Annotated in this window: 49 protein-coding genes and 1 riboswitch (2 of these 50 only partly in view); of the genes, 15 read left to right on the forward strand and 34 right to left on the reverse strand. The window is 70.6% G+C overall.

The window, feature by feature from the left end; genetic code table 11:
* Positions 1-1,060, forward strand: partial view of a serine/threonine-protein kinase gene (locus KZJ41_RS21375; protein WP_251549544.1) — the final stretch only. The gene continues 1,268 nt to the left of window position 1, outside the view; only the last 1,060 of its 2,328 coding nucleotides appear in the window; its start codon lies beyond the left edge, outside the window; it ends in the stop codon at positions 1,058-1,060.
* An 81-nt stretch (positions 1,061-1,141) separates the two neighbouring features.
* Here KZJ41_RS21375 and KZJ41_RS21380 read toward each other — a convergent pair whose 3' ends face one another.
* The 6 genes from KZJ41_RS21380 to KZJ41_RS21405 all read right to left on the reverse strand — a co-directional run bounded on the left by KZJ41_RS21380 (position 1,142) and on the right by KZJ41_RS21405 (position 8,610).
* The gene (locus KZJ41_RS21380) at positions 1,142-2,011 is read right to left on the reverse strand and encodes a DUF559 domain-containing protein (RefSeq protein ID WP_231772890.1); all 870 of its coding nucleotides are present in this window, start codon (positions 2,009-2,011) and stop codon (positions 1,142-1,144) included.
* Positions 2,012-2,157: 146 nt separating this feature from the next.
* Positions 2,158-3,357 (reverse strand): acetate kinase, encoded by a 1,200-nt coding sequence (locus tag KZJ41_RS21385; RefSeq protein WP_006938194.1) that lies wholly within the window; start codon positions 3,355-3,357, stop codon positions 2,158-2,160.
* Complete coding sequence (gene pta / locus KZJ41_RS21390) at positions 3,354-5,438, reverse strand: phosphate acetyltransferase (protein WP_231772583.1); 2,085 nt, start codon at positions 5,436-5,438, stop codon at positions 3,354-3,356. The genes KZJ41_RS21385 and pta overlap by 4 nt, the downstream gene beginning before the upstream one ends.
* Before the next feature lie 80 nt (positions 5,439-5,518).
* Positions 5,519-6,367: a catechol 1,2-dioxygenase gene (gene catA, locus KZJ41_RS21395; RefSeq protein WP_251549546.1), complete on the reverse strand. Its 849-nt coding sequence runs from the start codon at positions 6,365-6,367 to the stop codon at positions 5,519-5,521.
* Between the two features lie 19 nt (positions 6,368-6,386).
* On the reverse strand, positions 6,387-8,006 hold the full coding sequence (locus tag KZJ41_RS21400) for a 4-hydroxyphenylacetate 3-hydroxylase family protein (RefSeq protein WP_251549548.1): 1,620 nt from the start codon (positions 8,004-8,006) through the stop codon (positions 6,387-6,389).
* 31 nt (positions 8,007-8,037) lie between these two features.
* On the reverse strand, positions 8,038-8,610 hold the full coding sequence (locus KZJ41_RS21405; protein ID WP_251549550.1) for a flavin reductase family protein: 573 nt from the start codon (positions 8,608-8,610) through the stop codon (positions 8,038-8,040).
* 237 nt (positions 8,611-8,847) lie between these two features.
* On the opposite strand from KZJ41_RS21405, the gene KZJ41_RS21410 reads away from it, so the two are divergent.
* Positions 8,848-9,792, forward strand: a complete 945-nt coding sequence (locus tag KZJ41_RS21410; RefSeq protein WP_037201077.1) for an AraC family transcriptional regulator — start codon at positions 8,848-8,850, stop codon at positions 9,790-9,792.
* 78 nt (positions 9,793-9,870) lie between these two features.
* On the opposite strand, the gene fgd is transcribed toward KZJ41_RS21410, so the two are convergent.
* From fgd to KZJ41_RS21460, 10 genes are all read right to left on the reverse strand, one after another.
* Complete coding sequence (gene fgd / locus KZJ41_RS21415; RefSeq protein WP_251549552.1) at positions 9,871-10,884, reverse strand: glucose-6-phosphate dehydrogenase (coenzyme-F420); 1,014 nt, start codon at positions 10,882-10,884, stop codon at positions 9,871-9,873.
* Positions 10,885-10,954: 70 nt separating this feature from the next.
* The gene (locus tag KZJ41_RS21420) at positions 10,955-11,422 is read right to left on the reverse strand and encodes an RDD family protein (RefSeq protein ID WP_065922261.1); all 468 of its coding nucleotides are present in this window, start codon (positions 11,420-11,422) and stop codon (positions 10,955-10,957) included.
* Positions 11,419-12,156, reverse strand: coding sequence for a hypothetical protein (locus KZJ41_RS21425; RefSeq protein WP_029545357.1), 738 nt, complete (start codon positions 12,154-12,156; stop codon positions 11,419-11,421). Before KZJ41_RS21425 ends, KZJ41_RS21420 begins: the two co-directional genes overlap by 4 nt.
* A 75-nt stretch (positions 12,157-12,231) precedes the next feature.
* Positions 12,232-12,714 (reverse strand): hypothetical protein, encoded by a 483-nt coding sequence (locus KZJ41_RS21430; protein WP_065922259.1) that lies wholly within the window; start codon positions 12,712-12,714, stop codon positions 12,232-12,234.
* Between the two features lie 140 nt (positions 12,715-12,854).
* The gene (locus KZJ41_RS21435) at positions 12,855-14,657 is read right to left on the reverse strand and encodes a sigma-54-dependent Fis family transcriptional regulator (RefSeq protein WP_006945521.1); all 1,803 of its coding nucleotides are present in this window, start codon (positions 14,655-14,657) and stop codon (positions 12,855-12,857) included.
* A 108-nt stretch (positions 14,658-14,765) separates the two neighbouring features.
* On the reverse strand, positions 14,766-15,578 hold the full coding sequence (locus tag KZJ41_RS21440) for a hypothetical protein (RefSeq protein ID WP_006945518.1): 813 nt from the start codon (positions 15,576-15,578) through the stop codon (positions 14,766-14,768).
* Positions 15,579-15,694: 116 nt separating this feature from the next.
* A complete protein-coding gene (locus KZJ41_RS21445; RefSeq protein WP_006945517.1) occupies positions 15,695-18,022 on the reverse strand; it encodes a hydantoinase B/oxoprolinase family protein in 2,328 nt (775 codons plus the stop codon).
* Positions 18,023-18,046: 24 nt separating this feature from the next.
* Positions 18,047-20,173, reverse strand: a complete 2,127-nt coding sequence (locus KZJ41_RS21450; RefSeq protein WP_006945516.1) for a hydantoinase/oxoprolinase family protein — start codon at positions 20,171-20,173, stop codon at positions 18,047-18,049.
* A gap of 30 nt (positions 20,174-20,203) precedes the next feature.
* Positions 20,204-20,626 (reverse strand): acetone carboxylase subunit gamma, encoded by a 423-nt coding sequence (locus tag KZJ41_RS21455; protein WP_006945515.1) that lies wholly within the window; start codon positions 20,624-20,626, stop codon positions 20,204-20,206.
* A 53-nt stretch (positions 20,627-20,679) separates the two neighbouring features.
* Positions 20,680-22,599 carry a hydantoinase/oxoprolinase family protein gene (locus KZJ41_RS21460; protein WP_050035681.1) on the reverse strand — a complete coding sequence of 640 codons (1,920 nt, stop codon included), beginning with the start codon at positions 22,597-22,599 and terminating at the stop codon, positions 20,680-20,682.
* 406 nt (positions 22,600-23,005) lie between these two features.
* On the opposite strand from KZJ41_RS21460, the gene KZJ41_RS21465 reads away from it, so the two are divergent.
* Positions 23,006-23,776 carry a sulfite exporter TauE/SafE family protein gene (locus KZJ41_RS21465; RefSeq protein WP_006945513.1) on the forward strand — a complete coding sequence of 257 codons (771 nt, stop codon included), beginning with the start codon at positions 23,006-23,008 and terminating at the stop codon, positions 23,774-23,776.
* Positions 23,777-23,841: 65 nt separating this feature from the next.
* Positions 23,842-24,600 (forward strand): HAD-IIA family hydrolase, encoded by a 759-nt coding sequence (locus KZJ41_RS21470; protein WP_044476465.1) that lies wholly within the window; start codon positions 23,842-23,844, stop codon positions 24,598-24,600.
* Positions 24,601-24,800: 200 nt separating this feature from the next.
* Here the strand turns inward: KZJ41_RS21470 and KZJ41_RS21475 are convergent, their stop codons facing one another.
* The 10 genes from KZJ41_RS21475 to KZJ41_RS21520 all read right to left on the reverse strand — a co-directional run bounded on the left by KZJ41_RS21475 (position 24,801) and on the right by KZJ41_RS21520 (position 34,359).
* Positions 24,801-25,490: an MspA family porin gene (locus KZJ41_RS21475; protein ID WP_168579950.1), complete on the reverse strand. Its 690-nt coding sequence runs from the start codon at positions 25,488-25,490 to the stop codon at positions 24,801-24,803.
* A gap of 63 nt (positions 25,491-25,553) precedes the next feature.
* Positions 25,554-26,261 (reverse strand): MspA family porin, encoded by a 708-nt coding sequence (locus KZJ41_RS21480; protein WP_168579951.1) that lies wholly within the window; start codon positions 26,259-26,261, stop codon positions 25,554-25,556.
* 353 nt (positions 26,262-26,614) lie between these two features.
* A complete protein-coding gene (locus tag KZJ41_RS21485) occupies positions 26,615-27,961 on the reverse strand; it encodes a bifunctional adenosylcobinamide kinase/adenosylcobinamide-phosphate guanylyltransferase (RefSeq protein WP_251550998.1) in 1,347 nt (448 codons plus the stop codon).
* A complete protein-coding gene (locus KZJ41_RS21490; RefSeq protein WP_102799912.1) occupies positions 27,961-28,767 on the reverse strand; it encodes an ABC transporter ATP-binding protein in 807 nt (268 codons plus the stop codon). The genes KZJ41_RS21485 and KZJ41_RS21490 overlap by 1 nt, the downstream gene beginning before the upstream one ends.
* Positions 28,764-29,792 (reverse strand): iron ABC transporter permease, encoded by a 1,029-nt coding sequence (locus KZJ41_RS21495; protein ID WP_006945506.1) that lies wholly within the window; start codon positions 29,790-29,792, stop codon positions 28,764-28,766. Before KZJ41_RS21495 ends, KZJ41_RS21490 begins: the two co-directional genes overlap by 4 nt.
* A complete protein-coding gene (locus KZJ41_RS21500) occupies positions 29,789-30,763 on the reverse strand; it encodes an ABC transporter substrate-binding protein (protein WP_044476458.1) in 975 nt (324 codons plus the stop codon). Before KZJ41_RS21500 ends, KZJ41_RS21495 begins: the two co-directional genes overlap by 4 nt.
* A 79-nt stretch (positions 30,764-30,842) precedes the next feature.
* Positions 30,843-30,986, reverse strand: a riboswitch (cobalamin riboswitch).
* A gap of 88 nt (positions 30,987-31,074) precedes the next feature.
* Entirely contained in the window at positions 31,075-32,025 is a 951-nt protein-coding gene (locus tag KZJ41_RS21505; RefSeq protein WP_029545373.1) for a DUF808 domain-containing protein, read from the reverse strand.
* Between the two features lie 212 nt (positions 32,026-32,237).
* Positions 32,238-33,461, reverse strand: coding sequence for an O-succinylhomoserine sulfhydrylase (locus tag KZJ41_RS21510; protein WP_251549554.1), 1,224 nt, complete (start codon positions 33,459-33,461; stop codon positions 32,238-32,240).
* On the reverse strand, positions 33,458-33,868 hold the full coding sequence (locus KZJ41_RS21515; RefSeq protein WP_006945501.1) for a rhodanese-like domain-containing protein: 411 nt from the start codon (positions 33,866-33,868) through the stop codon (positions 33,458-33,460). The genes KZJ41_RS21510 and KZJ41_RS21515 overlap by 4 nt, the downstream gene beginning before the upstream one ends.
* A gap of 62 nt (positions 33,869-33,930) precedes the next feature.
* Complete coding sequence (locus tag KZJ41_RS21520; RefSeq protein WP_251549556.1) at positions 33,931-34,359, reverse strand: hypothetical protein; 429 nt, start codon at positions 34,357-34,359, stop codon at positions 33,931-33,933.
* A gap of 293 nt (positions 34,360-34,652) precedes the next feature.
* Here KZJ41_RS21520 and KZJ41_RS21525 point away from each other — a divergent pair, with 293 nt between their 5' ends.
* Positions 34,653-36,038 carry an FAD-dependent oxidoreductase gene (locus KZJ41_RS21525; RefSeq protein ID WP_043802337.1) on the forward strand — a complete coding sequence of 462 codons (1,386 nt, stop codon included), beginning with the start codon at positions 34,653-34,655 and terminating at the stop codon, positions 36,036-36,038.
* Positions 36,039-36,136: 98 nt separating this feature from the next.
* On the opposite strand, the gene KZJ41_RS21530 is transcribed toward KZJ41_RS21525, so the two are convergent.
* Complete coding sequence (locus KZJ41_RS21530; RefSeq protein WP_006945492.1) at positions 36,137-36,619, reverse strand: DUF456 domain-containing protein; 483 nt, start codon at positions 36,617-36,619, stop codon at positions 36,137-36,139.
* The gene (purT, locus tag KZJ41_RS21535) at positions 36,616-37,821 is read right to left on the reverse strand and encodes a formate-dependent phosphoribosylglycinamide formyltransferase (protein WP_006945490.1); all 1,206 of its coding nucleotides are present in this window, start codon (positions 37,819-37,821) and stop codon (positions 36,616-36,618) included. The genes KZJ41_RS21530 and purT overlap by 4 nt, the downstream gene beginning before the upstream one ends.
* A gap of 43 nt (positions 37,822-37,864) precedes the next feature.
* Here purT and KZJ41_RS21540 point away from each other — a divergent pair, with 43 nt between their 5' ends.
* Entirely contained in the window at positions 37,865-40,504 is a 2,640-nt protein-coding gene (locus KZJ41_RS21540) for a vitamin B12-dependent ribonucleotide reductase (RefSeq protein ID WP_029545378.1), read from the forward strand.
* Positions 40,505-40,592: 88 nt separating this feature from the next.
* On the opposite strand, the gene KZJ41_RS21545 is transcribed toward KZJ41_RS21540, so the two are convergent.
* Entirely contained in the window at positions 40,593-40,973 is a 381-nt protein-coding gene (locus tag KZJ41_RS21545; RefSeq protein ID WP_050035689.1) for a VOC family protein, read from the reverse strand.
* A gap of 86 nt (positions 40,974-41,059) precedes the next feature.
* Here KZJ41_RS21545 and KZJ41_RS21550 point away from each other — a divergent pair, with 86 nt between their 5' ends.
* Entirely contained in the window at positions 41,060-41,440 is a 381-nt protein-coding gene (locus tag KZJ41_RS21550) for a nuclear transport factor 2 family protein (protein WP_006945477.1), read from the forward strand.
* A 92-nt stretch (positions 41,441-41,532) separates the two neighbouring features.
* Positions 41,533-42,630 (forward strand): CaiB/BaiF CoA-transferase family protein, encoded by a 1,098-nt coding sequence (locus tag KZJ41_RS21555; protein ID WP_029545380.1) that lies wholly within the window; start codon positions 41,533-41,535, stop codon positions 42,628-42,630.
* A 70-nt stretch (positions 42,631-42,700) separates the two neighbouring features.
* On the opposite strand, the gene KZJ41_RS21560 is transcribed toward KZJ41_RS21555, so the two are convergent.
* Together KZJ41_RS21560 and KZJ41_RS21565 are read right to left on the reverse strand one after the other, a co-directional pair.
* On the reverse strand, positions 42,701-46,180 hold the full coding sequence (locus tag KZJ41_RS21560) for a serine/threonine-protein kinase (RefSeq protein WP_251549558.1): 3,480 nt from the start codon (positions 46,178-46,180) through the stop codon (positions 42,701-42,703).
* 124 nt (positions 46,181-46,304) lie between these two features.
* Positions 46,305-47,768: a PLP-dependent aminotransferase family protein gene (locus KZJ41_RS21565; RefSeq protein ID WP_251549560.1), complete on the reverse strand. Its 1,464-nt coding sequence runs from the start codon at positions 47,766-47,768 to the stop codon at positions 46,305-46,307.
* Between the two features lie 66 nt (positions 47,769-47,834).
* On the opposite strand from KZJ41_RS21565, the gene KZJ41_RS21570 reads away from it, so the two are divergent.
* The gene (locus tag KZJ41_RS21570) at positions 47,835-48,374 is read left to right on the forward strand and encodes a methylated-DNA--[protein]-cysteine S-methyltransferase (protein WP_006945458.1); all 540 of its coding nucleotides are present in this window, start codon (positions 47,835-47,837) and stop codon (positions 48,372-48,374) included.
* A 19-nt stretch (positions 48,375-48,393) separates the two neighbouring features.
* Here KZJ41_RS21570 and KZJ41_RS21575 read toward each other — a convergent pair whose 3' ends face one another.
* Complete coding sequence (locus tag KZJ41_RS21575) at positions 48,394-49,683, reverse strand: adenylosuccinate synthase (RefSeq protein ID WP_006945457.1); 1,290 nt, start codon at positions 49,681-49,683, stop codon at positions 48,394-48,396.
* 264 nt (positions 49,684-49,947) lie between these two features.
* On the opposite strand from KZJ41_RS21575, the gene KZJ41_RS21580 reads away from it, so the two are divergent.
* Positions 49,948-50,598, forward strand: a complete 651-nt coding sequence (locus KZJ41_RS21580; RefSeq protein WP_029545383.1) for a hypothetical protein — start codon at positions 49,948-49,950, stop codon at positions 50,596-50,598.
* A gap of 68 nt (positions 50,599-50,666) precedes the next feature.
* Here KZJ41_RS21580 and KZJ41_RS21585 read toward each other — a convergent pair whose 3' ends face one another.
* Positions 50,667-51,617 carry a YafY family protein gene (locus KZJ41_RS21585; RefSeq protein WP_102800154.1) on the reverse strand — a complete coding sequence of 317 codons (951 nt, stop codon included), beginning with the start codon at positions 51,615-51,617 and terminating at the stop codon, positions 50,667-50,669.
* A 63-nt stretch (positions 51,618-51,680) separates the two neighbouring features.
* On the opposite strand from KZJ41_RS21585, the gene KZJ41_RS21590 reads away from it, so the two are divergent.
* Both KZJ41_RS21590 and KZJ41_RS21595 read left to right on the forward strand, forming a co-directional pair.
* Positions 51,681-52,148: a pyridoxamine 5'-phosphate oxidase family protein gene (locus KZJ41_RS21590; protein WP_006945450.1), complete on the forward strand. Its 468-nt coding sequence runs from the start codon at positions 51,681-51,683 to the stop codon at positions 52,146-52,148.
* Positions 52,149-52,568: 420 nt separating this feature from the next.
* Positions 52,569-54,713, forward strand: a complete 2,145-nt coding sequence (locus KZJ41_RS21595) for a catalase (protein ID WP_065922252.1) — start codon at positions 52,569-52,571, stop codon at positions 54,711-54,713.
* Positions 54,714-54,805: 92 nt separating this feature from the next.
* Here the strand turns inward: KZJ41_RS21595 and KZJ41_RS21600 are convergent, their stop codons facing one another.
* Positions 54,806-55,702: a glucose 1-dehydrogenase gene (locus KZJ41_RS21600; RefSeq protein ID WP_006945447.1), complete on the reverse strand. Its 897-nt coding sequence runs from the start codon at positions 55,700-55,702 to the stop codon at positions 54,806-54,808.
* A gap of 225 nt (positions 55,703-55,927) precedes the next feature.
* Here KZJ41_RS21600 and KZJ41_RS21605 point away from each other — a divergent pair, with 225 nt between their 5' ends.
* The 3 genes from KZJ41_RS21605 to KZJ41_RS21615 all read left to right on the forward strand — a co-directional run.
* Positions 55,928-56,248: a hypothetical protein gene (locus tag KZJ41_RS21605; protein ID WP_029545390.1), complete on the forward strand. Its 321-nt coding sequence runs from the start codon at positions 55,928-55,930 to the stop codon at positions 56,246-56,248.
* An 88-nt stretch (positions 56,249-56,336) separates the two neighbouring features.
* Positions 56,337-56,861, forward strand: coding sequence for a hypothetical protein (locus KZJ41_RS21610; RefSeq protein WP_029545392.1), 525 nt, complete (start codon positions 56,337-56,339; stop codon positions 56,859-56,861).
* A gap of 132 nt (positions 56,862-56,993) precedes the next feature.
* Positions 56,994-57,671, forward strand: partial view of a PepSY domain-containing protein gene (locus KZJ41_RS21615; protein WP_102800155.1) — the beginning only. The gene runs 765 nt beyond the window's last position; 678 of the gene's 1,443 nt are visible here — the first part of the coding sequence; the start codon lies at positions 56,994-56,996; the stop codon falls past the right edge of the window.

A 57,671-nucleotide genomic window follows, 5' to 3' on the forward strand; every position in this document is an offset into this window, starting at 1 on the left:
CTTCAGCCGCCAGCGGACGACGTTCGGGACGGACGAGGCCGTCGGACGCACGGATTCGATCGTCGACGGCGTCGCGCGGGACGAGAACCTCTCGGCCCGCGACGTGGCGGCGGCGCTGCCGGTGCCGCTGCTCGACCCCAACGATCCGAGCGCCGCGCTGCTCGCCGCCGCGGTGCACAGCGAGCCCCAGCAGACCCTCGACTCGCTGCGGCACGCGCGCGACAACGGGCTCGAACGCGTCGTCGGCACCGCGGACGTCTCGTTCTCCCGCGAGATCACCCTCGCGGAGGTGCGCGCCCATCTCGACCTGGGCCACGGCACCCGCGCCGCGGAGATCCTGCGCAAGCTCGAACGCGACCTCGGCGCGGACTGGCGCATCGACTGGTATGCCGGACTGGCCGAACTCGTCAACGGCGAATTCGAGTCCTCCTTCGGCAGATTCGAGAAGGTACTCGCGGCGATGCCCGGCGAGACCGCACCCAAGCTGGCGCTCGCCGCAACCGCGGAACTCATCCTGCAGCACTGGGAGAGCGACGATCCCGAGGCCTGGCGCCGATTCTGCGAGAACTACTACCGCACCGTGTGGCGCACCGACCACAACGTGGTCAGCGCGGCGTTCGGCCTCGCCCGGCAGCTCACCCGCCGCGGCGACCGGGCCGGTGCGATCGCGGCGCTCGACCAGGTACCCGCGAGTTCCCGGCACCACGCCGTCGCCCGCATGACCACGGTGCTGATCCTGTTGCACGACAGGCCGATCGACGAACTCGAGGAAGCCGACCTGCGCGAGGCCGCGCGCCGGGTGGGGACGTTGTCGCCCGACGAGAGCCGGTTCCTGCAGATGCGCACCCTAGTGTTGTCGACGGCACTCGACTGGGTGCGCGCCGGCCACTCCGCCCGCCGCGAACTCGACCCGATCCTCGACGTCCCCTTCACCGAGAAGGGACTTCGCGCCGGCACCGAGTCCGGCCTGCGCGCCCTCGCCCGCAACGCCCCCGCCCGCACCCACCGCTACACCCTCGTCGACCTGGCCAACGCCATCCGCCCCCGCAGCATCCTGTAGCCCGTCTCCGCGCCGAACGTTGAAGGGGTCGTTATGAAGACATCGGGCGAGTAGCACTCCCGACAACCGCCCCTTCGCGCGTCACCAACGGGCACCAGCCGCGTCCAAAGCTCGGCGGACACGTTCGACAACGATGTGCGGCCGTTCCCTGAGGAGCACGGCGCCCACCCGCACAACTCTCCAACCGTTCTCCTCGAGGACCGCATATCGATCGATGTCCCGCGCTCGCTGCCGCCGGTCGGTCCAGTGGTGCTCACCGTCGTATTCGACGATCACCTTCCACCGTCCCCATCCCATGTCCGCTCTCGCCAGGAATCGTCCGGAGCCGTCTCGGATGATCAGCTGCGTTTCGGGCGCAGGCAGCCCGTGTCGAACGAGCAGGAGGCGAGTTCGCGTTTCGGGTGGAGACTCGGCTCCACCGTCGACGACGGCCAGCACGCGCCGGAGCTGTGCCACGCCCCTGGCGGCTCCGCGCCTTGCCGCCACGTCGAATACGTCCGTCACCGGCAACCCCGTGGCGTTGCACAGGGCGTCCAGGGTTTCCACGGCGTGGTCGAAGCCGAGCGCGCGACCGAGATCGAACGCGGTGCGTGCCGGGGTCGTGACAATCAAGCCGCCGATCGTGCACACCTCGTGTGCGGCCAGGTCGGCCTTCCGCACGAGGATTGCCTTGGGCGCCCGCACATGAGCACCGAACGCCAACTCTGGGGGCACTTCGTCGTCGATCCATCTGGTGCCGTGCACCGCCGCGGCCGACATGCCGGCAAGTACGCCTTTCCGTCCCGACCACAGCCACGCCGCGTGCGCACGGCCGACCGCGTCGAGCACGGTGCCCTTCGATACGTACACATTGCGATGGATGCGATCGAACCGGCAGCGCAGATCGTGAGCAGTGACCCGGCCCGAAGCCACAGCTTCCGTGCCGAGGAAGGGTCGACCGGAGAAAGTCATGCGCGCAGCATGCTGGTCGCGCCGCGGCCGGGAAAGCCCGCTCACGCCACTCTGTGGACAACTCGGAGCTGTCCACAGGTACCACCTCGAGGGGGCGGCCTTCGGGAGTGGCACCTGTACGATGTCGCGCCCTCGCCCCCTTCGGCCTACACCAGCGCCGCGGCCGCGCGCGCGATGGCGAGCTCCTCGTTGGTCGGGATCACGAGGATCTCCACCTGCGACGTGTCCGCCGAGATGCGCCGCTCGCCGCGTGCGGAGGCGGCGTTGCGGGTCTCGTCGACGGCGATGCCGAGACGCTCGAGGCCGGCGAGGGCGTCCCGGCGGACGTCGACGTTGTTCTCTCCCACCCCGCCGGTGAACACGACGACGTCGACGCCGCCCAGTTCGACGAGATACGCGCCGAGGTACTTGCGCAGGCGGTGCACGTAGACGTCGTAGGCGAGCTTCGCGTCCTCGGAGCCCTCGGCGACGAGCCGCAGCAGGGCGCGGAAGTCGTTGACCCCTGAGAGGCCCTTGAGCCCGGAGCGCCGGTTGAGCAGATCGTCGATGGAATCGACGTCCATCCCGGCGCTGCGGTTCAGGTGCAGCAGCACGCCGGGATCGATGTCGCCGCACCGGGTTCCCATGACGAGTCCTTCGAGCGGGGTCAACCCCATGGACGTGTCGACGGGCCGGCCGCCGGCGATCGCGGAGGCCGACGCACCGTTGCCGAGGTGCAGCACGATCTGGTTCAGTTCCGACAGTTCACGTCCGAGGAACCGGGCGGCGCGCTCGGACACGTATTGGTGCGACGTCCCGTGGAAGCCGTACCGCCGGATGCCGTGCGCCCGGGCGACGTCCCGGTCGATCGCGTAGGTGGCGGCCGCGGCGGGCAGGGCGTGGAAGAACGCGGTGTCGAACACCCCGACGTGCGGAATGCCGGGCAGCTCCTCCCGCGCGACCTCCATGCCGATGACGTTCGCCGGATTGTGCAGCGGCGCAAGAACGGCCAGTTCCTTCACGGTGCGCACCACGTCGTCGTCGACGAGGGTCGGCTCGTGGAACACCTCGCCGCCGTGTACGAGGCGATGGCCGACGGCGATGATGCCGGCCTCGCGCAGGGGGCGGCCCAGCGCCTCCACCCAGTCGAGGACGATCCGCAGTCCGGCGCGGTGGTTCTCGATGGGACCGACGTGTTCCTCGGTGCCGGTGGTGTGGTGGAACACGACCCTGCCCTCGGGCTCACCGATCCGCTCGATGAGCCCGTGCGCCACCGAGTCTCCGGTCTCGGGGTGGACGAGCTGGAACTTGATCGACGACGAGCCGGAGTTGAGCACCAGCACGGTGCCGTCCGTCTGGGAGCTCATTCGCCGGCCTCCTGCGCCTGGATGGCGGTGATCGCCACCGTGTTCACGATGTCCTGGATCAGCGCCCCACGCGACAGGTCGTTGACGGGCTTGCGCAGGCCCTGCAGGACCGGACCGACGGCCACGGCTCCGGCGCTGCGCTGCACGGCCTTGTAGGTGTTGTTGCCGGTGTTGAGGTCCGGGAAGATGAACACGGTCGCCCGGCCGGCGACCTCCGAGTCGGGAAGCTTGGCGCTGGCCACCGACGGTTCGATCGCGGCGTCGTACTGGATCGGTCCCTCCACCGGCAGGTCCGGCCGGCGCTCGCGCACCAGGGCGGTGGCGGCGCGGACCTTGTCGACGTCGACGCCCGAACCGGACTCGCCGGTCGAGTAGGACAGCATCGCGACGCGCGGTTCGATGCCGAAGCGGGCGGCGGTGGCGGCGGAGGAGATCGCGATGTCGGCGAGCTGATCGCTGGTGGGATCGGGCACCACCGCGCAGTCACCGTAGGCGAGCACCCGGTCCGACAGGCACATGAGGAAGATGCTCGACACCGTGGACACGCCGGGTTCGGTCTTGATGATCTCGAAGGACGGCCGGATGGTGTGCGCGGTGGTGTGCGCGGCACCGGAGACCATGCCGTCGGCGACGCCGAGGTGCACCATCATCGTGCCGAAGTACGAAATGTCGCTCATGATCTCGCGGGCGCGTTCGATCGTCATCCCCTTGTGGGCACGCAGCCGGGCATACTCCTCGGCGAACGGCTCGGCGTGTTCGGACGACCTGGGATCCAGCACGGTCGCCGCACTCAGGTCCACCCCGAGTTCGGCCGCCCGGCGCCGCACCTGCGTCTCGTCGCCGAGGATCGTCAGGTCGGCGATCTTGCGTTGCAGGACGCGGCCCGCCGCGCGCAGGATCCGGTCGTCGTCGCCTTCGGGCAGCACGATGTGCCGGCGCTGGCGGCGGGCCCAGTCGATGAGCTGGTACTCGAACATCTGCGGGGTCGTGACGGACGGCCGGGGCACGTCGAGGCGGCTCAGCAACCGATCCGTGTCCACGTGCTGTTCCATCAGCGCGACGGCGGTGTCGATCTTGCGGTGCGCGCCGAGCGCCATGCGGCCGCGCGTCCGGTCGGCGGCCGACGCGGTGTCGAACGTCCCCAGGGTGGTCGTCAGGATCGGCAGGCTGGGCCTGAGTCCGGCGACGAGTTGCGCCATCGCCGGGTGCGGCAGGAGCCCACCGTTCATGATGATGCCGGCCAGCGACGGAAATCCTTCGGCGGCATTGGCATTCACAAGGGCGAGGAGCACGTCGGAGCGGTCGGCGGGGGCGATCACCACGACCCCCTCGGTGATGCGTTCGAGGATGTGTTCGGCGGTCATGCCGCCGACCATGACGCGCAGCGCCTCGCGGTGCAGCAGCTCGGGATCGCCGCTGTAGAGTTCGCCGTCGATCGCGGTCAGCAGTTCGCCCATGGTCGGCGCGACGAGGATCGGCACCTCCGGCAGCGTCCACAGCGGCACACCCCGGTCCCCGACGGCCGCGGCGATCTCGTCGAGCCGGTCGGAGGGACAGCGGTTGACGACGATTCCGGTCAGGTGGGCGTGCTGGGCGGCGAGTTCGGCCGTGCACACGCTGGTCAGTTGCGCCACCTCGTCGGGGGTGCGCCGGGAGCCGCGCAACACGAGCAGAACGGGCGCGTCGAGATTCGCGGCGATGCGCGCGTTGTAGCCGAGCTCGCTGGGGTTGGCGATCTCGGTGTAGTCGCTGCCGACGATGACGACGGCGTCGCACCGGTCCGCGACGGCGTGGTACTTGACGACGATCTCGCTGAGGGCGGCCTCGGGATCGGCATGCACGTCGTCGTAGGTGGCGCCGACGCACTCGTCGTATTCGAGGTCGACGGTGATGCGCTCGAGGAGCAGTTCGAGGATGTAGTCGGTGTCGCCGTCGGAGCGGGCGATGGGGCGGAAGACGCCGACCCGGGCGGCGGAGGCACACAGCGCCTGGAGCAGGCCGAGCGCGACGGTGGACTTGCCGGTGTCGCCCTCCGGCGCAGCGATGTAGATACTCGACACGGACTCGGCGGCGGCGCTCATGGCTCACACCCTAACGCTGCGCCGGTGCGTCCTTTGGGCGGTGGGAGCAACCCAAAAGACGCACCGGCGGCGCAGCCGCGTCAGTCCGCGAGCGGGTCGAGCGCGAAGTCGTACGTGGCCACCTTGCGGCCGGCGTCGTCGACCTGTGGTTCGAGGACAAGTTCCGGTTTCGTCGCGGTCGCGACGTCGTCGTCGAGCCACTCACCACCGGCGAAGTACAGCTGGGTGATGATCGGCTGCCTGCCGGGTGCGGTCACCCGCAGGTGCAGGTGCGCCGGGCGCCACGGGTGCCATCCGGCTGCCTCGATGAACTGTCCGGTGGGCCCGTCGGTGGGGATCTGATACGGAGCCGGCTCGATGGTGGTGATGTCGTAGCGGCCCTCGGCGTCGGCGACGACGGTGCCGCGCAGATTCCATTGCGGAAGGTGCGGGGCGAACTGGGAGTAGTAGCCTTCGTCGTCGGCGTGCCAGATCTCGATCCGGGCCCCACCGAGGCCCCGGCCGTCGAGGTCGGTGACCTGTCCGCGCAGGACCAGCGGGGGGTGGACGCGATCCTCGTCGCGCATCGGGAGTGTGCACCGCGCCGGTAGTTCCGGTGCGTCCGGAACGTAGTACGGCCCCTCGATGCTGCCCTTGGTGCCGCGGAACCTCCGGGAGTTGACGTCCTCGATCTCGTGCTCGACGAACACGTCCAGCAGCAGCGGCCACTCGCCGCCCTCGCCCACGTCGATGAGCCACTGCTTGAGCACGCGGTACTCGTCGTAGGTGACGGCATGTTTCCGGATCAGCGCGCCGAATCCCGCGAGGGCTTCGGTCGCGATGGCGGACAGACGCTCCGGTGAGGTGTCGGCGGTGCAGCGTTCGCCCTTGAACTTGTCGGTGGCGGCGGTGCCGGATGCGGCAGCGGTGGGGTTTTCGGTGATGGTCATGGTGTCTCCCGGGAAGTGGTCAGGCACGGCGGAAATGGGACACGTCGTCGTTGCCGACGAGGTCGGGCACGGTCCAGCCGTCGAGGTCGTACTCGCTCATGAACTGCTCGGCCAGGCCCTTCATGGCGGACACGTCCCCACGGCCTTCTGCGGCGAACAGCAGCTCGGCCTTGACGTTCTCGTGGTTGCCGGCGTAGTTCCGCTCGTACAGTTCGTGGCGGCCGCCGAACTCGGAGCCGATCGAGTCCCACAGGGCCTTCATGACCTTGACCCGGTCCACGGCGGTGATGCCGTCGGAGCCGCGGACGTACTTGTCCAGGTAGGGGCGCACCTCAGGGCTCTTGAAGTCCGCCGCCGACGAGGGCAGGTAGATCAGGCCGGACGCGACGTCCTGCTCGATGATCTCCTTGATGCGCGGGTAGCCCTGCATCGCGAACATCCGGTAGGTCAGGCCGTACTCGAGCTTCGGGATGACGGTGTCGCCGATCCACGGTTCCGGGTTGTTGACCATCGCGTCGGTGAGCGACCAGAACAGGTTGCGCCAGCCGATGACCTCCCCGACACGGGTCTGCACCCCGCGGAAACCGCCGGCGCCGGTCGCGTCGAGGGCCTTCATCAGCAGGCCCGCGATGAAGTCGAGCTTGACCGCAAGGCGCGTGCAACCCTGCAGCGTGAAGCGCTGGAGGAAGCCCGAGCCGCCGAGGAAGTTGTTGATCTTCTCCACGTCCCCGTACATGAACACGTTCTCCCACGGCACGAGCACCTTGTCGAAGATGAAGATCGCGTCGTTCTCGTCCATGCGCGAGGACAGCGGGTAGTCGAACGGCGAGCCGACCACGGCGGCGTTCTGGCTGTAGGAGGCCCGCGAGATCAGCTTGATGCCGGGCGCGTCCATCGGCACCGTGCAGATCAGGGCGAATTCCTTCTTCTTGATCGGCAGGCCGTAGTGGGCGATGAAGTTGTAGTTGGTGATCGCCGAGCCGGTGGCGACGACCTTGGCGCCGGAGACGACCAGGCCCGCGTCGGTCTCCTTCTCCACCTTCATGAACACGTCGCCCACCTCGTCCGGCGGCAGCGACCGGTCCACCGGCGGGTTGATGATGGCGTGGTTCCAGTACAGGACCTTCTCCTGCGACTCGCGGTACCAGCGCTTGGCGTTGTCCTGGAACGGCGAGTAGAACTCGTCGTTGGCGCCGAGGGTGCCGAGGAAGGAGGCCTTGTAGTCGGGGGACCGGCCCATCCAGCCGTAGGTCATCCGCGCCCAGGTGGCGATGGCGTCGCGGTCGGCTCGCAGGTCGTCGGCGGACTTCGGGGTGCGGAAGAACGGCATGGTCACCCCGCCGTTGCCGGTGTCGGTCGGGGCGGTGAGGGTGCCGACGTGCTCGCCGGTGTGCAGCGCATCGTAGAGGCGCGCCGTCATGCGGATGGAGTTGCGGAACGCCGGATGGTTGGTGAAGTCCTCGACCCGCTCGCCGTGCAGGTAGATTTCGCGACCGTCGTCGATCGACGCGATGTACTCGTCGCCGGTCATCGGCCGCGAGGCGAAGGTCTGCTGCTGATTGGCCGGGTGGTCCGCGGCGACGTTCACCTTCGACCGGTCGACGGTGCCGGTAGCGGGGGCTGCTTCGGTGGTGGTCATGGTCTTCCCTTCGAAAGAGGTGGGAGCGGGGTCAGGAGGCAGTGCGGGCGAGCTGCGAGGGCAGTGGGGTGAATGTGGTGGTGGCGTCGAACCATCCGCTGTGCGGATCGTCGAGGCACCCGTTCCACGCGGTCGAGCCGGACCGGTCCCCGAGGTCGTGGAAGGTGCTGCGGAAGAACAGGAGCGGGTCCTTCTCGGCGTCGACGGAGGCGTCGACGATCTCGCCGACGAAGATGACGTGGTCGCCGCCGTCATATTCGGCCCACGGGCGGCAGATCAGGGTGGCCGCGTTGCCGAGGAGGGCGGGTGCGATTCCGGTGTCGTCCCATGTCGGCGCGACGGCCTGCGGTCTGCCGGCGAAATGCAGTGCGGTGGAGAGCTGGTCGGCCGCCAGGATGTTCACGGCGAACGGCGCGTCGTCGAAGTAGCCGCACGCCTTCGACGTTCGCGTCAGCGTCACCTGGCACAACCTCGGCTCCAGCGAGATGGCGGTGAAGGCCGTGACCGTGGCCCCGTGCGGGGTGCCCTCGGCGTTGGCGCACGTGACCACAGTGACCCCGCTGGCGAACTGACCGAAGATGTTGCGAAGTGCTCGCTGGTCCATGAGGAGACCGCCTTTCTGCACGATGTGCGATCGCAGGTCGATCCGGAACGAGAACCAACGTATGACCCGGATCACACTCCGTCGATCCGCATTGCGAAGGTGCGATCCGCATTGCGAAGCGGGCTCGGAACGCACCGGATCATCCGGGCGGCACGTGACCGTCGTCACAGTACGGTGCTAGCGTGGGGAGCTGCCCACATACCGGCACGGCACCAGTTGGGAGGGTTGGAAGGGCGAATGCGAGCACCGGAAAGCCGCGGCTTCACGGACTGGGACGAAGTGCACGACGTGGTGTCCCAGGCGTACTTCCCGCACCAGCTGACGCTCCTCAGCCGCGGGCCCGCCGCCCGCACGTCGCTGGAATCGACCCAGCTCGGCGCCGCGCGGCTGGCGCGGATCGGCTTCGGCGTGGACGTGTCGATCCGTTCCGAGCATCCCGGCGCGTACGGCATCAACATCCCCCTGACCGGGCATCTGGTCACCGCCGTCGGCCGCGACGAGGTCGTGTCGGCTCCCGGGCTGGCGACGGTCTGCCCACCCGACACCCCCACCGTCATCACCCGGTGGAGCAGTTCGTGCGAGATCATCGGGTTCAAGGTCGACCGCGACTACATGCAGCGCGAGATGGACCGCCTGCTCCCCCGTCCGGGTAGGCAGCTGCCCGCGCAGCTGGATCTGCGGGCGGGAGCGGGGGCCGACTGGCTGCGCCTCGTCCGAGCGGTCGCCGACGAGTCGCTGCGGGACAACGTCCTGCTGCGCAGCGGCCAGGTGGCCGAACAACTTTGCCGCGCCGTCACGACCGCGCTCGTGCTCGCCGCCGCACCGGACGACGGTGACGGCCCGACCGGGGTGCGGCCACGGATCGTCAAACGGGTGATGGACGCGGTCCAGCAGGATCCGGCGCGCCCGTGGACCGCCGCGGAGATGGCCGAGCTCGTCGGCGTCAGCGTCCGCCGCATCCAGCAGGGCTTCCGCGAGTGCGTCGGCATGACGCCGATGGAGTATCTCGCCGACGTCCGGCTCGAGCGGGTGCACACCGATCTGTCCCGAAGCGATTCCAGTGCAACGGTATCCGATATCACCGTCCGCTGGGGCATCATGCACACCGGGCGGTTCGCCGCCGCGTACCGGCGCAAGTTCGGCGCCAGCCCGTCCGAGACGCTGCGCGGCGGGACCGCCTGACCTACAGGCGACGTCGTCGCCGGTGTGTCCTTCGGGCGGCTGGAACAGCCCAAAGGACGCACCGGCGGCGCAGCCGCGTCAGGCCAGCGCGCGCAGGCGCGGCGCGAGGTCGCGCTCGAACAGGTCGAGGAAGCGCCGCTGATCGTGCCCCGGCGCGTGGAACACCAGATGGTTCAGCCCCGCGTCGACATACGCCGCGACCTTCTCCACCGCCTCGTCCGGATCCGACGCCACGATCCACCGCCTGGCCACCTGTTCGATCGGCAACGCATCGGCCGCCGCCTCCATCTGCACCGGATCGTCGATGCTGTGCTTCTGCTCCGCCGTCAGCGACAACGGCGCCCAGAACCGGGTGTTCTCCAGCGCCCGCTCCGGATCGGTGTCGTAGGAGATCTTGATCTCGATCATCTTGTCGATCGCCCCGGCGTCCCGCCCGGCCTTGCCCGCACCCTCGGCCACCGCCGGCAACAACTTCCCGGTGTAGAGCTCCATCCCCTTACCCGAGGTGCAGATGAACCCGTCCCCCGCCCGGCCCGCATACCGCGCCACCACCGGACCCCCCGCCGCGATGTACACCGGGATCCCGCCGGCGGGCACGTCGTAGATCGACGCCCCCTTCGTGGTGTAGTACTCCCCGTCGAAGTCGACCCGCTCCCCGGTCCACAACTCGCGCATCAGGGCCACCGACTCCCGCAACCGCGCGAACCGCTCCTTGAACTCCGGCCACACCCCCGCATACCCGGTGGCGATCTCGTTGAGCGCCTCCCCGGTGCCGACCCCGAGCATCACCCGTCCCGGATACAGGCACCCCATCGTCGCGAACGCCTGCGCGATCACCGCCGGGTTGTACCGGAACGTCGGGGTCAGCACCGAGGTCCCCAACTGCAACCGCGAGGTACGCTCACCCACCGCGGTCATCCACGCCAACGAGAACGGCGCATGCCCCCCGTTGTGCCGCCACGGCTGGAAATGATCCGACACCGTCGCCGAATCCATCCCGTGTTCCTCCGCCAGCACCGCCAGCTCCACCAGCTCCCGCGGCCCGAACTGCTCCGCCGACGCCTTGTACCCCAACTTCAGACCCTGCGACACCACGAACTCCTACCCGTCTACGAATCCGGCCGGGTTCGAGTATGCCCAGACACCTGTGACGGACGCGACGTCACCTCTCGGCCTCGGCCAGATGCAGGTCGGGTTTCCAGTCGTAGACGACGCTGGTGCGCAGCAGGATGTCCTGCAGGGACCGGCGGCGGCGATCCACCGCCACCCACAGCAGCCCGAACCCGAACATCACGCACAGCCCGGCGCGCAGCCCCGCCCGGACCCATCCGACGAGGTCGCCGTTGCGGCTCACCATCCGCAGCCCCATCACCACCGCGCCGACCGTGCGACCGGTGGTGGCCCAGGACACCGTCAGGTACAGCGACGCGACACCGACGAACACACCGACGGACAGCAGAACGTGTGCGTCGGGGAAGGAGAACTCCTGCGGCGAGAACAGCAACCGCACGAGTACCACGGCGAGATAGATCCCGCCCATCACGGTCAGGACCACGCCGAGGTCGATGGCTGCGGCGATGCCCCTCGTGACGATTCCGGCGGGTCGGTGGGATGGTTCCCGGTTGCTCATGCCGGTTCTTCCGGGATCTCGGCGCGCCCGAACAACCGGCCGACGAACCCGGATACCGCGTCGTCGGCGTGCATACCCTGGCTGCGCACGCCGCGCATCGCCTCGGTGGACATGGACCCGGTCGATTCGCGGATGATGGTCGGCAGGTCGACGCCTTCGATCACCGCGTTCGCCAGGCCGATGAGGTCGACTCGCCCGATGATCGCATCCACGTCGATCGTCGCGGCGACGGCGTCCAGGTCGACCCGATCGATGATCGCGCCCACGTCGATCGTCGCCGCAACCGCATCCAGGTCCACCCGATCGATGATCGCGCCCACGTCCACCCGTTCCGCCACCGCGTCGATGTCCACGCGGTCCAGGATCGGTGCGATGTCCACGCGCGCCGCGATCGCGTCCAGGTCCACCCGACCGACGATCCGCTCGACGTCGACGCCCTCGGCGACGGCATCGAGGTCGACGTGGTCCCGCACGACGGCGGTGATGTCGACCTCGTCCAGCGCGGCGCTCACCACCCGGCGCACCACAGCGCGCAGCAACCGGTCCGCGATCTCGTCCCCGGCGCGCAGGGTCTCGGCGCCGCGCGCCTCGAGCGCGACGAGCGCGGGGTCCACACCCGGTAGACGACGTGCCGCGTCGACACCGAACAGGAGCATGCGACGAATCCCGTCGCCCACGGTCGCGGCGGCACCGACCGCCACGCGTACCGGGTCGGGGCCGGTCCTGCCGTTCATACCGACATCAAAGCCCTCCGGCGCCCGAAATGCACGTGGTTCGCGATCGGCCCGTCCGAGGGTCGATCGGGCGGTTCACGCGGAGCGGTCCAGCTGCGGCGCAGCCCGGAGCGACGCCGGGCCGAATTCGACGGTGACGGACACGGCACCGGAATGCACGAGGAGGGCATGCACCGCCCCGCTGTACCGGCTCCGATGGTCCGCGAGGCGCCGCACATTCGGTACCGGAACCGCGGGGGCCTCCGACACGGGCAACAGGATCTCCGCGTCGAGCCGGCTGCGGCTCCCCTCGATCAGCAGGCCCTCCGCGACCACCCAGCGAACCGGCACATCATGCCGCTGCTGCACGTCGCCCACCACCAGCGCCACGTGCTCTTCGTCGTCGTCCACGACGGTGAGCAGACGCCCTCTCCGGGTGCCGACCGTCAGCGGCACGTCCGATACGAGCTCGGGACCGCCCGAGTCGATCCCCGACTGATCGTGGAACGGACATCCATTGGTGCGCAGGACCATTCGCCTCGTGTTCCAGCTGAAGAACGGCTCGTCTGTGGTGTTCACGACTCTCGTTCCTCCTTCACGCAGTCGACGAGATGTGCTATCTCCATCTTCGGCGGGAGGAGCGGTCGCGAACTGTCCCAGATCCGGACAGGGATCCTCGTCGCGGCAACCGGCGCGGCGCGACGATCGCCCGTAGGTGACTACTCGCCGGTGAATCCGAACAGAGTCAGCTTCCGGTACAGCGACGACCGCGAGATTCCCAGCGCGCGCGCAGCGTGCACACGGTTGCCTCCGGTTTCCCGCAGGATCTTGGCGATGAGATCCCGTTCGGCGGACTCGACCGCGTTGAGTTGCCTGCGCGGACCGTGCCGGCACCATTCGGGCAGGTCCTCGACGGTGATGGCGCCCGCAGGCCGTTGTGCGACGGCGCTCCGCAGGGCCGCCTCGACCTCGTGGATGTTGCGCGGCCACGGATAGCGCGCCAGCACCCGCATGGCGTCGGGAGCGACCGCTCGGCTCTGCGATCCGCTGATCTTGCGGAGCACCTGCGCCACGACCCCGGCGATGTCGTCGGTGCGGTGCCGCAGCGCAGGAACGTGCACGGTCCGGTCGAGCGCCGCCAGCAGCGGTGCCAGGGTCTCGGACGGCGGCTCCTCCGACTCCTCCATGGTGGCCACGACGAAGATGTGCTCGGGGACGGGTTCCGCCAGGGTCTCGGCCAAGGTCGTCGTGAGCGGGGCGGGCATGGCCTGGATGTTGCGCAGCACGTACAGGGTGGGGTTGGTGGAGGACACCGTGAGCCCGGACAGGTCGGTCTCGCTCCCGTCCACGAGGATGCTCCGGCCCCCGGCGTACAGGGAGTGGAAGATCTCCGACGCGAGAGACGCCTTCCCCGTGCCCGGTTCGCCGGTGAGGAGCAACTTTGCCCCGGCGGACAGGGCCTCCTCGATCTCGTTGCAGGCGCGCATCCACAGCGCAGAGGAACCGCTCGAGCGGAGACGATCGGTGCCGGCAGCGGCCAGCCCGACCCGCCCGGAGTGCAGCCGGTGCTCGCGGACCCGGTTCGGAACGGACGGAAGCGGTGCCGCGGCCGCGGCCGCCTCGGAGACCTCGACGAGGTATCCGGCGGTGTCCTCGCCCGCCAGGATCCGGGTCGCGCGAACCCGGACGGACAGGCCGGTGCCCAGCTCGACCAGTTCGTCGATGCGCGCGCGGTGCCCGATGACGTAGTCGACGTGTTCACCGACACGGCGTTGGTCCTCCGGCGCGAGGAGGGTGTGGGCGAGCGGATTCGCGAGCGACATCGCGCTCCCGATCGCCATGAGGGCCGTGCCGCCGCGAGCGTCGGCCCGCACGAACGCGTCGAACAGCGCGTGCTGGCGGGCGCTCCGGTCCCGGAACAGATTCTGTTCGATCTCCGCCGCCGCGGTCCGCACGACGGTCGTGAGCAGCGGCGAGGAATGCTCGGTGAGGCAGCTGATGTCGATGACGCCGGCGACGCGTCCGCTGAACGGGTCCCGGATCGGCGCCCCGGAGCAGGCGAACGGCTGGAACCGTTCGTGGAAGTGCTCGGCGCCCTCGATCTGCACCGGGCGCCCGGATTCCAGCACGGTGCCGACGCCGTTGGTGCCGATCTGCCCCTCGCAGTAGTCGAATCCCGGCGCGAGGGAGACATGGTCGAGCAACCGTCCGATGGCGCGGGCCCCGTCGAGGCGCATCAGCACCTGTGCCTTGGCGTCGGTCAGGGCGATGCTCACCGGGACGTCGACGGTCTCCTCCGCGAGGCGGTCCAGGACCGGCAGCGAGCACTGGACCAGCCGAGAGGTCCGGTCCACCTCCCCCGCGAACCGGACCTCCCCACCGGACGGTCGCACGCCCGCCGCGGCGGAGCGCCGCCACGACGCGGACACGACAGAGGAGACCAGCGAATCGTCCGGTTCGCCGGAGTCGAGGAATCCGGCCCGGGCGACCGCCACCCGCAGCCGTCGGTCCGCGCTCTTCATCGGGCGCCTCGCCCCGGCACTCTCGTGATGCACGTCACGCCTCCAGGGTAGCGTCCGCCCCTGGGCCGGTGCCGCTCCCCGCGGCACCGGTGTGCAGGTCGTCCACGTTCAGGCACCGTGGCCGTCGAGCCGGGCCAGCCGGGCGAGCACCGTCTCCGGGACCGCATCCGCCGGCAGGTGCGCGAGCCGGAACGCTCCGCGGGCGTCCGGTACGGCAGCGTCGTCGGCGAGCCAGTAACCGGAGCCGAGGACGTCACCCTCGTGCGCGCCGACCGAGACGGTGTCCTCGCCGCGCAGTCCGATCTCCCACCGGTAGTGCGCGGCCACGTTCGTCACCGGCACGTACGACTGCGGATCGACCGGCGGTAGCGCGGCGGCGTCGGCGCCGGGCGCGATCCGCTCGTCGAGCAGGACCGCCGAGACCGGCACCTCGGCGAAGCCGCGCAGCCAGTCCGCGACGTACATCGCCGCGGCCTCGACGCGGTCCGCGTCCAGGTCCGCGACGTCTCCGGGGTGGGTCGCCGCCAGCCAGGCCCGCGGCGAGGGGATCTGCAGCACCAGCGGCAGCCGGGTCGTGCCGGCCACGGTGGCGGCGAGCGTCGCCACGGCGCGGGCGGTCGCGGCGTCCGCCAGCAGTGCCCGCAACGCGTACCCGGTCCGGGACCGTGCGGCCATCGCCTCGCGCAGGCGCGGGTCGTCCGCCGCGAGGCGGTAGTACTCGCCGAGATCGAGCAGCGTGACGTCCGGTCGCAGCAGCCCGTGGGCCTGGTTGAGGAAGTTCGACAGCGCGGTGGGATCCTCCCAGGGCACCGGGTTGCCGCGGAGCAGGACCCGGCGGCTGTAGTCGAGATGGTCGACGACGAGCGGGACCCGGCGCCCGGAGACCGGCGCGTCGAGTACGGCGGGAAACGAGATGGTCATGTTTCTGACTCCAGGGAGTGGGTGCCCGCACGGTGAGGGGAGCACACGTGCGGGCACCCGGCTTGGGTGGATCCGGTGGCCGGAGCCGGCCGGAACCGGCTCCGGCCGGACCGGTTTCAGGACTTGCGGTGGACGATCTCGCCGTGCTTGGACTCGAGTTCCTTCACCCGGGCCGTGAGCTCGGCGATCTTCAGCTCCCGCCGGTCGGGCATCATGATGATCGGCATCTTGTCGATCGTCGTGGTGACCCGCTCGGCGCCGTGCACGGTGAAGTGCGTGGCGGTCAGTTCCTCGGTGTCGCCCCAGGATCCGTAGTACAGCAGGTCCTGCGGCGGTTCGGGCGTCACGAACTTCTCGACGAACTCGCCGTAGGGCACACCGCGGGAGAGCCGGTCGCGCCGCATCGACGCGCGTAGCGTCTCCGTGGCGTCGACGTCCACGACGAACGTGTCCGGCGCGTACACGACGCCGTAGATGTCGTGCGCCACCTTCGCGGAGATCCGGTCGATCTCGAGATCCGCGACCACGTCCTCCGGGGCGCGTTCGAGCGGATCTCCGTACCCTCCGCCCGTGCCCTGCGAAATCATGTACAGCTCACCGTCCTTGGCGACGTCGAACTGCAGACCCATGTGGCTGGTGCTGTACTCGGCGCCCTCGAAGGGCTGTTCGTTCATCACCTTCTCGATGGACAGGTCGAACCGTTCCGGGTTGCGGCGCAGCTCGTCGTAGACGTTGACGCCCTTGACCGTCGCGAGCGGGTAGGTGTTGCAGCCGTACCCGCCGAACTGTCCGCTGATGGAGGAGAACTTGGCACCGGAGGTCACCGTCATGAAGCCCCACAGCGGGGTGCCCTCGGCCGCCACGATCATCTCGTAGCCCATGCCGCCGCGGTACTTGCCGAAGCCCTGGTTGTCGCGGACGATCCGCTTGCTCACCAGCTGCATGAAGGGCACCTCCTCCTCCATGACCTCCTGCTCGGCCGTGTCGGCCATCGCGCAGAAGAGCGGGGAGACCGCGTCCTCGCCGTCCCGGAACGCCTTGGCGCCGCCGCCCATGCCGTTCAGGTCGGCGCACAGGTTGCCGACCTGGTCGCCGTGCTGGGTGACCCCGCCCCACAGGAAGGTGTTGATCTGGTTGAACCAGGGCGCGATGACGTTGGAGAACTTCTCCGGGTTGGAGAACTGCAGCTTGGCCCAGGGATTCTGGAGCGCCGAGAAGCCGCGGAAGGAGGCCTGCAGCGACTGGCCCATGGGGGCGTCGTAGCCGGCGTCGGACCACGTGTGCTCGTCGGAGATGATCTCGATCGGGCTCATCGCGGAGGTGCAGCGCGGCAGGTCCGGCCACCAGAACGCGAGGATGGCCTGCATCATCATCGACTTGACCGAGCACAGCGGCGAGTTGATGGCCCGGTTCAGGATCTCCGGTCCGCTGCCCCGCAGGTCGATGGTCATCTTGTCGCCCCGGACCGTGATGGAGCAGGCGAGCTTGATGAGGATGTTCTCCTTGAGGGTGGAGTCCATGAACTGGTTGAACCGGACCGTGCCGTCGGGCAGTTCCCGGATGCGCCGGCGCACCTCGGCCTCGACGTCCTCGACGGTGATCCGCAGCGCCGCGACGAACGTCTCCACGCCGACCTCGTCGATGATCTTGTCGACGCGTTCCTGGATGCGCTGGACCGCACCGATCTTCACCTTCAGGTCGGCCAGCTGGAGCTTCGGGTCGCGGACCGAGTGCTGCAGGAAGGTGAGCAGGTCGCGGCGCAGCTCGCCGCGCTCGACGATCTTGAACGGGCTCATCCGCAGGCCGTCGTCGAACGGGGTCTCCGAGCCGGAGGGCATGCCGCCCGGTTCGCAGGCGCCGTTCTCGCCCTCGTGGATCGTGGCGGCCACCCAGGCGATGATGCGGTCGTCCCGGATGATCGGCATGATCATCGACTGGTCGGTGTTGTGGACGTTGCCGAAGCGGGCGTCGTTGTGGATGAACCCGTCGCCGGGGTGGATTCCGACGGTCGGCTCGTCCTTCCAGTACTTCATGATGTACCGGATGGGGTGGTGCAGGATCGCGGAGAAGGCGATCACGCCGTGGCAGGACAGGTAGGTGACGTCCCCGGCCGCCGTGTAGATGGCCGTGGTGAGGTCGCCCCACTTGGCGCCCGGCGCCGCGCCCATCGCCTCGCACATCTCGAAGCCCTCGTCGAGGGCGCCCGCGAGGCGCTTGCGGATGCGGTCCACCTGGAGGGGGTCGACCCCGTCGGCGAGGCATTCCTGCTCGAACTCGCTTCGGGAGGTGATGTGGTGCGAACGCATGATCTCCCGGTCCGGCCCGAGGAACAGCGTCGTCTCGTCCATGAAGTCGTCGACCCACTGCTGCTCCTGCTCGTTCAGCGAAGCGGTTGCAAGGCGCTGCTCCGCAGCGGCTGTGAGGTCGTCGTGAAGTGCGGTCATGGCTGTGTCTCCTGTGTTTCTGCGCTAGTCCTTGAGGAACCAGACGGCGCCCTGCGGTGAGGGTTCGAGGCGCCAGCCCGGCTCGACGAGGTAGGTCGTGTTCTCGGTGGTGACGATCGCCGGACCGGGAATCACGTGGTGGTGACTCAGCGCGTCGGCGTCGTAGATCGCGGTGGTGATCGCCCGGGGATGCGCGACGAAATGGACGTCGCGGTGCCCGACCGGCGTCGGCAGCGTCCGCTCCCCGTCGTGGTGCAGGGAATCGAACTCGACGGTCTCACCGTTGACGTAGGACGCGACCCTGATGGTCTGGACGCGGATGCCGGCCTCGGGTGCGGCCGACCCCTCGCCGTAGCGCTTGGAGTAGATGTCGGAGAACGTACGGATCAGGTGGAGCACGTCACCGACGCCGTGGATCCGGTTGATGTCGAAGGCCACTGCCGTCGTCACGAGCTGGTTGCCGTAGCGCAGGTCCATCTCGAGGCGGTGCTCGATCGCCCCGTCGCCGACACCCTGGCGTCGCAGATCCTCCGCGCCCCGGGCCTCGAGCGCGGCGACGATGTCGTTGAATTCGTCGTAGCTGTCGTAGAGCCCGCGGGTGGTGGCGTTGTAGAGCACCACGTGGACGCCGCGCTCGTGGATGTGCAGCTGCTTCATGTTGCCGGCGCCGCAGGCGGAGAACACCGAGGAGAACGGCGGGGCGAGGATCTTGCGGATGCCGGCCTGGTCGGCGATCCCGCACGCGTGCAGCGGGCCGTTGCCGCCGTACGCGAGCATGGTGAAGTCCTCCGGCAAGTAGCCGCGCACCCGCAACTCCTTGGCGATGCCGATCGCCATCTGCTCGTCGACGGACCGCTTGATGACCTTGGCGACGTCGATGACGTCGAGGTCGAGCTCGTCGCACAGCTGTTCCTCGACGGCGAACACCGCCCGCTTGCGGTTGAGCTTGATGAAGCCGTTGGCGTAGTTGTCCGGATCGAGGTAGCCGAGCAGCAGGTCGGCGTCGGTCACCGTGGGGCGCAGCCCGCCGCGGTCGTAGCAGGCCGGACCGGGGTCCGAGCCGGCGGACTCGGGCCCGAGCCGGACCGAGTGGTGGATCCGGTCGTAGCTTGCGATGGAACCACCACCGGCGCCGAGGGTTTCGAGGTGGATCATCGGGACCGAGACCAGCCAGCGGTCGATCGTGGGCTGGAAGTCGTAGTGCTTCACGCCGCCCGCGGGTACCAGTCCGATGTCGAAGGACGTGCCGCCCATGTCGGTGGTGATGATGTTGCCGATCCCCGAGGACTCCGACAGATGCTCGGCGGCACTGACACCCGCGACGGGACCCGAGTGGATGGTCTGCAGGGCATCGGTCGAGTTCATCTGGGCCATGCCGCCGGAGTTGTGGATGATGAGCATCGGCTTGTCGTAGCCCGAGTCGCGCAGGTTGTTCGCGAGCTGGCTCATGGCGTGGAACATGATGCCGTGCAGGAAGCCGTCGACGATGGTGGACGTCGCGCGGACGTACTCGCCCTTGCGCCCGGAGACCTGGTGGCCGAGCAGCACCGGGATCGCGCCGAGCTGATGCTCCGGGTACTCCTCCTGGATGATCTCCATGATCCGCAGCTCGTGGGTGGGATTCTCGGTGGCGTTCACCAGCGACACCACGAGCGCCTGCGCACCGGCGTCGACGAGTTCGCGCACCATCGTGCGCACGTTCTGCTCGACGAGCGGGACGACGATCTCGCCGGCGGAGTTGACCCGCTCCTGGACCGACCGGATCAGGCTCCGGTGGACCAGCGGTTCGGGCCGCTCCGCGGCCGGCAGGTTCTGCTGCATCGACGGATCGAGTCCCTCGCCGTATCCGCGGCCGCGGGAGAGCGGGATGGTGTCCTCGAAGCCGTGGGTGACGATGGCACCGACGCGCGGGCCCTTGCGCTCGATGAGGGCGTTGGTGCCGAGCGTGGTCGCGTAGCGGACCGAATCCACCTGGGACAGGACGTCGTCCCGGTCCAGTTCGGCTCGGCGGCAGGCGAGGTCGAGTGCCTCGTTGAATCCCTGCGCCAGGTTGTGGTGGGTGGTGAGGGCCTTGGCCTCGACGTACTTGTCGTCCCAGGCGAAGAAGCAGTCGGTGAAGGTGCCGCCGATGTCGACGGAGATTCGTTTCATGGTGACGAGGTTCCTTGCGGGTCGCGGTGACTAGTGGTGGTTGTGGCGCCGGCCTTCGAACTCGCCCTCGGCGTCCTGGCCGGGGCCGTACGTGACGACCTGTCCGGGATCGGTGCCGCGTTCGAGCCACTGGGCGCGCAAGGCGTCGACGTCCCATTCCATGTCGACGGTCGGGGGGTGTCCCGGCGGGATGTACTCGGTCTCGATCTGGGTGCCGCAGCCGGGGCAGTAGTACTCGAGGATGCGGCAGTAGGCCGGGTCCGGCGAGAAGGTGAACTCGTAGCGGTCGGGATCGATGATCGGCTGGTGGATCTCGCGCGGGTCGCGGTCGTAGACCAGGGTGCCTTCCTTGTAATTGCCGCGGGCGCTGCCGAGTTCGTGCCGGCACACCCGGCACACCCACAGTTCGCTGTCGAGGTCGATGACCAGGTATTCGGTCATGGGGATCTGCATGTCGTGCATCCTTCGAACGAGCCTGCGGTCGAACAGGCTTCGGGCTCTGTCGGTCAGTGGGTGTCGGTGAGCAGCAGGTCGCCGCCGGCGGTGACGTCGAACTTCCAGCCCTCCTGCACGCGGGCGGTGAAGAAGGGGCCTTCGACGATGGCCGGGCCCTCGGCGGTGGCGCCGGGCTCCTGGTCGGCCAGCGCGAACACCGGCACCGCCCGTCGGCCGCCGGCTCCGAGCACGGTGCGCTCCCCGGCCGCCCGGGGATCGCGGGCCTCGGCGAAGGAGCCGTGCGGGAGCTCGATCCGGTTCATCCGGCGGGTGGCCACCAGGGTCAGCGCGGTGGACGCGCCGGGCAGGAGCTCGACGCACTCGCCGGGTTCGTACGACGCCTCGTCGACCGTGGCCCCGTGCGCATCCTCGGTGGTCAGGGTCCAGGACAGTTCGCAGTCGGTGAGGGCGTGCCCCTCCTGGAACATGTCCCGTTCGGCCTTGGCCAGCAGGTCGGCCACGGCCGCGGCGAGCGTCGCCTCCGCCGTGTCCGCGACGTCGGCCTCGTAGCTCTGCCCGATGTCGGAGAACCCGATCCCGAAGGCGGAGAACACCGCCGCGAGCTTGGGGACGAGCACGCTGCGCACGCCCGCGACCCGCGCCGCGCCACACGCACTCATCGGGCCGGCGCCGCCGAACGCGGCGATGGTGGTCTCGTCGGCCTCCGACACCGCGGGCGCGACGGCGTTGCCCATCGCGGTGAAGTACGCCTGCTCCATCGCGAGCAGCGCCTCGTCGAGTGTGAGGCCGAGAGGTTCGGCCACCGTGGCGGTGACGACGGCGCGGGCCCGGTCCGCGTCGAGGGTGAAGTCGCCGTCGAGGTAGGTGGTGGGGTCGAGGACGCCGAGGAGGAGGTTGACGTCGGTGATGGTGGCGGACGTGCCGCCGAAGCCGAAGCAGGCCGGTCCGGGTGCCGCACCGACGCTTTCCGGTCCGACGGTGATCGCCCCGTCGGTGACGGTGATGATGGAGCTGCCGCCGATGCCGGCCGACTCGACGTTCGACATCGGGAAGGAGATCGGGATGCCGGCGATCGAGCCGCGGCGGTCGGTGAGGATCTCCCGCCCGGCCACCGTGCCGATGTCGGTCGTGGTGCCGCCGACGTCGATCATGAGAACGTGCTTGAGGCCGTAGATCTCGGCGAGCGCCCGGGTGCCTTCGAGGCCGCCGCGCGGGCCGGACGAGTACGTCTTGAGGGCCACGGACTTCGCGACGCGCGAGGAGGCGCCGTCGTTGCGGTAGATCAGCAGCGGGTTCTTGACGCGGTGGTCGCGCAGCCGGTGCTCGGCGTTGTAGAGGAACCGTTCCATCGTCGGGTGCAGGAACGTGTTGATCACGGCCGACCAGACCCGCCGGGCCGGCGTGCGGTCGGTGGTGAAGTCCCACGAGTACAGGAACGGAACCGAGCCGAGCAGGTGGCGCGGGAACTTGCGCAGCAGGATGCCGCGCAGCTTCCGCTCGCGTCCGTCGTCGGTGTCCCCGACGGCGACGACGATGCGGGCGGCACCGTCGGTGGTGAGACGGTTGACCCGGGCGACCAGCTCCCCCTCGAGGTCCGCGGCCTCGGCGTCGACGACGGCCACCCGGGCCCCGACGAGGTCGTCGAACAGCGCCTGCTGCTCGGGGGTGCGGCGCAGCTCGTCGACGAGGGCGGCCGAGTCGGTGATGATGCCGATGCGGGGACCCTTGCGCTCGACGAGCGCGTTCGTCCCCTGCGTGGTCGAGTAACGGATGTGCGCCGTCGAGTGCAGCAGTGCAGGCAGGTCCTCGGCTCCGTAGATCTCCTTCGACACCTTCGTCAATCCGTCGAACAGGCACTGCGACAGATCGAACGGTGTGGTGAGGGTCTTGGTGAAGCTGAATTCGTGGCCGTCCCAGGCGCAGATGTCGGTGAGCGTGCCACCGTTGTCGATGTTGATGAGTCTGTCCATCGGGTGTCCCCCGTTTCGGGTTGCGGTGATGCGGTTCGAATGAGGAAGAGCATGCGTCCGGACCCGAGGATGTGAAGTGTGCCACTTTCGGACACCCGCTATGACGTGGCTCATCTCCCGCCCTCGGACGCCCCTCGACCTGCGGATTCGAGCGCGCGTCGCCGGAACGGGGCCGTTCGGCCCCCGAACCGGCGGGAGGGGTGGGCGACCCCCGCGGACGGGGAGTGTCCGGAATTGGGACGGTGCACCGGCGGGCCACGACGGCGGGACACCGGCACCCGCGGCGGTCGGTGCCGTCCGCCGTCGATCCACGCGAAAGCCTTGTCGAGACAGCATATTCGGTGGCACCCGACGCTCCGGGGTGGCGACGACAGGCCACGGCGGCGCCTACCGTAAGGTCGGCTCGGTGACACCGCTCGAACTGTTCCTCGTCGCCCTGGCCGGGCTGGGCGCCGGCGCGATCAACGCGCTGGTCGGCTCCGGGACCCTCATCACCTTCCCGACCCTCGTCGCCTTCGGCCTGCCGCCGGTGACCGCCACGATGTCCAACGCGGTCGGACTCGTCGCGGGTGGGGTGTCGAGCACGTGGGGGTACCGGCGGGAGCTGCGCGGACAGTGGCCCCGGCTACGGTGGCAGATCCCCGCGTCGGTCTCCGGCGCGGTCCTCGGATCGTGGCTGCTGCTGAACCTGCCCGAGTCGGCCTTCGAGACGATCGTGCCCGTCCTGCTCGTGCTGGCGCTGCTCCTCGTCGTGTTCCAGCCGAAGCTGCAGCAGTGGGTGCTGCGCCGCTCCGGCGGCCCGGAGGAGCAGATCGGCCCCGCCCGGATGACGGCGCTGATCGTCGGCACCTTCGCAGTGGGCGTGTACGGCGGCTACTTCACAGCCGCGCAGGGCATCCTGCTGATGGGCCTGTTCGGCGCGCTGCTGCACGATCACATCCAGCGGCAGAACGCCGCGAAGAATCTGCTCTCGCTGCTGGTGAACGTCGTGGCCGCCACCGCCTACACGCTGGTCGCGTTCGACCGGATCGACTGGACGGTGGCGGCGCTGATCGCCGTGGGCTCGCTGATCGGCGGCGCCCTCGGCTCCCGGTACGGCCGCCGGCTCTCGCCCACGGCGCTGCGTGCCGTCATCGTCGTGGTCGGGTTGATCGGCTTGTACCGGCTGCTGGCCTGAGCGGTCGGTGACACACTCGAACGGTGAGCGACGAACCCACACCCGCGCCGGTCTGGAACTACCTGATGGACATGGACGGCGTCCTGGTCCACGAGGAACACCTGATTCCCGGCGCCGACGCGTTCCTGACCGAGCTGCGCGAGAACGGCACACCGTTCATGGTGCTCACCAACAACTCGATCCGCACTCCGCGGGATCTGCGGGCCCGGCTGCTGCGCACCGGGCTCGACGTCCCGGAGAAGTCGATCTGGACGTCGGCGCTGGCGACGGCGACGTTCCTGGCGAATCAGCGCCCCGGTGGCAGCGCCTACGTGGTGGGCGAGTCGGGGCTGACCACGGCCCTGCACGACATCGGCTACGTCCTCACCGACAGCGATCCGGACTACGTCGTCCTGGGGGAAACCCGCACGTACTCGTTCGAGGCGATCACCACGGCGATCCGGCTCGTCGAGCGGGGTGCCCGGTTCATCGCGACCAATCCGGATCCGACCGGACCGTCGCGGGAGGGCTCGCTCCCCGCCACCGGGGCCGTCGCGGCCCTGATCACCCGCGCGACGGGCCGCGAACCGTACTTCGTGGGCAAGCCGAATGCCCTGATGATGCGGTCCGCCCTGCGCGCGATCGGCGCGCACTCGGAGCACACGCTCATGATCGGCGACCGCATGGACACCGATATCGTCTGCGGCCTCGAGGCGGGCCTGCAGACACTGCTGGTCCTCACCGGCATCTCCACCCGCGAGTCCGTGGAGATGTTCCCCTACCGGCCCACCCGCGTCATCGAATCGATCGCGGAACTGGTGGGGCGCACCGCGAATCCGTTCTGAGCGGCATCGAGCGGGCGGTTTCGACGCCGAAGGGGAGGTTGTCGCGCATGCCACTCGGGCGATGCCGCAACAACCTCCCCGTCACCGTTCATCCATGACGCCACTGCCCGGCCCCCACCGGACCGGGCAGCGACGACGCCCCGCCGACGAGAGGATGAGGTTCTCGTCGGCGGGGCTGCTCACCTCTGAAGGCGCCTCGCTCAGCCGATGCTGAAGGGCTGGCCCCAGAGGGTGACCTGCTGGACATTGGTCCCGGTGTCGACGGTGACCTTGATGTAGTTGCGAGCCTGCGCGTAGCCGGCGCAACCGGACACGGCGAGGGTCGAATCGGTCCACGTGACGCTGCCGTTCGGGCCCTTCACGACGTTGAACGGAACATGCTGCTCTTCGTCGAAGGCGTTCGCGATGGTGCGGTCGAGGATCTTGAAGTCCTGGGCCTGGCCCGGGCCGAGCGTGACCGTGCCGTTACCGTTGATCGACGGGGTGATCGAGGCGCTCTCACCCGCGTAGCCGGCCTTGACGCCGGCGCCGCCGCCAGCGGTGCCACCCAGGTTGATCTGGCAGGCGACGATGTAGCCCGGCTGGAACTTGGTGGTGGCCTTCTCGGCACCCTGGCCGCTGATCTCGACCTTGGCGGTGCCCGAGACCCACACGTTGCGGTGCAGCGCCGTCGCGCCCATCGACGGGGAGATATTCGCGGTCTCACCGACGCGGCTGACGGTCACCGTGGTGCCGTTCAGCGTCTCGGTGATGCTGCCGTCCGGCAGCGGGACGAAGGTGTCGGCGTTTGCCGCACCGGCAGAAGCGAATCCGATGGCGACGGCGACGGTGGCGCCGATGCCGGCCGCCTTCAGACCACGGCGCAGGCCGTTGGCGATGCTGGTCTTCATGTTCTCTCTCTCGAGGGTTCGATGTTCGCGGGAGCGAAAAGCCGGAGGGAAGGGCGGTGGCGATCAGCCGATGCTGAACGGCTGGCCGTACAGGGTGGTCTTGGAGTAGTTGGCTCCGGTGACCTCGAGGACCGTGTACGCGCGGGCCTGTGCGTAGCCACCGCAGCCCTGAACCTCGATCTGGGCGTCCTGGTACCGGTAGCTGTACTTGCCGTCCTTGAGGATGTCCTTGCCGTCGATGCGCGCGAACTTCACCTGACCTGCAGAGATCGGAACACTGATCGAGCCGCTGAGGCTTCCGCCACCCGACGAGGGGCCCATGTCGAATCCGGCACCGAGATTGCCCTTCAGGCCCGTGATGTCCATCTGGCAACCAATGATGTATCCGGTCGTCAGGTGCGGAACCTCGTTCGTCGAGGTGCCGTTGGTGCCCTGCGTACCGGTGGGATCACCGGTGGCGATGCCGCCATTGGTCGGGCCGGCCTTGAGATCGGCGGGAAGGCCCTTGACGTCGACCTCGATCGTTCCGGACACCCACGCCACGCGACCAGCGCCGTTAGCAGCCAAGGAGGGCGAGATGAGGGCGCTCTCCGCGGTGCGCTTGATCATGGCATTGCCGTTCGCGGCGACGATCTCGCCGTCGGGCAGCGGCACGAAGGTGTCGGCGTTAGCCGCACCCGCGGACAGGAAGCCCAGGGCGATCGCAGCAGCAGCTGCGACACCACCGATGCGTGCGCCGCGGCGGAGGCCGGACGTGTGCTTGATGCTCAATTCATTCCCCTACTCAGGTGTGCGGTTACCCGGGCGCCCCCGGGCACGGCTGATCACGGCCGCGGGCGGCCGCCGCGGTCGATTCGGATGTGCCTTCTGGTCAGGTCGGGCGAGATACCGGTCGGTTTCTCGCACAGGCGGATTCAGGTGTCGTTGGCGTGCTGCCCCGAAGGGCACTGTGGACCGACACCCCCGCTCGGACCCCAGTTCGTTTCGGAACGATAACACGCCCGATGCGAAGGGTCACTAAACAGTTACGGCTGTGTTCCAGATCACATCTGCACACAATCGTGTGCGATCGGAGGTTTATGTGTGACCGGGAATCCGACTTGCACAGAACGAAGTTCGATGCTCTAGCGCAACCGCATCGGAATGCCCGCCACGACCAACGTCACCGCCTCCGACTCGGCGGCCACCCGCGCGTTGAGCCGCCCGAGCAGGTCGCGGAACAGCCGGCCCGACGCCGTCGGCGGCACCACGCCGCTGCCGACCTCGTTGCTGACCGCCACCACCGGCACGGCACACGAACGCCACGCCTCGAGCAACTCCTCGACGTCCGCCTCGACCGCGGCGACGTCGCCGCCCGACCACACGTCGTGACGGTCCAGGCGGGCGGTGAGCCAGGTTCCCAGGCAGTCGATCAGCAACGGCTCGCGCGACCCGCGCAGTACGGATGCCACGTCGTCGGTCTCCACCGTCGTCCACGACCGCGGCCGACGGGCGCGGTGCAGCGCCACCCGCTCGGCCCACTCCGCGTCGCCGTCGCGCGTGCCGCCGGTCGCCACGTACGTCACCGCCGGGAACGATTCGAGCAACTCCTCGGCGTGCCGCGACTTGCCGGAGCGGACACCGCCGAGTACCAGGGTGCGCTGCGGCGCAGCGGCTTTGCCGGTCGTTTGTCCCACCGTCGTCACCTCACCGTCGTCGCCCGGTCGCGCCCCGCAGGCCGCCAGGCGGATCCGCAACTGCGCGACCGGCGGGTTGTGGTGCCCCAGATGCACGGCCACCACATCGGTCCGCTCGGTCACCGCCCCGCACGCACGCAGCGCCCCCACCGTCTCGCCGAACGCGGGCAGCGTGTGGTGCGCGTCCCCCAGATCGATGCGGTCACCGAACGTCTCCTCCAGGAAGACCGCGTCGTACCGCGCGCCGGCGACCCGCTCGAACCAGTCCGCGGGCAGCGGGCCGGTGTCGCACGCCCACAGCAACCGGTCGCCGCCCGGGCCCTGCACGTCGTAGAGCACCGAGTCTCCCTCGCTCAGGACCCGGTGGGCGGCGGGCAGGACCCGCACCCGGTACTCGCCCACCGTCAGCACGTCCCCCGCCGCGACGGGCACGAACCGCACCGCGTCGGTGGGACCCACCCAGTCCCGGCACTGGTCCAGCGTGTCGGGGGGTCCGATCACCTCGATCTCGAAATCCACTGTCGCCCAGGCACGGAACAGCAGCGCCTGCGGGCCGAGATGGTCGGGATGCGAATGGGTGAGCAGGATGTGCCGCACCCCGGCGAGGGTGCGGCCGTGGCGCAGGGCCGCGCGCGGCGCCTCGGGCCCGCAGTCGAGCATGAGGACGTCGTCCACCAGTGCCGCCGTCTGCCCGCGTATCTCGCCGCGGGCGGCCGCGTCCGAGCACGATGCGCACGTACAGAACGGATTCGGCCAGCCGTCGGCCGCACCCGTACCCAGCAGCAGGACCTCCATCACGAACCCTCCGATTCGGTTCGGCCGGAACAGCTCCCGCGAACCGGAACGATGGCCGGTCCGGAACCGGGTCGGTCCAGCACCTCGACGCGCGCGCCGTACACGTCGGCGATCCGCCGGGCCGTCAGCACCTGCCGGGGCGTGCCGTCGGCGACGACGCGGCCGTCGGCGAGCAGCACCAGCCGTCCGCCGTACAGCGCCGCCGACGTCAGGTCGTGCATGGCCGCGAGGACGGTGAGCCCGTTCTCCGCGCGCATCGACTCCACCAGGTCCAGCACGTGCTGCTGGTGGCCGATGTCGAGGGCGCTGGTGGGCTCGTCCAGCAGCAGCACCTTCGGTTCCTGCGCGAGTGCGCGCCCGAGCACCACCCGTTGCAGCTCACCGCCGGACAGCTCGGTCGCCGGCCGCGCGGCCAGCCCGCGCAGGTCGAGGCGGTCGAGCACCGACTCGACCACCTCGCGGTCGTGCGCCGACTCGGTCGCGAACCGCGGCATGTGCGGGGTACGGCCGAGCCGGATCAGGTCGGCGACGGTCATGCCCTCGGGCACCACCGGCCGCTGCGGCATGAGCGCCACCGTCCGGGCCATCGCCCGGCGTCCGGCGTGAGCGGGGTCCAGGCCGCCGACGCGGATCCGGCCGGTCGCGGGCACCAGGCCCGCGAGCGCGTGCAGCAGCGTGGTCTTCCCACCGCCGTTGGGCCCGACGAGCGCGACCCACTCCCCCTGTCCGACAAGCAGGTCCACCCCGTGCAGGACGGTCTTGCCGCCGCGGGCGACGCTCAGGCCGTGGCAGTCGACGGCGTTCACGACACCCCCCGATGCCGGCGCAGCACGACGAGGAAGAACGGGGCGCCGACGGCCGCGGTCACCACGCCGATGGGCAGTTCGGCCGGGGACATCACGGTCCGGGCCAGCACGTCCGCCAGGACGAGGAAGGCAGCCCCGATCATCAGCGACAGCGGCAGCAGCAGCCGGTGCCCCGGGCCGACGATCAGCCGGATCGCGTGCGGCACCACGATTCCGACGAAGCCGATGAGCCCGCTGGCGCCGACCACGGCGGCGGTGCCGAGGGTGGCCACGCACACCAGGACCAGCCGGACCCGGGCCGGGCTCACGCCGAGGCTCGCGGCCTCCACGTCGCCGACCGCCATCACGTCGAGCATCCGGCGGTGCAGCAGGATGACCGCGGCGGACACCACGACGTACGGCAGCACGACGACCACGTCGGACCAGCCGTCGGTGCTGAGGCGGCCGAGCAGCCACGTGTACACCTGCCGCAGGGTGTCGTCGTAGAGCTGCTGGACGAACGTCTGCGCCGCATTGGCGAACGCCGCGACCGCGACGCCGGCCAGGATGATGACGACCTCCGAACGCATCCCGCCGACGCTGCGCCCGAGCGCGTACGTGGCGGCGACGGCCACCAGGCCGCCGGCGAACGCGGCGACCGGCACCCCGGCGGCGCCGAGCGCCCCGCCGAGCGCGATCGCGAGGGTGGCGCCCAGGCCCGCCCCGCTCGACACGCCGAGCAGGTAGGGGTCGGCCAGCGGGTTGCGGAACACCCCCTGGTAGGTGGCGCCCGCGATGGCGAGCATCGCACCGACCAGCGCGCCGAGCGCCACCCGCGGCATCCGGATGTTCCACAGGATGGCCTGCTGCCGCGTCGTCAGTCCGGAGTCGACGTCGACGAACGGCAGGGCGTCGATCAGCTCGAGGAACACGCCGCGCACGGTGAGCCCGGCGGGGCCGACGAGCACCCCGACGTGCAGCGCGACCACCAGGACGAGGGCTGCCGCGCCGAGCACCAGGGCCGGGTGGCGCGCGGCGCGGGTCACCGGGTGGGCTGCGCGGCGGGTTCGGACGCGGGCGCGGCGGCCACGATCGTCCCGAGGTGCCGCACGAGGTCCACGACCCGGGGTCCCCAGCGGCTGGCGACGTCCTCGTCGAGCACGTGGACCTGGCCGGACCGGACGGCCGTCAGCTCGCCCCAGCCGGCGCGGGCGGCCACGGTGTCCGGGGTGACACCGCAGCACTGCCCGTCGGCGAGGAAGATCAGGTCGGGGTCGGCGTCGAGGACGTACTCGGCGGACAGCTGCGGGTAGGCGTCGGCTCCGGCGGCGTCGCCGATCGAACGCAGGCCGAGCATCGAGTAGATGCCGCCGATGAAGGTGCCGCCGGTGACGCTGTAGTAGGTGTCGTCGAGCTCGTGGTAGTAGGTCAGCGGGGCCGGGCGCGGGGGCAGCCCGGCGACGACCTCGTCGATGTCGCTACGCATCGAGGCGACGAGTTCGGCCGCGTCGCCGACGTGCCCGGTGGCGGCGCCGAGCTGCTCCATCTGCGTGTACGCCTCGTCGAGGGTGGTGGCGGCGGGCAGCAGCAGCGTGGGGACGCCGGCCGCCTCGAGGCCGGAGACGAGGTCGCCGACGTCGTCCATGGCGACCACGAGGTCCGGTTCGTAGCCGAGCACGGCCTCGACGTTCGGCGAGTATCCGGACAGGGCGGTGACGGGCGCCTCCGCGGGGAAATCGGACTGGTCGTCGACCGCGACGACCTGGTCGCCGGCGCCGACGGCGTAGAGCATCTCGGTGGCGGTGGGGCTGAGGGAGACGATCGATCCGGGGACCGCGTCGAGGGTGATCGCGCCGTCGCCGGAGCCCACGGTGACCGGGAAGGTGCCGTCGCCGGACGACGCGGAGGCCGGGTCGGATCCGCCGCTCGAGCCGCACGAGGCGGCGAGCAGGGCGAGCGCGGCGAGTCCGGTAGCGAACAGCCGGCGGGCGGGCGCAGTGGGGGCAGGCACAGCCATCCTCCGTGAGGCGGAGGACGAAAACAGCACGGCTGCAACGGATCACCGTTGCGGCACGACACCGTCCTTCGTCCGAGGACCAGTACGTGACCGCCGCGCCGGCCGACCTGACTCGTCCGGCAGCGCGCTGCCGGCCTCACAGTTGCGGGACAGTGCCGGATTACACCGGACTTCACCGATACGCTGCGGCACCCCGCCGGCAAGCGGGGTCACCGCAGCGTATCGCAGGACGCCGGGTCCGGGGACGGCGGCCCGACGCCGTCTTCGACCGGTTCCCCACCCCGGTGACCCATCGGAGGACGTCGACACCGTCAGTGCGCCGCGCCGCGCTTCTTCCGTTTCGGAATCAGGTGCGCGATCAGGACGATGATCGCACCCACGACGAGCCCGACGAGTGCGGACGCCACGGTCCCGGCAGTCCAGGACAGCACACCGCCGAAGCCGCCGTGCACGAGATCGCCGAACCAGTGTTCGAGATCGTGGAGGCGATCGGCCGGCCAATGGAATCCTGCCTCGCCGACGTTGACGAGCAGGATGTGGCCACCGACCCACAGCATCGCGGCGATCCCGACCACGGTGAGCACCGTCATCACCTTCGGCATCGCGGCCACGAGCCCCCGCCCGAATCGTCGGCTGAACGACGATCGGCGTCGGGCGAGCGACAGGCCCACGTCGTCCATCTTCACGATCAGCGCGACCGCGCCGTACACCAGGGCGGTGATGAGGATCGCGACGACGACGAGCACCAACAGCCGGGTGAGGAACGGTTCGTCCTCGACCGACGCCAGTGAGATCACCATGATCTCGGCCGACAGGATGAGGTCGGTGCGGATCGCGCCGCTGACCATCGACTTCTCGAACTCCGGCCCGCTCTGCCCCGCGGTCGCGTCCTCGTCGTGGTGACCACCGGTGAGTGCTTCGTAGACCTTCTCGGCCCCCTCGTAGCACAGGTACAGACCACCGGCGATCAACAGGTAGGGCAGCGCCTGGGGCAGGAACTGGCTCAGGAGCATCGCCACCGGCAGGATGATCAGGAGCTTGTTGCGGATCGACCCGGTCGCGATCTTGCGGATGATCGGCAGTTCTCGATCGGGGGTGAACCCGTGCACATAGCGCGGGGTGACGGCGGTGTCGTCGACGACGACACCGGCCGCCTTGACCCCGGCCTTGCCGGCCGCGGCGCCGATATCGTCGATGGACGCCGCGGCCGCCTTCGTCAGTGCCGCGACGTCGTCCAACAGGGCGACGAGACCACCAGCCACGGGAACCTCCCACAGTTCGGCTGTGCAGAGCCGATCGAACGACACGCAGTTGCGGGTCGACTTGTACGTTACCGAAGCACACCCGACCGCCGAGCCGGCTCTCCTTCGGTGTCCGGTACGGCCGGTGTCATCGACTCGGCAGGCCCAGGGGGTCGGAGTCCGCGATGCCGGTACGGCCTCGACGTGGCTGTCGCCTCCGACGTGGCAGCGAGCTACTTCAGCGCCTGCTCGAAGTCCTCGAGCAGGTCCTCCGGATCCTCGAGCCCCACCGACAACCGGACCACACCGTCGGACAGGCCGATTGCCGCCCGGCCCTCCGGACCCATCGCCCGGTGCGTCGTCGTCGCGGGGTGGGTGATCAGCGACTTGGCGTCGCCGAGGTTGTTGGAGATGTCGACGATGCGCAGCCCGTCGAGCAGTTCGAACGCGCGCTTCTTGCCCTCGCCCTCCGGGGCGTCCAGCTCGAAGGTCACGACCGTGCCGCCGCCGCTCATCTGGGACCGCGCCAGGTCGTACTGCGGGTGCGACTCGAGGAACGGGTACTTGACCCACTTGATCGCGGCGTGGTCCTGGAGGAAGCGGGCGATCCGCCCGGACGACTCCACCGAGTGCCGGATCCGCAGCGGCAGTGTCTCGAGGCCCTTGAGCAGGGTGTGGGCGTTGAACGGGCTCAGCGCCGGGCCGGTGTGCCGGATGAGCTGCTGCACCGGGCCGTCGATGTAGTCCTGCGGGCCGAGGATCGCCCCGCCGAGCACGCGGCCCTGGCCGTCGATGTGCTTGGTGCCCGAGTACACGACGATGTCGGCGCCGAGATCCAGGCTGCGCTGCAGCAGCGGCGTGGCGAAGACGTTGTCGAGCACCACCTTGGCACCGGCGGCGTGGGCCATCTCGGAGACCCGGCGCACGTCGACGAGGGTCTGCATCGGGTTCGACGGCGTCTCGAAGAAGACCGCGGTCGTGGGCACGGACAGCGCCTGTTCCCACTGGTCGAGGTCCTCGCCGTCGACGAACACCGTCTCCACGCCCCAGCGGGGCAGGATCTCGTTGCACACCACGAAGCAGGAGCCGAACAGGCTCCGGGCCGCGACCAGGCGATCGCCCTTGCCGAGCAGCGCGGCGAGGGAGGTGAACACCGCCGACATGCCGGAGGCGGTGGCGTAGCAGCCCTCGGCGCCCTCGAGCAGCCGCAGCCGCTCCTCGAACATCTTCACGGTCGGGTTGCCGTACCGGGAGTAGACGAAGTGGTCCACGTCGCCCGTGAACGCCTGCTCCGCGGCCTCGGCCGATTCGTAGACGAAACCGGAATTGAGGTAGATCGCCTCGGAGGTCTCCTCGAATCCGGACCGCATGGTGCCGCCGCGCACGCCGAGCGTGGCGGGACGCACCGATGCCGGCAGCGGCCGCTCGAAGGCGCCGCCCCTGGGAATTGCGCTCACGACTGCCTCCATGGCAGGCCCGCGGCCCGCCAGCCCTCGGCTCCGCGATGCCTCTCGGCATCGAGGCCGCCTTCGAATCCTTCGACGATGTTGTACGACGGGGCCAGGCCCGCCGCGGTGGCCGCTTCCGCGGCCGCGATGGACCGCTGTCCCGAGCGACACAGGAACACGACCGGCCCGCCGGTCACGCCGGCGTCCTTCAGCTGCTCGACGAACCCCGCGTTGCGGGCACCGTCCGGGTAGCGCACCCACTCGACGAAAACGGTGCGGCGCCCGATGGGGGAGGTCTCGGGGACCCCCACGTATTTCCATTCGGCGTCGGTACGCACATCGACGAGCACGGCGTCCGGGTTCTCGCGCAGCAGCTCCCACGCTTGCTGCGGCGTTATATCACCTGCGTAGCTCACCGCACCAGCTTTTCACAGTTCGCGGCGAGCCGACCAGGCGGGCGGGTGGCGCCGGTCCCCGATCAGAAGGTGCAGACCCGCCAGACGTCGTCGATCCGGACGAACTGCCACGTGGCGGTCTGCTCGTTCCCGTCGAACCGGGCGCGCACGTCGGCGGTTCCCCGGTCGCCGTCCGTCTCGACGTTCTCGACGCCCTCGAGCTGCACCTCGCCGGCCACGCCGGCCAGCGGGGCCCGGTCGGCAGGGAGCCCGTCGCAGCGCAAGCGGTCCTGCGCGGGGGCGTCGCCGGCGTTGTGCGCGCGGACGTAGTCGTCGACCGTTCGCACGACGAGCTCGGTCCCGGAGGTGCTGCTGTCCGACGGCGACACCAGCTGGGCGACGAACACCCCGACGACGAGCACCACGATGATCGCGAGCGCCGCGAGGAACGGCGTCGCGCTGCTGCGGTCCGTTTCGTCCGGGTCGGGTTCGGGTGCGCGTTCGGCTGCCATGGGGCGATCCTAGGCCGCGCGGGCACGGCCCCCCGCGGGCGCATTTGCCCCAATAAACCCTCTCGAGGTAGGAATTGCCCATGGCCTCTACGCACCTCGTTCGACGTCTCGCCGTCGACCTGTGTCGAGTGAGCGCCCACATGTGTTGTCGCTGAAGCGATTTCTCGTCACGCCCGGTTCGTCGCGCAGTTCCTGCCGCTCCCGCGTGCCCATGGCAGCCACCCCTGCCGGCTCCCTTCCTCAATTAAGCTGAACCACGTCCGTCCGCACACCGAAGAGGTAGTTGACCCCTGATGACCGATCAGACTCGTCCCCTTCGCGTCGCGATCGTCGGTGCCGGCCCCGCCGGTATCTACGCCGCCGATGCGCTCATGAAGTCCGACACCGAGGTCAGCATCGACCTGTTCGAGCGGATGCCCGCCCCGTTCGGTCTCATCCGTTACGGCGTGGCCCCGGACCATCCGCGCATCAAGGGCATCATCACCGCGCTGCACAAGGTGCTCGACAAGCCCCAGGTCCGGCTGCTCGGCAACCTCGACTACGGCACCGACATCACCCTCGAGGACCTGCGCCGCTTCTACGACGCGGTGATCTTCTCCACCGGCGCCAACGCCGACCGCGCCCTGAACATCCCCGGCATCGAACTCGACGGCAGCTACGGCGCCGCCGACTTCGTCTCCTGGTACGACGGCCACCCGGACGTGCCCCGCGACTGGCCGCTCGAGGCCGAGAAGGTCGCCGTGCTCGGCGTCGGCAACGTCGCCCTCGACATCGCCCGGGTGCTGGCCAAGACCGGCGACGAGCTGCTGCCGACGGAGATCCCCGCCAACGTCTACGAGGGCCTGAAGAACAACAAGGCCGTCGAGGTGCACGTGTTCGGCCGCCGCGGTCCCGCCCAGGCCAAGTTCACCCCGCTCGAGCTGCGTGAGCTCGACCACTCGCCCACCATCGAGGTCATCGTCGACCCCGAGGACATCGACTACGACGAGGGCTCGGAGGCGGCGCGCCGCAATTCCAAGCAGGTCGACATGGTGGCCAACACCCTGCAGGACTGGGCCATCCGCGACGTCGGCGACCGCCCGCACAAGCTGTTCCTGCACTTCTTCGAGTCCCCCGCCGAGATCCTCGGCGAGGACGGCAAGGTCGTGGGCCTGCGCACCGAGCGCACCGAGCTCGACGGCACCGGCAACGTCCGCGGCACCGGCAAGTTCCGTGACTGGGAGGTCCAGGCCGTGTACCGGGCCGTGGGCTACCTGTCGCAGAACATCGCCAAGCTGCCGTTCGACGAGCAGGCCGGCACCGTGCCCAACGAGGCCGGACGCGTCGTCGCGGACGACGCCGCCGAGGGCACCGCCCGCTACCTGCAGGCGACCTACGTCACCGGCTGGATCAAGCGCGGCCCCGTCGGCCTGATCGGCCACACCAAGGGCGATGCGAACGAGACCGTCGCGAACCTGCTCGCCGACCGGGCGCAGGGGCTGCTCAATACCCCCGAGGACCCGTCCGAGGACGCGATCGTCGCCTTCCTCGAGGACAAGCAGCTGCCCTACACCACCTGGCAGGGCTGGTACCGCCTCGACGCGCACGAGCGCAGCCTCGGCGAGGCCGAGGGCCGCGAGCGCGTCAAGGTCGTCGAGCGCGAGGACATGTTCCGCGCCTCGGAGCCGCACAAGGCCTGACGCCACCCGCTCCCCCGCCGTGGCCGAATGTCACATCGCGTCGTTTGGATCGACACGATGTGACATTCGGCCACAGCCGTATCCGGAGGCTGCGACGTTCAGGTGAGCAGCACCGCGCCGAGCCACACACCGGCGGCGACGAGACCGCCGAGCAGCTCGACGAGGATCGACAGCGCCACCGCCTTCGTCGCGTGCACGGTCGAGAGCCAGGCGTCGCGGTGGGTGCGGTGCCGCTGCACCTCGGACAGGTACGTGCCGAGCAGGAAACCGAGCAGCAGACCGATCACCGGGACGACGAAGAAGCCGACGATGCCGAGCAGACCGCCGGCGACGATCGAGCGGGTCGGCACCCCGGCGCGGCGCATCCGTCCTCCCGGCCACGTGTACTTCACGATGCCGGTGACCAGCAGGGCCGTCGTCGCGACGGCGAAGACCGTCCACGCGACGGTGCCGCCGGTGAGGACGGCCCACACCGCGATCGCCCCGAAGATCAGCAGGGTGCCCGGCAGGATCGGCACGACGATGCCGACGAGGCCGACGAGGATCGCGAGCCCGACGAGGACCTCCGCGCCGGCGGTCACGGCGCCACCGGCCGCACGCGCGACGCCGCCTCGACCGCGCGGGCCCGCGCGGTCTCGACGTCCGGGCCGGTCGACACCGCCACACCCATGCGACGACGGACGAACGACTCGGGCTTGCCGAACAGCCGCAGGTCGGTTTCGGGCACCGACAGCGCGTCGGCGACGCCCTCGAACGCGATGCCGGCGGCGTCGATGCCGCCGTAGATCACCGCCGACGCCCCGGGGGCGAGGAGCGCGGTGTCGACGGGCAGGCCCAGGATCGCGCGGGCGTGCAGCTCGAATTCGGAGTAGCGCTGCGAGCGCAGGGTCACCAGGCCGGTGTCGTGCGGGCGGGGGCTCACCTCGGAGAAGAACACGTCGTCGCCCGCGACGAACAGTTCGACGCCGAAGACGCCGCGGCCGCCGAGCGCGCCGGTCACCGTCGCCGCGATCTCCCGGGACCGGGCCAGGGCCCGCTCGCTCATCGGCTGGGGCTGCCAGGACTCGACGTAGTCGCCGGCGCGCTGCAGGTGCCCGATCGGTTCGCAGAAGAACGTCTCGACCTCCCCGGACGGCCCGACGGCGCGGACGGTGAGCTGGGTGATCTCGTACTCGAAGTCGACGAAGCCCTCGACGATGACCCGGCCGAGGTCGACGCGCCCGCCGGCGAGCGCATAGTCCCAGGCGGCGGCGATCTCGTCGGGGGTGCGGACCGTGGACTGGCCCTTGCCGGACGAGGACATCACCGGCTTGATCACGCACGGAAAGCCGACCTCGGCCGCGGCGGCGCGGACCTCGTCGAGGGATTCGGCGAAGCGGTACGGGGAGGTGGGCAACCCGAGTTCCTCGGCGGCGAGGCGGCGGATGCCCTCCCGGTTCATGGTCAGCCGGGTGGCGCGCGCGGTCGGGATCACCTCGGCGAGACCGCGTTCCTCGACGATCGCGAGCGCGTCGGTGGCGATCGCCTCGATCTCGGGCACGACCAGGTGGGGTCGTTCGGCCTCGACGAGCGCGAGCAGGGCCTGCGGGTCGCTCATGTCGACGGTGTGCGCGCGGTGCGCCACCTGGTGCCCCGGCGCGTTCGGGTACCGGTCCACCGCGATCACCTCGACACCGAGCCGTTGCAGCGCGACGACCACCTCCTTGCCGAGCTCACCTGCGCCGAGCAGCATGACGCGCAGGGCGCCGGGAGTGAGCGGGGTGCCGATTCGGGGTGAGACCATGAGGGGACTATATGTGCCCCGCAGGTCGCACCTGGAGGACGCGATGGACGTCGCAGAACCGAACCTCGAGTCGGACACCGGACGGTTCTTCACCACGGCCGGCGTCGACCCGGCCGACGAGGTGGACTGGCAGCGGCGCGACGCCCGCATCGTCCACCACGGCACCGGCGCGGTCGTGTTCGAGCAGCGCGACGTCGAGTTTCCCGCCGCCTGGTCGCAGATCGCCACCGACATCGTCACGCAGAAGTACTTCCGCGGCACCCTCGGCACCGAGGCGCGGGAACGCTCGCTGCGCGACGTCGTCGCCCGCATCGTGGACACCGTCACCGCGTGGGGTGCGGCCGACGGTCATCTCGACGACCCGGAGGCGTTCGCCGCCGAGCTGACGTACCTGATCCTCACGCAGCGGGCGTCGTTCAACAGCCCCGTGTGGTTCAACATCGGGGTGCCCGGCACCCCGCAGCAGGCCAGCGCGTGCTTCATCCTGTCGGTCGAGGACAGCATCGACTCGATCCTCGAGTGGTACCGCCAGGAGGCGGTGATCTTCAAGGGCGGGTCCGGGGCGGGCGTGAACCTGTCGCGCATCCGGTCGTCGGCCGAACCGCTGGCGGGCGGGGGTACCGCGTCGGGTCCGGTGAGTTTCATGCGCGGCGCGGACGCGTCGGCGGGCACCATCAAGTCCGGCGGCAAGACGCGCCGGGCCGCGAAGATGGTGATCCTCGACGTCGACCATCCCGATATCGAGGAGTTCGTCGACTGCAAGGCGATCGAGGAACGCAAGGCGCGGGTGCTGGCCGCGGCCGGCTTCGACATGGGACTCGACGGTCGCGACATCCATTCGGTGCAGTACCAGAACGCCAACAACTCGGTGCGGGTGACCGACGAGTTCATGCAGGCCGTCGCCGACGGCGCCGAGTGGCCGCTGCGCGCGGTGGCCACCGGGGCGACGGTGCGCACGGTGCCGGCCCGCGAACTGCTGCACCGCATCGCGGCCGCGGCGTGGGAGTGCGCCGATCCGGGCCTGCAGTTCGACACCACCATCAACCGCTGGCACACCGCGGCCGCGACGGGCCGGATCAACGGCTCGAATCCGTGCTCGGAGTACATGCATCTGGACGACTCGGCGTGCAACCTGGCGAGCTTGAACCTGCTGACGTTCCTGCGCGACGACGGCACGTTCGACGTCGCCGGGTTCCGGCACGCCGTCGCGGTCGTGCTCACCGGCCAGGAGATCCTCGTCGGCCGCGCCGACTATCCCACCGACCGCATCGCGCGGACCTCGCGCCGGTTCCGGCAACTCGGCCTCGGCTACGCCAATCTCGGGGCGTTGCTGATGGCCCTGGGGCTGCCGTACGACAGCGACGCCGGACGGGCGTACGCCGCGGCGCTCACCGCGCTCATGACCGGGCACGCGTACGCGGTGTCGGCACGGCTCGCGCGCCGGCTCGGGCCGTTCGACGGATTCGCCGAGAACCGGGAGCACACCCTCGCGGTGCTGGCCCGTCATCGCGGTGCCGTCGACGACATCGACGAACAGGTCGCGCCCGCCGACGTTCTCGCCGCGGCGCGGGAGGACTGGGACACCGCGTGCGCCCTCGCCGCCGAACACGGGGTACGCAACAGCCAGGTGACGGTCCTCGCGCCGACCGGCACGATCGGCCTGGCCATGGACTGCGACACCACCGGCATCGAACCCGATCTGGCGCTGGTGAAGACGAAGAAGCTGGTGGGCGGCGGGACGCTGTCCATCGTCAATCGCACGGTGCCCCGGGCATTGTCGCGGCTCGGTTATCCCCCGGACAAGGTGGCCGAGCTGATCACCCACATCGACACGCACCGCACCGTCGTCGGCGCGCCGCAGTTGCGGCCCGAGCATCTGCCGGTGTTCGCGACGTCGATGGGAGACAACGTGATCGAGCCGCGCGGCCACGTCCTGATGATGGCCGCGGTGCAGCCGTTCCTGTCCGGCGCGATCTCGAAGACGGTCAACCTGCCGGAGTCGGCGACGGCGGCCGACATCGAGGAACTGTTTCTCGACGCGTGGCGGCTCGGGCTCAAGGCGATCGCGGTGTACCGCGACAACTGCAAACTGGGACAACCGTTGTCGGCCACGGCGGCCCCGGCCGCGACGGCCCCGGCGCCGCGGCGGGAACGGCTGCCCCGGCTGCGCCGGTCGCGCACCTTCGAGTTCCGCGTCGCGGACTGCAAGGGCTTCGTCACCGTCGGCCAGTACGACGACGGCCGTCCGGGCGAGATGTTCCTGCGGGTGGCCAAGCAGGGCTCGACCCTGGCCGGAATCATGGACGCGTTCTCGATGGCGGTCAGTTACGGCCTGCAGTACGGGGTTCCGTTGCGCACGTTCGTCAACGCGTTCACCAGCACGCGGTTCGAGCCGGCGGGCATCACCGACGATCCGGACCTCCGGATCGCGACGTCGATCCTGGACTACATCTTCCGGCGCCTGGCAGTGGAGTACCTCGACGCGGACGAGCGGGCCGAACTCGGCATCCGCACCGGTGCCGAGCGCAGCGCGCCCGTCTTCGACGACGCGGTGGCCGACACCCGGCAGGGTCGTGCGCGCCGAAGCGACGCGCCGTACTGCATGCAGTGCGGGGTGCAGATGCAGCGCTCGGGTTCCTGCCACGCCTGTCCGTCGTGCGGCAGCACCAGCGGGTGCAGCTGACGCGGTCGCGGTTGCGCCGAGGGGGACGTGGTCGCGGCATCACGCGAGTGGCGTCGACGAGAACCGCCCCCTCGCGGCCACGTCGGCCCTAGCCGGTGGCCTCCATCAGCGACAGCACGTTTCCGTGGGGGTCGCGGAACCACGCGACCCGCATGCCCTCGGGCGACGTCCACGCGTCGTGTTCGTCCTGGGCCATGCCGTTGTACCGGATGAATTCGACGCCCTTGGCGCGCAGCGCTTCGACGGTCTCGTTCAGGTTCGGTACCCGCCACCCCAGGGCGGTGTAACCGGTATCGGCGCGGGACTGCACCAGCGTCACCCGCACGGGCGAGCCGCCGCCCGCGTCCAGAATCAGCGTGAAGTGGTCCCGGGACAGCTTCTCGAAGCCGAGGGTGTCGACGTAGAACATCTCCGAGATGTCGAGATCGGTACTGGGCAGGAAGCTCACGAGCTGACCGCGGATCGTCATGGGAACCACTGTGCGCCTCACCCCGCGGCCAGGCAAGGTTGCGGCAACCCGTGCGTGGCGGGTCCGGGGTACTAGCATCTGCTCGTATGAGCACCTCCGAGATCGCGACCGTCCTGGCCTGGCACGACGCTGTCAATTCCAACGACATCGAGACCCTGCTGGCGTTGTCGAGCGACGACATCGTGCTCCCCACCGGGGACGACGACGAGGATCAGGGCCTCGACGAACTGCGGGAGTGGGCGACGACGGCGGGCGTGACGTTCCGGCCCGGCCGGATGTTCGTGCACGAGGGGATCGTCGTGGTCGAGGAGACCGCCACGTGGGCGGCCGATCCGGAGCACCCGCGCAGTGAGGCGATCGCATTCCGGGTGGTGGGCGACCATGTCGTCTCGGTGTACCGGCACGACACCCTCGAGGAGGCGTTCGAGGCCACCCGGCTGAACGAGGGGGATCTCTACGAGGGATAGGCGACGTGCCGTGACCCCCGGCACATTCTAGCGATCGCTAAGGTAGCCTCCTCGTGGAATGGTCCCAACGCACCCCGAGTGAGGTTCGACGAGTGTCCGCTGAAGCTGTTGAGAAGAAGGGTCCGCTCGCGGGTATCCGCGTCGTCGAGTTCGCGGGACTCGGCCCCGGCCCGCACGCCGCCACCCTGCTCGCCGATCTCGGCGCCGACGTCGTGTGCGTGCAGCGGCCGGGCCTGATCCCGCCCGCCGGTCACCGCGACCAGATCCAGCGCGGCCGCCGCGTCGTCGAGGCCAACCTGAAGGATCCCGAGCAGGTCGAGAAGGTTCTCGGGCTGATCGAGCGCGCCGACGTCCTCATCGAGGGCTTCCGCCCGGGCGTGACCGAGCGCATGGGGCTCGGCCCGGACGTCGCGCTGGCCCGCAACCCGCGCCTGGTCTACGGGCGGATGACCGGCTGGGGCCAGGAGGGCCCGCTCGCCCACGCCGCCGGCCACGACATCAACTACATCTCCCTGACGGGCGTGCTGCACGCCATCGGGCGCAAGGGTGAGCGGCCGGTGCCGCCGCTGAACATGGTCGGCGACTTCGGCGGCGGCTCGATGTTCCTGATCTTCGGCATCCTCTCCGCCCTCGTCGAGCGCCAGAGTTCCGGCAAGGGGCAGGTCGTCGACGCCGCGATGGTCGACGGCGCGCTGGCGCTCTCGCACATGATGTGGGCGTTCCGCGGCCGCGGCGTGTGGTCGGACGAGCGCGGTGTGAACCTCCTCGACACCGGCGCGCCGTTCTACGACGTGTACGAGACCGCCGACGGCAGGTACATGGCCGTCGGTTCCATCGAGCCGCAGTTCTACGCGCTGCTGCTGCAGGGCCTCGAGCTCGATCCGGCCGAGCTGCCGCAGCAGCTCGACACCTCGGCGTGGCCGCAGATGAAGAAGCTGTTCACCGAGAAGTTCCTGTCCAAGACCCGCGACGAATGGGCCGCGATCTTCGACGGCACCGACGCATGCGTCTCCCCCGTGCTCACGTTCGGCGAGGCCCCGGCCAACCCGCACATCGCGGCCCGCGGCTCGCTGATCGAGCTCGACGGCGTCACCCAGCACGCCCCCGCGCCCCGGTTCTCCCGTACCCCGGCGGGCCCGCCGGCCCCGCCGGCCGGTGAGGCCACCGACGTCGACTCCGTCTGGCGCTAGGCAGCGGAGCTGCCGGTGTGTCCTTTGGGCTGCCCTGGCGACCCGAAGGACACACCGGCGCCGCAGGCGCCTACAGGAGGTGCACGGCGCCCGTGTCGACCGCGTCCAGCAGGAACGCCGGGGACACGTCCGGGCGACCGGCGCGGCCCCTGCCCGCGGTGAGCTCGTCCGCGAGCCGGCGCGCGACGTCGAGCACGAGCGGGCCGCCGTCGGGCAGGAACCGGAGCAGACCTGCCTGTTCGCACCGCGCGGCGACGGAGGCCAGCAGGGTCGCCGCTTCCTCGTCGTGCCCGGCCGCGGCCAGGCAGGCCACCTCGAGCCGCTCCGCGCGCAGCAGCCTGCGCGCCCGGCGGCTGCCGCGCAGCAGTTGCACCCACTCGCCGGCCCACCGGCACGCCAGCTCGGTGTTCTCCGGCGTGGGATCGGCGAGCAGCCCCCGGATGGCCGTGGCCTCCTCGAGCTGCGCGGTCCACGCCGCCGTGCCGTGGTCGGGGCGCGGCCGCGTCCCGTAGGCGACCGGCTGCTGCCGCGGCGCCGACGGCAGCGGCCCGAGACCGAGCCGGACGCGTTCGTTCTCGACGGCCGCCGCGAGCCGCTCCAGGTTCATGGCGGCGGCCGCACGGGCGCCGTCCGCCAGTCGCGACACCACCGCCTCGCGGTCGCCGCGCACGGCCTTGAGCCGGGCACCGACGACGTACCGCGAGATCTTGAAATCCACGACCCCGCCCTCCGAGCCGAGGGCGAAGCCGTCGTCGAGCAGCCGCTCGGCCTCGTCGAGCTCGCCCCGCTCGTAGAGCAGCTCACCGAGGATCGACCCGGCCAGCACCGCGGCCGACGAGTGCCGGCCGCTGCCGCGCCGCGCCGCGCGCAGTCCCGCGCGGAAATGCTCCTCGGCCCCGGCGACGTCGAGCTGTTCGACCGCGGCCAGCCCCAGCAGGGCGCGGGCGTGCATGGTGTTGTAGGGGCCCTCGTTGAGTTCGTGGTACGGCTGCGCCACCTGCTGCAGCCGAACCACCTCGTCGTAGTCGGCCCGGTAGACCGCGGCGAACGTGGCGACGTTGAGCCCGGACGAGATCACCAGCGGCGGCAGGGTGGCGGCGCGGGCCAGGCAGTGCTCGACGAGATCGTCGGCGCGTTCCAGGCGGTCGCAGCGCAGGGCGACGATGCTGCGCACGACCTCCACCTCGACGGCGATGTCGGCCGCCTCCTCGGCGTTCACACCGTCGGCCGCGACCGCCGCCTCGACCACGTCCAGCGCGTGCAGCGCCGGCGCCGAGCGGTGCAGCAGGATGTTCCCCCAGGCGATCGACAGCTGCAGGCGGATCCGGCCCGCCACGGCGCGGCGCGGCAGCTTGGCGACGAGCCCGAGCAGCGTGGTGGCGTGCCCGTGCTCGATCATCCGGCGCCCGTTCTTCTCGACGAGGTCGACGGCGCGGTCCTCGTCGCCCGCGGCGAGGGCGTGGTCGACCGCCTCGCCGACCATCGCATGGCCCTCGTACCACTCGGACGCGGTCCGGTGCAGGGCCGGGACGCGCTCCGGGTGCTCGCGTTCGAGCCGCTGCCGGAGGAACTCGGCGAACAACGGCTGATATCCGAACCAGCGGCCGTCCTCGTCGATCCGGTGAAGGAACAGGTCCCGGTCCTCGAGGTCTTCGAGCAGGGCCTGACCACGTTCGTGCCCGGTGAGCGCGGTGGCGAGGCTGCCGCAGATGCGTTCGGTCACCGCGGTGGTGAGCAGGAACTCGACGTCGTCCGGGGGCAGCGACTCGAGCACGTTCTCGGCGAGGAAGTCGCCGATCGCCCGGTGCCGGCCGGACAGGTGGGAGATCAGTTCCCCGGGGTCCTCGCGTCCGCGCAGCGACACCGCCGCGAGCTGCAACGCGGCCGCCCACCCGTCGGTGGCGGCGGTCAGGTCGGCGACCTCGTCGTCGTCGAGGTCCAGCCCGGCGAGGTCGACGAGGAAGGTCCGCGCCTCGGACTCGTCGAATCGCAATGCCTCGTAGTCTATTTCGACGAGTTCGTCGCGCACCCGCATCCGGCTCGTCGGCAGTCCCGCGCGGGTCCGGCCGACCACCACGAGCTGCATGTGGTGGCAGCCGTTGTCGAGCAGGAAGGCCATCGCGGCGATCGTCGCGGGGTCGTCGACCCGATGCCAGTCGTCGATGATGACGACGAGTCGTTCACCGGCCCTGTGGATCTCGTCGATGAGTGAGGTGAGCACGTAACGTTCGGCCTCGTCGCCGTGTTCGTCGAGCACCTGGCCGAGCTCGCGGGCCAGCGAGGGCCGCACCTGCCGGATCGACTCGACGAGGTGGGCCAGGAACCACACCACGTTGTTGTCGTCGTGGTCGACGTTGAGCCAGGCGACGGGCACGTTCCTCTCGGTGAGCGCGTAGCGCCACTGCAGGGCCAGCATGGTCTTGCCGAATCCCGGCGGGGAGTGGATGACGGTCAGTTTCCGGCGCTGCTCCGTGTCGAGGACGGCGAGCAGGCGCCGTCGCGGCACGAGCCGGCGTGTGGTCGACGGCGGACGGAACCGGGTCGCCGGCACCGGCGGGGTGGTGGCGCGCACGCCGGACCGGTAGGTGCTCCGCCGCTCCGACACGGACGGCGACGGAGGGTGACCGGGCTCCGAGCCCGGCTCGAGTTCCCCGGCTACCGGCAGCTCGTCCACCGGCAGACCCTCGTCGGCCTGCACCTCGCGCAGCAGCTCCCCGAACTCGGCGGCGGTCGCGGGCCGGGCCTGCGGGTCCACCGACATGGAACGCTCGATCGCCGAGGACAATCCGTCCGGGACGCCCTGCTCGCGCAGGTCCGGAACGGGCTGGGTGGTCACCCGCACGAACTGCGCCACGACCCGCTCGCCGCTGCGCCGTTCGAATGCCGCGTGCCCGGTCAGCGCGCAGAACAGCGTGGCGCCGAGGCTGTAGACGTCCGATGCGGGGGTGGGCACGCGGCCGCTGAGCACCTCCGGGGCCGTGAACGCCGGCGACCCGGTCACCTCACCCGCCACCGTCTCGAAGCCCCCGCTGATGCGGGCGATCCCGAAGTCCGTGAGCTGCGGCTCGCCGAACTCGGTGAGCAGGATGTTGGCCGGCTTGACGTCGCGGTGCAGGATGCCGACGCGGTGGCCGGTCTCGAGGGCGCCGGCCAGCTTGATGCCGATCCGCACCACCTCGGCCCACGGGATGGGCCCGGAGCGGCGCAGTTGCGCGTCGAGCGAGTCGCGCGGGTGGTACTGCATCACGAGGTACGGGCGCCCGGATTCGGTGGTGCCGACCTGCAGGACGTTGACGATGTTGGGATGCCCGGACAGCCGTCCCATGGCGCGCTGCTCACGCAGGAAACGCTCGAGGTTGTCTGTGTCCATGTGGGAGGTGAGGACCTTCACCGCGACCGGGCGATCGAGTGCGGTCTCGTAGCAGCGGTAGACGACACCGAATCCGCCGCGCCCGATCTCCCGCGCGTCGTCGAACCCGGCGGCGGCGAGTTCGGCAGCGAGGTCGAACCCGATGTCGCGCTGCGTCGCGTACGGATCCTTTTCGGCCACAGTCGTTCTCGCATCCGTCCGAAGTGGCGGCTCGCGGACGGCCACAACGGCGTGACCGCCCGTGCGTACCCCTCGAGCATAACGCCGCGGACCGGTTCCCGGGCCCCGTCCGGCCACCTCCGAATCAGACCACGAGGTGTGGTTCCGCGAGGTCCCGGCCGCGGGCGAGCGCGTCGTACGCCGACGCCACGGACGCCACCGCCCGGCGCACCTCGTCGACCTCCCGCGCGTACGGCAGCCGGAGGAAGCGCTCGAACGCGCCTTCCACGCCGAACCTCGGTCCGGCGGCGAGGACCACACCGTGATTCGGGGCGGTCGCCGCGAGGGCCGTCGACACCGGCGTGGGCATCCGCACCCACAGCGACATCCCGCCCGGCCCCACCGTGTACTTCCAGTCGGGCAGGTGCTCGTCGAGCGCGCCGAGCATCGCCGCCCGGCGGCGGCGCAGCTGTCCGCGCCGCCGCTCGAGCAGGTCTTCGACGTCGCCGAGCAGGTGCGCCGCGGCGAGCTGCTCCATCACCGGCGTGCCGAGGTCGACGGCGGAGCGTGCCCCCACGAGCCGCGTGATCAGGGACCGGTCGGCACGGATCCAGCCCACCCGGAGCCCGCCCCACAGGGACTTCCCGGTGGATCCCACCGTCACGACGGACCGGTCCGCGCCGTACGAGGCGACCGCGGGGGGCGGTGGGGTGTCCAGCCACAGGTCCACCATCGTCTCGTCCACGACGAGCGTCATGCGGGTCTCCTGGGCGATCCGGACGAGTTCGGCCCGGCCCTGTGCGCCCATGCACAGCCCGGTGGGGCTGTGGAAGTCCGGGATCAGGAACGCCATTCGCGCCGCCGTCTGCCGCGCGGCGCTGCGCAGGCCCTCGAGGTCCCAGCCGGCGTCGGCGCCGCCCTCGGGCCGCACCGGCACCACGACCGGCCGCGCCCCGTGCCGCCGGATCGCCTCGAGCGCATTGGGATACGTGGGATGGTCGACGATCACGCGGTCGCCGGCGTCGGTGAGCACGCCGAGCAGCAGGCGCAGCGCGTGCTGCGCGCCGGAGGTGACCATGATCTGGTCGGCGTCCGTGGGCAGCCCCCGCTCCCGGTAGCGCCGCGCGATGACCTCGCGCAGCGGGGCCACGCCGATCGGCTCCATGCCGTGCGAGTCGAGGTAGGCCGGCACCGAGCGCAACGCGGCCGCGTAGGCGGACTCGATCTCGGCGGCGGGCGCGGGCATGGACGCGTAGCTCAGATCCACGGTCTCGGGCGCCCGGGCGGGACCGGGACCGCCCGCCCGCGCCGGGGCGGCGGTCCGGCCCGACGGCAGCGCGACGGTGCTGCGCGCGCCCTGCCGGCTGCGCAGGTAGCCGGCCTCGCGCAGCGCCGTGTACGCGGAGGTGATGGTGGTGCGGCTCAGGGCCAGCGCGGCGGCGAGCTCGCGTTCGCTGGGCAGCGCCACCCCCAGGGGGACGCGGCCGTCGTGCACCAGCAGGCGGATTCCGTCCGCGAGGGCCCGGTACGCGGGCCGCCGATCGGCGGTGTCCTGCCAGTTGCCGAGGTCGCGGGCCAGGGAGCCGGCGCCGATCGCACGCGTGATCACCGGTCCAGTATCGCAGTCCAGTCGGTGAAGTGGTCGCCTGTCCCCGGTCCAGTCCATACTGGCGACGTGACCACCCTCGGCTACACCCTCTTCGACACCGCCGTCGGCACGTGCGGGCTCGTGTGGTCCGCAGCCGGCATCGTCGGCCTGCAACTGCCCGAGACCGCACCCGAGCCGACGCGCGACGAACTGCTCGAGCGGTTCCCGGACGCGGTCGAGCGCCCGGCCCCGGCCGCGGTGCAGCCCGTGATCGAGGCCGTCACCGCGCATCTCGCCGGCGCCCCGGACGACCTGCGCTGGGTTCCGGTCGACTACCAGAACGTGTCCGAATTCGACACCGCGGTCTACGAGTTCGCGCGCACGATCGGCCCCGGGACGGTGGCGACCTACGGCGAGGTCGCCACCCGGATCGGCCGGCCGGCCGGAGCGCAGGCCGTCGGACAGGCCTTGGGACGCAACCCCGTTCCGCTCGTCGTGCCGTGCCACCGGATCCTCGCCGCGGGCGGCGGCATCGGCGGCTTCTCCGCACCCGGAAGCACCGTCACGAAGCGGGAGCTGCTCGCGCTCGAGCACGCCCCCGGCTTCGACGATCCGACCCTGTTCTGACGGGCAGCCGCAGCGGGTTTCAGCCCAGGATGTCGCGCCGCACGATCGTCTGGTCGCGGCCCGGGCCGACGCCGATGCACGACATGCGCGCGCCCGAAAGCTCCTCGAGCCGCAGCACGTAGTTCTGTGCGTTCTTCGGCAGGTCCTCGAAGGTGCGGGCGTCGGAGATGTCCTCCCACCAGCCGGGCATCTCCTCGTAGATCGGCGTGGCGTGGTGGATGTCGGTCTGCGTCATCGGCATTTCGTCGACGCGGACCCCGTCCACCTCGTAGCCGACGCAGATCGGCACGGTCTCGAGGCTCGACAGCACGTCGAGCTTGGTGAGGAAGAAGTCGGTGATGCCGTTGACGCGGGTCGCGTAGCGGGCGATCACGGCGTCGAACCAGCCGCAGCGCCGGGCCCGGCCGGTGGTGACGCCGACCTCGCCGCCGGTCTTGGCCAGGTAGGCGCCGTGCTCGTCGAACAGTTCGGTCGGGAACGGGCCCGAACCGACGCGGGTGGTGTAGGCCTTGAGAATGCCGAGCACCGTACCGATCCGGTTGGGGCCGATGCCCGACCCGACCGCCGCGCCGCCGGCCGTGGGGTTCGACGACGTCACGTACGGGTAGGTGCCGTGGTCGACGTCGAGCAGAGTACCCTGCGAGCCCTCGAGCAGGACCGTCTCGCCGGCCTCGAGGGCCAGGTTCAGGCGCAGCCGGGTGTCGGCGATGCGATGCTTGAAGCCCTCCGCCTGGCCGAGCACCTCGTCGACGACCTGCTGCGGGTCGAGGGCCTTGCGGTTGTAGATCTTCGACAGCACCTGGTTCTTGAACTCCAGGGCGGCCTCGACCTTGTGGGTGAGGATCTTCTCGTCGAGGACGTCGGCGACGCGGACGCCCACGCGGGCGATCTTGTCCTGGTAGCACGGGCCGATGCCGCGGCCGGTGGTGCCGATCTTCTTGGCGCCGAGGAAGCGTTCGGTGACCTTGTCGATGGCCACGTGGTACGGCATGATCAGGTGCGCGTCGGCGCTGAGCAGCAGGTTCGTGGTGTCGACCCCGCGGTTCTCGAGACCGGCCAGCTCGTCGAGCAGCACGCCCGGGTCCACGACCACTCCGTTGCCGATCACGTTGGTGACGCCGGGAGTGAGGATGCCGGAAGGGATCAGGTGCAGCGCGAAATTCTCCCCGTTGGGGAGGACGACGGTATGGCCGGCGTTGTTGCCCCCCTGGTAGCGCACCACCCACTGCACCCGGCCACCGAGCAGATCGGTGGCCTTGCCCTTGCCCTCGTCGCCCCACTGGGCGCCGATCAGGACGATTGCCGGCATTTCGCTGTCTCCTAGGGTGTCGACGTGCGGGCGCCCTCCGCCTGCAGGGTTCTGCCGTCACAGAACAGAAGCCGGGGGGACAGTCTAGCGGACCACGTCCGCGGCGCTGCCTCCGGCGTCCGCCGGTCGCCGCCCCGCCTGTGGCGGGGACCGAGAATCCGCCCGACTCACCGTGCCACGTTCGGGCGCCCGGCGGCGGGGCCCGTCGTGACTAGAGTGAACGGAGCATCGTCGGCCGCGAGAGGAGTGCTCTTGACCCCCGTTGTGCTCAAGTGCGGTGACGCCCCGCTGCCGTTGACATTGACGTCCCTGACCACGTTGACCGCCCCCGTGCTTCCCGGCAAGGACGACTTCGAGGACGTGTTCGCGCATCTCGAGTCGGTCGAGGATCCCCGGCTCGTGGTGGTGGGCGGGGATGCCGCCTTCGCCGCGGCGCTGACCCGGATGATGCGCACGGAGCGGCTCGGCATCGAACTGGCCTACGTGCCCGAGCGGCGCACCCCGGCCGCCGAGGCCTACGGGCTGCGGTTCGGGTCCAAGGCCGCGACCGTCGCCCTGCAGGGCGTGGCCCGGCCGGTGCCGCTCATCCGCGACGACGCCGGCATCGCCCTCGTCGGGCGTGCCCTCGTCGAGGGTGAGGTCGGCGAGCTCGTCGGCGAGGCGTATGTGGACGACACCCGCCTGTTCAGCGGGGTCGCCCCGGGCGTGCGGATCGAGCCGATCCCCGACATGCCGGGACTGCGGGCCGCGATCGACCGGCCGCGCTGGTTCGGCGGCTACCGCTGGGTGACCGGACGCGCCGTCCAGCTCGGCTCGCCCGGCGCCCTGCTCACCCGCGACGGGGTGGCCAATCCCCGGGCGGTGAAGCGGTCCACGTTCTACCGGCACGAGCACAAGTGGAAGCTGGTGCGCTGAGCCGTCCGCTCACACCGCTGCACCACGAGAGCCGTTCGCGCAGAACGACTGTCGCTTTCGATCCGACGTCACGAGTTGCACCGGGCCAGCGTCTCGCCGGCGCCGCGGAGGGCGGCCCGCAACGACCGCGGGGCCACGACCTCGACCCCGCCGCCGAGGGCGAGGAGCTGGTCGAGCGCCACCTCCTCGGCCTCGAGCAGCAGGTCCACCCGAACCCGCCCGTCCGCGTCCGGCGGGCCCGGCTCGACGGCGGCGGCGTCGGCGCCCACCACGCGGGGCAGGCGCCGCCACGCGGCCGGGGTGAGGCGGACCGTGCAGGCGAACGTGCGCAGGGCCCGGTCGAACTCCGCCGCGGACGCCGCCCAGTAGGCGGGCAGGTCGAATCCGCCGGGGCGGTGCGCGGGAGCGTCGAGCACGTCGGCGGACGCGATGCGCCCGACGCGGTAGGTGCGGACGTGACCGGTGTGGGCGGCGACGAGGTACCAGACCCCGGCCTTGGCGACGAGCCCGAGCGGGTCGAGGGTGCGGGCCACGGTCCGGGCGCCGCGCCGGTAGCGGATGTGCAGGCGGCGCTCGTCGAACACGGCGGACGCGACCGCCGGCAGGTGCGTGTTGTCGCCCGGTGCGGCGAACCAGCCTGGGACGTCGACGTGTACCCGGTCGCGCCACGCCTGGGCGGCGCTGCGCAGGGTGACCGGCATGGATCCGAGCAGCTTGCCGCGTGCCGCCTCGAGCTCCACCCCGAGGTCGGCGGCGAGGGTGGGCACCCCCAGCAGCATCAGCGCGGCGCTCTCGTCGCTGGTGAGCCCGCTCAGCCGGGACTGCCACCCGTCGAGCAGGCGGATGCCGCCACCCGGTCCGCTCTCGGTCCACACCGGGACCCCCGCGGCGGACAGGGCACCGACGTCGCGGTACACGGTGCGCACCGACACGCCGAGGTCGTCCGCGAGTTGCCGCGCGGTCAGGCCCGCGCTGCCCTGGAGCCGGAGCATCATCGCGAGCAGACGTGCCGATCGCATGTCCGCAGCCTACGCGGAAAACACTGACATCGGATGTCAGTGATACGGGGGCATGCTGGGTCCATGACCACATGGGACGAGTTCTCCGAGCAGGCACCGGATCTGGCGAAGGCGATCGCCGCACGACTGCAGGCGCACAAGCATCACGTCCTGGCGACGGTGCGACGGGACGGGTCGCCCCGCGTCAGCGGGACGGAGGTCGAGATCGTCGGCGGCCGGCTGGTGCTCGGCTCGATGCCCGGCGCGCGGAAAGCGCGCGATCTGCAGCGCGATCCGCGCTACGCCCTGCATTCGAATCCCGGGCACCACTCGATGACAGGGGGCGACGCGAAGGTCGCCGGCCGGGCCCGGGAGCTGCACGACGAGGAGAAGGCAGCCGTGCTCGCCGCCTACCCGGAGGAGGTGCCGCCGGGACCGATGCACGTGTTCGAACTCGGCCTGGCCGAGGCGGTGCTCACGTCGGTGGACGGGGAGCACCTGTACGTGGACCTGTGGCGGCCCGGTGCCGCGGTCGAGCGCTTCACCCGCTGACCGGCCGGAACTGCCGTTCGACCCGCCGGTCGGCCCGGCATGCCGAGGGAGTTCGGCGCCCCGGGCTGTCGAGTTCAACCCGGGGCACCTTGGCCGGCCCGCATCCGGACTACGAGACGGCCCTGAACCGTTGTGCCCACTGACGCGCGGTCGAAACCTCCGGCCCCGAATACGTCCGCCCGCCGGGCATCCGTTCTCGTCGCCCCGTCGGGCGAAGTGTGGGATCCCCGCCGAAGGGGTACCCGCCCGTGGTGGCCGGCCACCGCGCGTGGCCGGCCGCAGACGTTGTCACGGGCGGGGTGGGTCGCCACCCCGGCGCACGCCGAGACCCGACGCGCCGGCCGATGTTTGGAAACGGGCGTGCGGGGCAACTCGGCCGAGACGTGAACGTCACCCGTCTCGACCGAACGGAGCATCGCAGTGTTCGAGAAGAATCCGCCGGTTCCCGGCTCACCCGCCGGTTTCGAGGTCCCGGTCGAGGAACCCACCACCCCGACGGACCCGCCACCGGCCAAGCCCGACCAGCGTGAACCCATCCCGGTCACTGCCACCGGCACCCCCGAAGACCTGCCCGACGGCGCGCGCGGGCCCCAGGGCCGGTACCTCACCACCGCGCAGGGCGCGCGGCTGACGGACACCGACCACTCCCTCAAGGCCGGTCGGCGCGGCCCCACCCTGCTGCAGGACCACCACTTCCGCGAGAAGATCACCCACTTCGACCACGAGCGCATCCCCGAGCGGGCGGTGCACGCCCGCGGCGCCGCGGCCCACGGCGTCTTCCGGGCCAACGGCGCCGCCTCGAAGATCACCCGTGCCGGGTTCCTGCAGAAGGGCGCCGAGACGCCCGTGTTCGTCCGCTTCTCGACCGTGCTCGGCTCGCGCGGCTCCGCCGACACCGTCCGCGACACACGCGGCTTCGCGACGAAGTTCTACACCGAGGAGGGCACGTTCGACCTGGTCGGGAACAACATCCCGGTGTTCTTCATCCAGGACGCGATCAAGTTCCCCGACGTCGTCCACGCGGCCAAGCCGCACCCGGACCGGGAGATCCCGCAGGCGCAGAGCGCACACGACACGTTCTGGGACTTCGTCTCGCTCCACACCGAGGCCACCGCCCACACCCTGTGGAACATGTCCGACCGCGGCATCCCCCGCTCCTACCGGATGATGGAGGGCTTCGGCGTCCACACCTTCCGCATGGTCAACGCCGACGGTGAGACGTCGCTGGTGAAGTTCCACTGGAAGCCGCGCCTGGGGGTGCACTCGCTGGTGTGGGAGGAGGCGCAGCTGCTCGGCGGCATCGACCCGGACTTCCACCGCCGCGACCTCGCCGACGCGATCGAGGCCGGGGCCTACCCGGAGTGGGATCTGGGCGTGCAGGTCTTCCCCGACACCCCGGAGCAGACGTTCGAGGGCATCGACCTGCTCGATCCCACCAAGATCGTCCCCGAGGAGCTCGCGCCGGTCCAGCTGATCGGGACGATGCAGCTCAACGCCAACCCGACCAACTTCTTCGCCGAGACCGAACAGGTGGCCTTCCACCCCGGGCACCTCGTGCCGGGTATCGACGTCACCGACGACCCGCTGCTGCAGGGCCGGCTGTTCTCCTACCTCGACACCCAGATCAGCCGGCTCGGCGGGCCCAACTTCGGTCAGCTGCCCATCAACCGGCCGCATGCGCCCGTCAACGACATGCTGCGCGACGGCATGCACCAGACCGGTATTCATCCCGGGGCGGCCCCGTACCGGCCCAACTCGCTCGGGGCCGGCTGCCCGTTCCTGGCCGGCGCCGAGGAGGCCGCGTTCATCGACGTGCCGGCACCCATCGCCGCCGCGGTCAAGGAACGCGCACAGCCGAGTTCGTACGACGACCACTTCTCGCAGGCGCGACTGTTCTACATCAGCCTGTCCGAGGTCGAGAAGCAGCACGTGGCCGACGCCTACAGCTTCGAACTCGGCAAGTGCTTCGAGCAGGCGATCAAGGAGCGGGCCCTGCGCGTGCTCGCGAACATCGATGCCGGACTGTGCGCCACCGTCGCGGCCGGCCTGGGGCTGCCGGCACCGGAGCCGACGGTGGCCCTCGCCGGTGAGCCGCTGCGCAGCGAGGCGCTGTCCCAGGTCGGTGCGACCTGGCCGATCGAGGGCCGGATGGTCGGCATCGTCGCGGACGACAGCGCCGACGTCGCCGAGGTCGCCAAGGCCGTCGCCGCGGTGGCCGCCGCGAAGGCCGTGCCGCTGGTGATCGGCCCGCACGGCGGCAAGCTCGACGGCGGCCGCAAGGAGGTGCCGATCTCGCGGACCTTCGCCACGGCCCGGTCCGTCGAGTACGACGCGCTGCTGCTCGCGAGCGCCCCGGCCGATCCGCGCGTGCGCGTCCTGGTCGACGAGACGTTCCGGCACTGCAAGGCGCTCGGCACGTGGGGCGCCGGCACCGAGGCGCTCGAGCACGCGGCCGTCCACCCCGAAGCCCCGGGTGTGGTCACCGCCGACGATCCGGAAGCGGTGGTCACCGGGATCGTCGACCTGCTCGGCGCCCACCGCGTGTGGGAGCGGGCCCAGGCCTGACCCCCCGCGCGTCCCCCGCCTGGGATGGTGGCCGAATGTCACACCGCTTCGATTGGATTGAACGCGTGTGACATTCGGCCACCACGGGCGTGTCAGGAGAAGGGCTTGCCGCCGGTGACGGCGATGACCTCGCCGGTGATGTAGCTCGACTCCTGCGAGGCGAGGAAGACGTACGCCGGCGCCAGTTCGGCCGGTTGCCCGGGGCGGCCGAGCGGGACGTCGTCACCGAAGGACTCGAACTTCTCCCGCGGCATGGTGGCCGGGATCAGCGGCGTCCAGATCGGGCCCGGGGCAACGGCATTGACCCGGATTCCCCGCTTCGCGACGTCCGCCGCCAGCCCCTTGGTGAAGTCGACGATGCCGGCCTTGGTCGTGGCATAGTCGAGCAGTTCCGGCGAGGGGCTCGTCCCCTGGATCGACGACGTGTTGATGATCGTCGAGCCCGGCTCCATCACCCCGACCCCGAACTTGCACAACCAGAACAACGCGTACAGGTTCGTCTTCAGCACGCGATCGAACTGCTCGGTCGTGATGTCGGCGATCCCGTTCATCTGCACCATCTGGAACGCCGCGTTGTTCACCAGGATGTCCAGGCCGCCGAGTTCGCGCACCGCCGTGTCGACCAGGTGCCGGCAGTGTTCCTCGGCGCGGATGTCACCCGGCACCGCGACGGCGCGCCGGCCCGCGTCCTCGATCCACCGCACGGTGTCGCGGGCGTCGTCCTCCTCGGACTCGAGATAGCTGAGGACGACGTCGGCGCCCTCACGGGCGAAGGCGATTGCGACGGCCCGGCCGATCCCGGAGTCGGCACCGGTGATCAGCGCCCGCCGGCCCTCGAGCCTGCCGCTGCCGCGATAGGTCTGCTCGCCGTGGTCGGGTGCCGACACCATGTCGGACGTGAGGCCCGGATATTCGAGCTCGGGTTGCCGCTCGCGATCCGGTGCCGGGTACTGGTCGACCGGATTGCGGGGCCGGTGCTGGTCGGTCATGGTTCCTCCCTCGAGGTCTGCGGGCGAGTGCCGGCGGCCCCGGACGGGGACCGCCGGGTCCGGCCGGTGCATACCCGGACCCGGGAGCGGGTACACGGGGGACACGGTCGGCGAATCCGAGCGCCGCAGCGCTCTCCCGGCCCGACTTCTGGAAAGGATGCGGCTGTGACGGAACACGAGAACGAGTTTCGGAGAAGCGACGAGACGCGGGCGGGTGCCGATCCGGTGCACGGCAGGCAGACGTACAACAGGGATCTGACGACCGACAGCGACTTCCCGGCCGACGACGCCCGCACGATGCGCAGCCACGCCGGCGAGGCCCTGACCGACTCCAAGGGCTGGCCCGGCTACTTCTTCCTGGGCCTCGGGCTGCTCCTGCTCGGGCTGACGCTGGTGGCCGCCGGGTACGGATTCGAGGGCTGGGCGTGGATCGCCGGCCCGGCATGCATCGTGTCCTTCGCGGTGGGCGCCGTGCTGGTCATGCTGGAGCGCAAGCGGGTCCGCGACGTCGAGGGAACGAGCCTGCGCGAGCCGCGCGGTCACTGACGCCCACCGGCCCGCCCGGCCCGGGGTGCTGCGGCTGCGCACCCCGGGCCGGCCCGGTCCGTCGTCACGACGGGTAGTGTGCCCAACCGTGAATCCACGCCCGCAGACGTCCGCGCCGATGCGTGGCGCGTTCGTGGGTTCGACCTCCGCCGCGGTCTCCGTCGCGGCCCACGGCCTGGCGGGCGGCGAAATTCCGTCCCAGTCGTCGGTGGTGCTGCTGATCGCCGCCTGCGCCGCGTTCGGCGCCGCGGTGTCCGCCATCCGGCCGTCCCGGCTGCTGCCCGCCCTGGTGCTCACCCTGGGGGCGGGACAGATCGTCGGTCATACCGTCCTCACCCTCACCGCCGAGCACGCCCACGGCCCCGGGCTCTCGCCCGCGATGCTCGGCGCCCACGCCGCGGCCCTCGTCGTCTCCGCCGCCCTGATCCGGGCGGCCGAGCAGGGCTGTGCCGCGGCGCTCGGCGTGTTGCGGCGCATCGTCGCCGCGGTGCTCACCCCGCCCCCGGCGCATGCGCCGCTGTGGGTGGCCACGCCGTCGCACCGGGCACGTCTCGTGCTGCGGGTGCTCGTTTCCGCGCAGGCCGGCACCCGGGGTCCGCCCCGCACCGCCTGACCCGATCCCGTTCCGCCGTGGCCCGTACGCCGCGGCGGCCTTCCCCGTGTGCCGACGCCCGGCGCGGTGCGCCGCCCCTCGATACGGCGCTGCGCGCTGCCGTCGCCACCGACGATCGAAACGAGCATTCGCATGTCCACGACCGACCTCGGGACGGATCGTCCCGTCCCACCCCGTTCCGGCCCGGACCGTTCCGCGGCGCCCGCGCTGCGCCCGCTGATGCTGCGGCTGCACTTCTACGCCGGCATCCTCGTCGCCCCGTTCATCCTGATCGCCGCGGTCAGCGGCGGCCTCTACGCCCTGGCCCCGACGATCGAGCAGCTCGTCTACCGCGACCAGCTGCACACCGACGCCACCGGTCCGGCCGTGCCGGTGGCGGAGCAGATCCGGGTGGCCGCCGGACAGCGCCCCGATCTCACCGTCACCGCGGTGCGGCCGGCCGCGGCCCCCGGCGAGACCACCCGGGTCCTGTTCGCCGACCCGAGCCTCGGCGAGTCGCAGCGGCTCGCCGTCTTCGTCGACCCGGTCACCGCGCGGCCGCTCGGTGAGCTGGCCGTCTACGGCAGCAGCAGCGCGCTGCCGGTCCGGACCTGGATCTCGCAGCTGCACCGGCACCTGCATCTCGGCGAGCCCGGCCGCCTCTACAGCGAGCTGGCCGCGTCCTGGATGTGGGTGATCGCGCTCGGCGGCGTGTACCTGTGGGTGCGCCGCTACCGCACGGTGCGTGCCCGCCACGCCCAGGCACGCCTGCTCACCGTCGACCGCACCGCCACCGGCCGGTCCCGCACCCTCGGCTGGCACGGCGTGGTG

It is taken from the genome of Rhodococcus sp. 11-3 (assembly GCF_023704055.1).
In the GTDB taxonomy this organism is placed as follows: Bacteria; Actinomycetota; Actinomycetes; order Mycobacteriales; family Mycobacteriaceae; genus Rhodococcus; species Rhodococcus aetherivorans.

Coding starts and splice junctions, on each gene's coding strand:
- KZJ41_RS21400 (WP_251549548.1), bottom strand. CDS start 8,006: ATGACCACCACCGAAGCAGCCCCCGCTACCGGCACCGTCGACCGGTCG.
- KZJ41_RS21525 (WP_043802337.1), top strand. CDS start 34,653: ATGACCGATCAGACTCGTCCCCTTCGCGTCGCGATCGTCGGTGCCGGC.
- KZJ41_RS21425 (WP_029545357.1), bottom strand. CDS start 12,156: ATGAACGGCAGGACCGGCCCCGACCCGGTACGCGTGGCGGTCGGTGCC.
- catA (WP_251549546.1), bottom strand. CDS start 6,367: ATGACCATCACCGAAAACCCCACCGCTGCCGCATCCGGCACCGCCGCC.
- KZJ41_RS21540 (WP_029545378.1), top strand. CDS start 37,865: ATGGACGTCGCAGAACCGAACCTCGAGTCGGACACCGGACGGTTCTTC.
- KZJ41_RS21385 (WP_006938194.1), bottom strand. CDS start 3,357: ATGAGCTCCCAGACGGACGGCACCGTGCTGGTGCTCAACTCCGGCTCG.
- KZJ41_RS21590 (WP_006945450.1), top strand. CDS start 51,681: ATGACCACATGGGACGAGTTCTCCGAGCAGGCACCGGATCTGGCGAAG.
- KZJ41_RS21475 (WP_168579950.1), bottom strand. CDS start 25,490: ATGAAGACCAGCATCGCCAACGGCCTGCGCCGTGGTCTGAAGGCGGCC.
- KZJ41_RS21545 (WP_050035689.1), bottom strand. CDS start 40,973: ATGACGATCCGCGGTCAGCTCGTGAGCTTCCTGCCCAGTACCGATCTC.
- KZJ41_RS21460 (WP_050035681.1), bottom strand. CDS start 22,599: ATGGACAGACTCATCAACATCGACAACGGTGGCACGCTCACCGACATC.
- KZJ41_RS21575 (WP_006945457.1), bottom strand. CDS start 49,683: ATGCCGGCAATCGTCCTGATCGGCGCCCAGTGGGGCGACGAGGGCAAG.
- KZJ41_RS21520 (WP_251549556.1), bottom strand. CDS start 34,359: ATGGCAGCCGAACGCGCACCCGAACCCGACCCGGACGAAACGGACCGC.
- KZJ41_RS21405 (WP_251549550.1), bottom strand. CDS start 8,610: ATGGACCAGCGAGCACTTCGCAACATCTTCGGTCAGTTCGCCAGCGGG.
- KZJ41_RS21550 (WP_006945477.1), top strand. CDS start 41,060: ATGAGCACCTCCGAGATCGCGACCGTCCTGGCCTGGCACGACGCTGTC.
- KZJ41_RS21380 (WP_231772890.1), bottom strand. CDS start 2,011: ATGACTTTCTCCGGTCGACCCTTCCTCGGCACGGAAGCTGTGGCTTCG.
- KZJ41_RS21450 (WP_006945516.1), bottom strand. CDS start 20,173: ATGAAACGAATCTCCGTCGACATCGGCGGCACCTTCACCGACTGCTTC.
- KZJ41_RS21500 (WP_044476458.1), bottom strand. CDS start 30,763: ATGGCTGTGCCTGCCCCCACTGCGCCCGCCCGCCGGCTGTTCGCTACC.
- KZJ41_RS21410 (WP_037201077.1), top strand. CDS start 8,848: ATGCGAGCACCGGAAAGCCGCGGCTTCACGGACTGGGACGAAGTGCAC.
- pta (WP_231772583.1), bottom strand. CDS start 5,438: ATGAGCGCCGCCGCCGAGTCCGTGTCGAGTATCTACATCGCTGCGCCG.
- KZJ41_RS21585 (WP_102800154.1), bottom strand. CDS start 51,617: ATGCGATCGGCACGTCTGCTCGCGATGATGCTCCGGCTCCAGGGCAGC.
- KZJ41_RS21600 (WP_006945447.1), bottom strand. CDS start 55,702: ATGACCGACCAGCACCGGCCCCGCAATCCGGTCGACCAGTACCCGGCA.
- KZJ41_RS21435 (WP_006945521.1), bottom strand. CDS start 14,657: ATGAAGAGCGCGGACCGACGGCTGCGGGTGGCGGTCGCCCGGGCCGGA.
- KZJ41_RS21445 (WP_006945517.1), bottom strand. CDS start 18,022: ATGACCGCACTTCACGACGACCTCACAGCCGCTGCGGAGCAGCGCCTT.
- KZJ41_RS21420 (WP_065922261.1), bottom strand. CDS start 11,422: ATGAGCAACCGGGAACCATCCCACCGACCCGCCGGAATCGTCACGAGG.
- KZJ41_RS21470 (WP_044476465.1), top strand. CDS start 23,842: ATGGACATGGACGGCGTCCTGGTCCACGAGGAACACCTGATTCCCGGC.
- purT (WP_006945490.1), bottom strand. CDS start 37,821: ATGGTCTCACCCCGAATCGGCACCCCGCTCACTCCCGGCGCCCTGCGC.
- KZJ41_RS21485 (WP_251550998.1), bottom strand. CDS start 27,961: ATGGAGGTCCTGCTGCTGGGTACGGGTGCGGCCGACGGCTGGCCGAAT.
- KZJ41_RS21455 (WP_006945515.1), bottom strand. CDS start 20,626: ATGCAGATCCCCATGACCGAATACCTGGTCATCGACCTCGACAGCGAA.
- KZJ41_RS21440 (WP_006945518.1), bottom strand. CDS start 15,578: ATGACCATCTCGTTTCCCGCCGTACTCGACGCGCCGGTCTCCGGGCGC.